Consider the following 56,886-nt stretch of genomic DNA (forward strand, 5'->3'; position numbering starts at 1 on the left):
ACCGCACCTACATCGAAGGACGCACCAAGTAATGAAACTCCTCACCCTCCGCCTCGACAACGGCACAAGCACGACGGCGGTCCGCCAGGACGGCGGCACCCTCACCGAAATCCCGGGCTTCTCCGACGTCGGGGCCCTCCTGCAGGACCCCGCCTGGGAGACCACCGCGAAGGCGGCCAGCGGCGCAACCCACGCGCTCGACGGCGCCGACCTCGCCGCCGTCGTCCCCGCCCCGGGCAAGATCATCTGCGTGGGCCACAACTACCGCAACCACATCAAGGAGATGGGCCGCGAAGTCCCGGCGCACCCCACCCTGTTCGCCAAGTACGCCGAATCCCTGATCGGCCCCAACGATGACCTGGCCTTGCCGCAGGAATCGGACACCGTGGACTGGGAAGCCGAACTCGCCGTCGTGATCGGCAAGACCGGCCGCCGCATCCCCGAATCCGAGGCCGCCGGGCACATCGCCGGGTACGCGGTGCTGAACGACATCAGCATGCGCGACTACCAGTTCCGCACCATCCAGTGGCTGCAGGGCAAAACCTGGGAAAAGTCCACCCCATTCGGCCCCGCCCTGGTCACCAAGGACGAATTCACCCCCGGCCCGCTGATGACCTCCGCCGTGGACGGCGACATCCAGCAGTCCACCCCCACCTCGGACCTGGTCTTCACCCCCGAATACCTCGTCTCCTACATCTCCACCATCATCACCCTGAACCCCGGCGACGTCATCGCCACCGGCACCCCCGGCGGCGTCGGCCACGCCCAGGACCCCAAGCGCTACCTCCAGGAAGGCCAAGTCCTGGTCACCACCATCGAGGGCCTGGGCCAGCTGACCAACCGCGTGGTCAAGGAAGCCTGATGGCCGCCCGGCACGACCAGACCACCGATCCCGTCCTGCTCGACGGGCTCCTGCAGGCCAGGCGCGGCACCGCGTTCTTCGCCCGCAAGCTCAACGAGCTCACCGACACGGACCTGGACGGCGACTCGCTGCTGCCGGGCTGGACCCGCCGCCACGTTGCAGCCCACGTGGGCTACAACGCACGCGCCATCGCCCGGCTCGTGGAATGGGCCGCCACCGGCGTGGAAACACCCATGTACCCCTCCGTGGAGGTCCGCAACCACGAGATCGACTTCGGCGCCACCCTGTCCCCCATCGCGCTGCGGAACCTGTTCGACCACTCGGCCGTGCACCTCAACGTCGAATGGCGAGACCTGCCGGCACAGAACTGGCACCACAAGGTCAAAACCGTCCAAGGCCGGACCGTCCCGGCCGAGGAAACCGTATGGATGCGCACCCGCGAAGTCTGGGTGCACGCCGTAGACCTCGACAACGGCGCCACCTTCAAGGACATCCCCGAACCCGTCCTGGCACGCCTCCTCACCGACATCACCGGCGCCTGGCACACCCGCGGCACCGACAAGGACCTGGTGGTGGAGGTCACTGGCCAGCCCTCAGCCATGGTCTTCGGGGACACCGCAGACACCTCACCCACCCTGGTGTCCGGCACCCTGCCTGCCATCACCCGATGGGCCACCGGCCGCGGCACCGACGGAACCACGGCATCGCGCCACGGCGACCTGGTCATCCCGGCGCCGCCCGCCCCGGCCTGGATCTAGGCAGCCACCCCCAAGCAGTCCAGCGGTAAGCAAGCGGGCGACGGCGGAAACCTCCCGCCGTCGGACGCAAGGATGGCCAACGTCAGGGCAGCGACCGCCAGCCATGGGTCCCGGTCCCATTCAACTCCGGTGCAGTAGCTTGAGGCTACGACAAGGCGGCCCCGATGTCGTGAGCTGCGCTGATAGCGCGCGGATCCCCGCCTCCCGGCCAAGGCCCACGCGAAATCGTGTAGGCGAAGGCGACTCCGGTGTCTGGATCGACGCAGGCGACCGCGCCCATGGCGCCGTCGTGGCCGAAGCTGCGCGGTCCTCCCCAAGCAAGCTTCAGATTTGGCTTTTGGAAGATGATTGAATGCGCTCGATCGGTCTGATTCAGCACCTCGTCGTAGCCTCGCACTTGCTGCTGCCCGATGGCGGCGATCGTGTTGCTGCCCAACAATGGTGCAGACCCATCAAGTCCGGTGATCGTGCCGGCAAGCAACGATGCGATTCCACGGGCGGATCCGGTTGCCGACGCTGCCGGGTGGCCGAACCGCTGGGAACGTGAGTCATTCGCCAGATCCAGATCTCCCCCCGGCCGCGGACCGGAGAGCCAGGAACGCATCGGGTGCGGCGTGGGGCTGGGATGCTGGGCAAGCGGCGGCACCATAGGTTTGACTGGTTTGAGGCGGTGCTCCATGCCATCTGGAAGCCCTAAGTAGAAGTCCGCGTCGAGGGACCGGCGGATTTCCCGCTCATAGTAATCGTGAAGCGTGTCCCCCGACACGCGGTAGACAAGTTCCATTGCCAAATTGCCGATCGTGAGCGCGTGATAGCCGAACGCCGATCCCGGGAGCCAAACCGGAACCGCGGCTGCAAGTCGGTCTGCTGCACGGTGGTGGTCGAGGAGTTCGTCCCATGAAAGCCTGGGCCAGAGATCCGGGAGTCCCGCCTGATGGGAAAGAAGTTGGCGTACTGTTATCTTTTTCTTCCCGCCCTGTCCGAATTCCGGCCAGTACTGGGCGACTGGGGCGTCGAGATCAAGTGCCTGGCGCTCCACCAGGAGTCCGACGACGACGCCGATAATGTTCTTCGATACGGAATAGGGCACTGACAGCGATTGCCCGTCAAGATCAGGGCCGCCCCAGACGTCCAGCACCAAGTCGCCGCCGCAAAAGGCGGCCATTTGGAACGAAAGAGTTGGATCAACTTCAAGGTAGCCCGCGAAACGGTCGGCGATGGATTCGAGTTTGCAATCCGCTGTGCCCTTGAGCGCCCCGGCCAGATTCGAAAGTGTCATTGGGTTGTCCTTTGGGGCGTTGCCTGGTTTCCAGGTGCAGGCTTGTCCAGAATATTTCGGTGGGACGTGCGCTAAAGGGCGGTGAGGCCGCCGTCGACCGTGAAGATGCCGCCGGTGGCGAAGGCGGAGTCGTCGCTTGCAAGGTAAACCATGATGCCTTCAACGTCTTCCGCGCTGCCGGGACGGCGGAGCATGGTGGCATTGACGAGGCCGGCACGCTGGGCAGGATCTTCAGCGATTGTGCGCACGAGGGGGGTCTCCGTATAGCCGGGGACGACCGTGTTGACCCTGATCCCTTCGGCAGCGTAGTCGGCGGCAACGACGCGCGCGAGCCCGTGGACACCGGCCTTGGAGCTGGAGTAGGCGGTGAAGGTCTGTCCGCAGGCGACGACGCCGGTGGGGCTGCCGGTACAGATGATGGACCCGCCGCGCCCTGTCATCGCGCGGACGGCGTGCTTGAGGGTCAGGAACGCGCCGCGCTGGTTTATCCGCACGGTTCTTTCCCAGACGTCGAGCTCGAGGTCTCCGACGCGGTTGTCCTGGCCGAAGAGCTGGACGCCGGCGTTGGCGACGACGATGTCGAGCGGGACGTGCTGGGTTGCCTCAGCGAAGGCGGCGGCAACGCTGGGCTCGTCGGAGATGTCGACTCCGAGGGCAACGGCGCGGGAGGTCCCGGCCTCACGGGCAGCTTCGCGGGCACCATCGTGGTTGAGATCTGCGAAGTGTACGCTAGCTCCCTCAGCGATAAACCGGGTGGCGACGGCGCGGCCGATGCCGGAAGCAGCCCCGGTGACGAGGGCGGTCTTGCCCGCAAGTCGCTGTGTGCGTGACATGTTTATTGTCCTTCGTCTGTTCCGTGGAAGCGGAGCGCAGCCGTACCCCATGGGGCGAGTTCGAGGCCTTGGTCTTGGCTGCGATAGGAAATGTGAGCCTCGACTGCCCAGGGGGTGAGGTTACCCGTGAAGCACACCATTCCTTCCGCGGTGCGAACCGGATATGCGACGAGGCTTGGTGTCGTCCCTGAGCACGTCACAACGTCCAGGCCCCGCAGTGCCGATAATTCCTGGAGCAGCGTCCCAGCGGGAGTTGAAAGGTCAGATGCCGAGGCATAAGAGAGCGAAGCAACGCCCCGGCGGGTGAGGGCGGCGATGCTCCCCAGCAGCCACGCGGCGGCGAAGCTGTGGTCGCGGAGCGGATGCCGGGCGGGGATTTCCTCGGCGGTCGGCGGTTCGGTCGCCACGGCATTGAACCGTGGAGTCAACGTGATCGGCCCGATGTGCAGTGGCCTGCCGTCGCCCAGCTCGAGCGCGTTCTCTGCTGTAAGAGTCTGAACAGGAAGCGTCTCGACGACCGAGAGCGGTTCAACCGCGTGCATCTGGGGCGTGAGGGAGTAACTGATACCGTCGGCGTCTGCCTCGATGGCGTGACGGTTGCGATTGAGCTCGGTGAAGTGGCTGCGTGCCCCCGTGAGCAGGGCCGCCTCGAAGTGGCGCTCCTTTGCCTCGCGGACGAGAACGTCCCACAGCGAGGGTTCAGTGACGTGGGTAGTTGCGCTGTAGATGGCCAGGCGGCGGACAAGCCCTGGCTGGAGCGCGGCGAGGACCTCTTCGACGTCGTCGGGTGAATCCGCGACTACGCGCGCGTCCAGGCTCAGACCGAGTGCACGGGCGCGGCGGATGGCCTCGGCGGGGGAAATGGTGGCGAACGCTGCGTTAGGACGGGCCGAAACTTCTGCGAGGAGTGGACCGAACGTGGCCGGAAGGGTGCGGGGGCGGACATCGCCGTCCTCCACACCAGTCGCGGTGCCGAGCTCAGGAACGCTGCCAGTGACTGTGTCGGTGATGTCGATGCGGTGCTTGACGCTCAGGCGCACGGCCTGCCGGACGTGATCGCCGGGCATATTGTTCACGGGGAAGGGCCGCTCGAGTGGAGTGCTGTAGGTCTTGAAGGAGGCGTCGGTCCAGTTGCGCTGGTCTTCGGTCTCGAAGACGTCACCGTCGAAGTCGAGGCGGTATCGCACCTGGTCACGCTCCCATGCCAGGGCGGCGACGTTCTTAAATGGCTGGTGGGGGCTGATGCCAAGGGGGAAAGCGGAGGACAGTTTCCCTCCGTCCGGCGATGTTACCTCACAGGGTATGCCGGCATCGTCAGGCCCGTGCAGGACGATGAGACCAATGCGGTTGCTTCGGAAGTCTTTCACTGCCGTCCCATTGAACCCCACTTCAAGGGCGGTGCCGCTGAAGCTCAGCGTGAGCTCGCCCTTATACTCTGCCCCGTGTCCGTCCCATCGGATGGTGAGCCGTAGCTCGCATCCGGGCAGTGGTGCGATCTCTTCATGTGTCACGTGTGGCGTCAGGGTCAGCCAGTTGTGGTTTCGCACGACGGCGCGAATACCTCGCAGCACTAGCCTGTCAGTATGGCGGATGTTGGCAAGTTCATCTCCGCGGAGCTCTATGCTCCAGGGGCCGTAGTGGAGGTGTCTGGTCTGCGCGTGCAGGCCATCATCATGGGCCGAGGTCATGAATTTCCTTCAGAGTCGCCTGAGACGTGCTCCTCCAGGCGAGCAAAAAAGTCCTCGAAAAGGAGCCGGGTGTCGATCTGCGTGACGACCTTCGCGACGCGTGCCGGGTTCTCGTCTCCGCCCCATTGCCCGTTGTCGCCGAGCTGGCGGACGGGGCGTTCCACCAGGTGCAGTGCTCTCCTGCCGAATGCGGACTGCAATGCTGTCACGAGCACGAGAGGGCTGTCCCCCATGGTGTATGTTTCCCCCATGGGCCTGCCCAAGGATTGATGCAGATCGATCATCCAGTGGAGCCGCTCCATGAGGAATTGCCCGAGCTTCCCCTGTTGTCCAATGCGCTTCTTCAGCTCCGCCATCGACAGGATGGCTGTGGCGTATGTGCTCAAGGGGATTTGCCAGACCTCCGCCTGGGACTCGCACAACACGGTTCGGACTGCATTAGGGTCGATGCTTACATTGAAATCCGGGTATTGATGCTCGGTGCCGTCATCTCCCCCGATCCACACCACGGTGAGCCGGTCGGCAATGTCCGGGGCCTCAAGCAGCGCACTCGCTATGTCGGTGAGGCCTCCTCCGCAGGCGATAAAGAGCCGGGACTCCACGTCGCGGCGCGCCTCCTCGATAATTGCGGCCGACGCTTGTGAGGGGATGGGCGTCCGGGAGTCCTTCAGCGCGTGGGGCGCGCCGAGCCAAACGGGCACCGAGCCCCTCTTCCCCATGAGATCCAGGACCTCCTCGACCGCATCGACAGCATGCTGTGCGGAGTCCGGACTCGAGTCCATTGGATTATCAATCGGAAGGTGGGATCCGATGATGCCTTTAATGTCCACCGATTCGCAGAGCAGGTGGTGGACGAGTTGGAAGAAGCCATCCGGATCCCCGGCGTAGTCGTTGTCGATAATTACCCGGTAACGCATTGCATCCGCCCGCGAGTAACCGCTGGAAAAGGAGCCTGAGCTGGTCGGCGTCGGCATGGGAAAACCTCGTTCTTCGTTGAAAGGTGTCCAGGGAGAGGGTGACCGGCTGATTTTTTCGACGCCGCTGCCACGACGCTTTGTTTAGGGCGTGACGCCAAGTGCTACTTGGACGGACCTGACGGCAGCTCTGGCTGCGCGTACTGGTTCCAGAAAGCGTGAAGGGTTCCGCCGAGGTCGATTTCCGGATTGATCGCCCACTCGGCCTGCAGACCGTCGGACAGTGCCAGGAGCATGCGGGCAATGACCTGGGCATCAACGCTTGGATTAAATGTTCCCGCGGCCTGCCGCTGTTCTATGTCACGGGCAATCCTGCCGACCACGACCAGGTCACGTTCCCGGAAGTAATCGTGGCAAGGGTGGTCCACGTCCGTGGCGGCTGCCTGGAGGCTCACGTAGAGCTGAACCAGGCCGGGTACTTCCATGTTGTGATGCGCGAGTTGGATGATGAGGGGAAGTTCCGACACATCCGCCGGGCTGAAGTGTTCCCGGTCTACCTCGTCACGTTTGCGGAGCACCTCGGAGAGAAGGTTCTCCTTCGTGTCGAAGTGGTGCAGGAGACCTGCTTGCGTCATGCCGACCTCGTCGGCGATGTCACGAAGGGAAGTCGCGTTGTAGCCCTTGTGCCCGATGACCTGGAGCGCCGTCTGGAGAATCAGCTCCTTGGCTGCCCGGCCCTTGGCATAGGGCCCCCTGCGGCGGGCGGCCACCGGCTCGGTGCGTATTGACATCACAGCTCCAATCCGAACCCGCACTCGTATAGCGGGTCCTCCGTATCACCGGGAACGTCTGGACGGGATCCGATGACGGCGGCCTCGGAGCGCGGAAGCTGGAAGGGCACCCTGCCCTCAGGTGGCACAACGTTGGTCAGCGCCTTGAGGACAGCTGAGTCCGAAGCCCCGTAGACGGCTGCGATGGCCGCGCAATGCGGTTCCAAGGGGGTCAGGATCGCTGGCCGGTCCAGGTGCGGAACAAGGACGACAGGCACCTGCTCCGAGAGGCGACGGACCTTCCCGATGGTCGCTGTATCGAACTCGAGGCTTCCGGCGTGGAAACTCGACTCGAGCATGTAATGGTCCCGGAGTTCGAACGGGGCCGCCACGCGGACGATCGCAACGTCGGCTTCACCTGCGCTCCCCACGGGTTCGAGGCCTGAGGCAGCGACAACATTCGGATCCATCTCTTCAGAGTAGACCCGGGCGCCCGGGGTCAATGGAAGCAGTGGGTGTTCGGCGCCATCGTTCTTCAGTACGGTGACCGACCGGGCCTGCGCCAGCTCCCCCGCTGCGACGTATTCGGGTCGGCCGGCCCGCTCTGCAGCCGCCTCGGCGTCGACGTAGGGGTTGTCGAAAAGTCCGAGGTCGAATTTCACCCTGAGCAGGCGCCGCACGGAGGCATCGATCCGTTCCTCCTGAACGAGGCCTTTCCGCACCAGATCGACGATGATCTCGGGGCACTCCTCGCCGCCGAATTGATCGCAGCCGGCCTCAATGACCTTCAGGACGCGTTCTTCGACCGACAGGTGCTCCACTCCCCAGGCCCGCGACGGGAGTTGTTTGCCGTTCAACCGGGACTCGGTGATGAGGCTCCAGTCTGTGCAGACGACGCCGTCGAAGCCGAGCTTCTCGCGCAACAGGCCGGTGATGATCTGGCGGTTGAAACCGAAACCGACCTCCTCGATCGGTTCGCCGTCCAGGACCAGCCCTACCGGCATGCCGTAGTACGGCATGATGCACGAGACACCCCGGGCAATGACCTTCTTGAACGGTTCGAGATGGTAGTCGAACATCCCTCCGGCGTAGACCTGCTCCCGGCCGTACGGGAAGTGGGGGTCTTCGCCGTCCAGTTGAGGACCCCCGCCGGGAAAGTGCTTGGCCATGCACTCGACACTGTCTGCACCGAGCTCCGGCCCCTCAAAGCCATCAAGGTATGCATTTGCCAGGCGGGCCACCAGGTCCTTGTCCTGGCCGAAGGTGCTGTACTGGCGTGCCCAGCGAGGCTCAGTAGCGAGATCGATGGTCGGATGCATGGCACCCCGAATGCCAATTGCGGTGTACTCAGCCCGCGCTATCGATGCGAACTCGCGCACCAGTTGCTCGTCACGCACTGCCGCAAGGCCGAGGGGCTCCGGCCATGCCGAGAAGTATTCTGCGGTGAAGGATGCACCCCAATTCTCGATGAACGAGTGGCGGGGATCCGTGAAGAGCGTTACGGGAATACCGTGCGGGCTGGATTCGAGCGCGTGGCGCTGGAGCTCGTTGACCCATTTGGCTGCTGTATTGGGCGCAGGGACGTAGTGGAAGTTGAGGTGGTTGACCAGCTTCTTCGCCACGGTGTCGCGGACTCCGACGCGGCCGGAACGGGGTGTCTCATCCTCAAGATTGCCGGAGTCGGGCACGCTCACGATGCTGATGAACATCAGGCCGGCCTTCTCCTCGAGCGAGAGGCGGCCCAGGAGGTCCTCCACGCGCTCCGCCGCCGGGAGGCGTGGGTCCTCGTAAGGCTCCATCACGCCGTTGCCGTTGAGATCCCGGAAGACGACGCCGTCTGGATTCTCCATGTATTCGGAGGCTACTTGGGTGCTCATGCTGCCTGCTCCTTGGCGGTGAGTTGGCGGCGGGCTTCTCGACGCTCGCGCTGGATCTCGGGGTTGGGCACGGGTGCAGACATGAAGAGCCTTTGCGTGTAGGGGTGGCGTGGTTCGGAGGTTACCTGGTCGGCGCGGCCGTGCTCGACGATCATGCCCCTGAACAGGACGATCACGTTGTGGCTGATGTGGCGGATCACGCTGAGGTCATGGGAAACGAAGAGGTAGCTGACGCCGGTTGCTTCCTGGATCTCGACGAGCAGGTCGAGGACACGGGCCTGTGTGGTGAGGTCGAGGGCCGATACCGGCTCGTCGCAGACAATGAGGCGCGGCTCGATGGCAATGGCCCGGGCGATGGCGATACGCTGGCGCTGGCCACCGGAAAACTCACGGGGAAGCCGGCCGCCGGCGTCGGAGGGAAGGTGGACTCGATCCAGGAGCCCACGCACGCGTGCGAGGGCGTCCTTCCGGGCCCATCCCTGGACGGTGAGCGGTTCAGTCAGGATGTCTTCCACGCTCATCGAAGGGTTGAGGGACGTATACGGGTCCTGGAAGACGACTTGGATGTCCTTGCTCAAGGCCCTGCGTTGACCGCTGCCCGCGCGTGTGATGTCGGCGCCGTCGAACGTGATCTTGCCGCCGGTGGGTTTGACCAGGCCAAGGATCGCGCGTCCGATCGTCGTCTTGCCGGAGCCGGACTCGCCCACGAGCCCAAGGGTCTCTCCTGGGCGGAGGGCGAATGAGATATCTTCGAGGGCACGGAATCCGGGACGGCGTCCGCGGCCGGGATACTCGACGGCGAGATGCTCAACCTCAAGGAGGGGGTGGCGGTGCATCATGGTCTACTCCTTGGCTTCTGCCGACACTGGCAGCTCAACTGGCGTATTGTCTGTCGAGGACGCGTCCTCGAAGGGATACGGACGCACCGGGCCGTCCTCGAGCATCGAGTCGAGGAGGCGACGGGTGTAGTCCTGGGACGGCTGGGAGAGGATTCGGTCGACGTCGTCGATCTCCACCATGCGGCCCGCCTGCATGACGGCGACGCGGTCGCAGATGTCTGCGACGACTCCGAAGTTGTGCGTCACCATAATGACGGCCATCCCCGTCTCGCGCTGGAGGTCGCGGAGGAGGTCGAGGACCTCGGCCTGGACAGTGACATCCAGCGCGGTGGTTGGCTCGTCCGCAATGAGAAGGCGTGGGTTGCAGGAGACGGCCCCGGCGATAAGTACACGCTGTGCCATGCCGCCGGAAATTTCGTGGGGATAGGACTTGAAGACCTTTTCCGGGTCGACGATGCCGACCCTTGCGAGGAGGGCGAGGGCACGCCTGGTTGCCTCCTCCTTCGAGATCCCCAGCCGCTTCCGAAGCGGGATGGTGAGCTGATAACCGATCCGGAAAGCCGGGTCGAGGTTGCTCATCGGCTCTTGGGGGATGTACGCGATATCAGTTCCACGCAAGGAAGCGCGCTGGGTCTCGCTTAGGGACGTAAGCTCTTGGCCGTCGAACAGGATGGAACCAGCGGAGACGTGCCCGCCTTCGGGCAGCAGGCCAAGGATCGAGAACGCTGTCTGGGTCTTACCGGAACCGGATTCGCCGACGAGCCCGAGCACTTCGCCCTGCTCGACGTGGAACGTCACGCCATGCACGACTTCCTTCTCCGTTCGCCCATAACCGTAGGCAACCTTGAGCCCGGCCACGCTGAGGAGGGCACTTTCGGGCTGCAAAGCACCGGCCGACGTCGCCTGTTCCTGCAGATGGGCGGCGCCAGTTGCCTTCCGCGCGCGCCTCGGAATGTTGCCCTGCTTTCCCCGGTCCTCGAGCGCGTCGCGGACGGCGTTCGCGAACAGCACAAGGGCCATGCAGACAAGGCCGACCGCCAGCGCGGGCCAGAGAATGAGAATCGGGTTCAGCGTGATCTTGCGGAAGCCATCGTTGAGCATGCTGCCCCAGGAAGCGGTACTGCTGTCACTGACACCAAGGAACTCGAGGCCTGCCTGGATAGCGATGGCGATGCTAAGGAGCCGGGCGATCTGGATGATGACGGGCGCCCGGACCACGGTCAGGATGTGGCGGCCGATGATGCGGAAGTCGCTCAGGCCGGAGACGCGGGCGGCATCGACGTAAAGCTCGCTGCGCACAGACTGCACGGCGCCGCGCACCACGCGGAAGAACCCAGGAAAGAGCAAGACGCCGAACACTGCCATGGCGATCCAGACTGATGGGCCAACCACGGCGCGCACCGCCAGGAGGACGACGATGCCGGGCAGCGCCATGGTGAAGTTGTTGAACCAGGACGAGATGCTGTCGAACCAGCCGCCGTAGTAGCCGGCGATCAGGCCGGCGCTTACGCCAATGATAAGGGCGATGACGACAGCGAGGGCGGCGCCGAGCAGATTGATCCTGCTGCCCCACAGCAGGCGGCTGAGGATGTCGCGCCCGGAGCTGTCCGCGCCCAGAAGATGCTGCGGGCTTGGCGGCTTTATTGCGTCGCGCAGATTCACGGCGTTTGGATCGGGCAGGCCCAGAACGGGGACCAGGACCGCGGCGATGATGATGAGCGCCAGGATGATGGCTGAAGCGAGCCCGAGAGGATTGCGGAGGAATCTCCGGACTACTCCCGAACGGGGGGCCACGCCCTCGACGGCGGTGGGGACTTCGGTTGGGAGAGTCATTAGAGGCGCACCTTGGGGTTGAGCCATGCGACCACGAGGTCGACGATCAGGTTGACGATAACGATGATGAGGACGACCGCGAGGACCACGCCGAGGATGAGCGGCAGATCCGTGCGGCTTGTCGACTCGACGGCGAGCGAGCCCAGGCCGGGAAGGGCGAAGACCGATTCGATGACGACGGCGCCGCCCAGGATGCCGACGACATGGACTGCGAGAGTCGTCAGGCCGTTGACGGAGGCGTTGCGCAATACGGTGGTCAGGATGACGCGTTTCTCGGAGAGGCCTCGGCTTCGGACAGTGCGTACGTAGTCGTGCCGCAGGACTTCGATTGCCGAGCTGCGGACCTGCTGGGCGACCCCTGCGACGCCACCGATGGTGAGCGCGATGACAGGCAGTGTCAGGGTCCTCGCCCAGTCCACCGGGGACTTCGCGAGGTCTGTGTAGCCAGTGGCCGGGAACAGTTTGAGCTGGATCGCAAAGACGGTGACGAGGAACAGCGCCACAATGAATGCCGGGAGCGCATCTCCGAGCGTTGCAAGGACCTGCAGCGTCCGGTCAATCCATCCCTTCTTTACGGCCGCGAGCAGGCCTACCGCGAAGGCGAGGACTCCGGTCAGCAGCGTGACGACTACGACGAGGCTGATCGTTACCGGGAGGCGCACCTGCAGGATCTTCAGCACCGGCTGGCTCGCGAAGTACGAGGAGCCAAAGTCGCCCGTGATGGCTTTTCCGAGCCATGCGGCGTACTGGACGATGACGGGCTGGTCAAGGCCAAGCTCGTGGTTTTTGAGAGCAACCTGGGCTTCGGTTGCGTTCTCGCCGAGGATGTTGCGGGCAATATCGCCGGCTGCCGGGTACAGCATGATGTAGGCGATGAAGGACGCCGCTAGGAGCAGCACCACGGCAGAAGCCAGGCGCCGCAGGAGGAATTCGGTCACCGTTGACTCCTGAGCATGGGGTAAGGGGATGCGGAGCGCCGGCAGCCGCCGAAGAGTGCACTGTCGTGCGGCTGCCGGCGGTAGGAACTACTGCCCTGTGGGCTTGTAGTTGTAGATGGACGGGACGGCCTGCTCGGCCTGAACTTGCACATCAACCGACTTGTTCCAGTAGAAGCTGGCCTGGGGCCGGTAAAGCGGACTGAACCAGTAGTTGTCCACGATGTACTTGTTGATCTGCTTGTCCGCATCAGCGCGCGTCGAGTCGTCGCCTGCCTGTGCCTTCGCGATGAGGGCGTCAAGCTCCGGGCGCTGGGTCTTGAAAGGGTTCCACGGCGCCGTTGGAGCGATCTGCGCGACGATGTGCCGCCAGTCGTTGCTCTGGCTCACCGCCATGTAGGAGATGGCGACGTCACCGCGCTGCATGGCTGGAATGGGCTGGCCGGGACCCCATTGAAGGCGGCTGACCTTGATCCCAATGTCTTTCCAGTTCTGCTCGATGGCGTCATAGACGGCGGGGTCAAACACCTGGGTGACAGGTAGCGTGACAGCCAGGTTCTCGGCCCCGGCGTCCTTCAGGAGCTGCTTCGCCTTTTCCGGATCGTACTTGTACGCCTCGTCGAGGGAGGCGTCATAGCCATTTGTGCCCGGGCGGAAAGTCTGGCTCGTCAGGGTTCCACGGCCGAGATAGACGTTTTGAAGGATGGTCTCCCGGTCGATGGCGAGGGTCAGAGCCTGCCGGACGCGAACGTCAGCCAGTTGGGGCATCTTGGTGCCGTCCCGATCAAAGAAGAAGATGCCTTCCCAGTTAATGTTCAACGGTTTATGTTCAAGTCCGGCGGAGTCCGCGTCGTTAGCACTGGCGGGACGGTTCAGGACGCCGGCGTCGATCTGGCCGGATTTGAGCGCGTTCAGGCGCGCGGTCTCGTCCGTGAGAATCTGGAACTCAACCTTGTCGTATGGGAGCTTGTCACCCCAGTAGTTCGGGTTTCGGACGAACGTTATCTTCGAGCCCGCAACCGTGTTCGCTGCATCCAGAGTGTACGGGCCGGAGCCAACGGGTTGAGTCTTAATGCCGGGCGTGGCCAGCGCCTTGGGGCTGCCCATGTATCCCAGCGCATTGGCGAGCGCGTAGGGCAGCGCCGGATCGGGCGCCGAAAGCCTTAGGACTGCCGTGGCCGAATCCGGTGTCTCAACGGTCTGGATTCCCTTCCCTAAGCTGCCCAGTGGACCGTTTGCCGTCTTGAAGTGCTCAATGTTGGCCTTGACGGCAGCCGAATCGAAAGGCGTTCCGTCTGAGAAGTTCACGCCTGTCCGGAGCTTCAGAGTGTAGGTCTTATTGCCGTCACTCGCCTCCCAGGAAGTGGCCAGCATCGGCGCGAGGCTCCCATCGGGCTGCATCCTAATCAGGGGGTCGTAGACCGCCTGATAAACCGGAGCCAGATGGCCCTCGTTTGCCATGGCAGGGTCGTAGCTAGTGGGCTCCTGCAGCGAGCCGATTCGCAGCAGCGGCGCGGTGGCCGGACCCGACTGGCCAGATGCCGAGCTTGGTGGGGTGCTGCTGCAGGCGGAGAGGGCCCATACAGAAAGCGCGGCGGGCACGCTGGCCGCCAAGAGTTGGCGCCTTGTTATGTTCATGTCTCTTCCTAGAACTCCGTCGTGATAGGACAAGGCACCCAAACAACCTGTGCCCTGGAACACATACTAAACAGCGTTCAGTATTTAAAGCAATACAGCGTTTAGTTTTCACGAATGGCTCCTGACCGGGGATTCGGATTTGACCGAGCTTCACTGGGTCTCAATGGAAAGAAGGCAGGCGTCCGCGCCAAAACCCTTGCAGGTCTCCGGTTGACGCTGCCAGTTAGAGTCGGCCCGCGACCTCGTCGATATCTTGGCTGGGAGCAAGGGGACGCGTAGACCTTCTTCGCCGCCTTAGGAGCTCAAGGACCTCCGGAGACACTGCCGGAGAAGACGCACCGCTCCGAGTGCTCGGATACACCCCGGAATGCACCCCGTGTAGCTCTCGATCCTCGTGGTCTGCGCTCGCAGCGTAGCTGTTAAGAAGTCGCCACAAAGCAGGGTTAAGTGTGGACATTTTCCACACCACTTTCGGGGCGCGGGAGGACTACCGGGGCACCAGGTGCCGGGAAATCTCGGCAGCAGAGTCCAGCATGTCGATAGTGCCGGCGGCGACTGCGACGACGAGGTCGAAGCCTTCATCCGTGCTGAAGTCATGCCGGTAACCGTTGATCCACAGCAGCCAGCACCATGAGCGTCCGCGCCATCCGCTTGTTCCCATCAATGAGTGGATGGAACCGGGCGACCAAGTCCAACAAGGCTGGCGCCTTCACGGCTAGTTCCGGATAGGCTTCCGCGCCCATGACCGTCGCAGCCGGCCTGGCCAATGCTGAGGCCAGCAACCCGACATCACGTAGATGGAAGCGGTACCGATCAACTAGCTGAAGTGCATCCTCAACGTCCAGGTACGCTGTCACGCGTCTTCAAGGCGCTTCAGCAATTCAGCATCATGGCTCATAACAAAGTCAAGGCCCTCACTGATTTCACGTCGGCGCGCGTGCCGCTGCAGAACCAACCCTGCCCCCTGCGACAGAGGCGCAGACTTGGACGCATGTTCCTGGGCAGCCGACTTCTCCAGCCGCCGATCGAGGTCGTCAGGAACACGGCGATTCATAGCCATGCCTTCCTGGTACAAAACCGGTACCCACCCTTGACTGGGCTGCACGCCGCGCTGATCGGACCAGACTCACCCGAGCAAGGTCGCGGCATCATGGAAAGTTAAGACATCAGGCTGCCGAGGCCAGAAGTGTGTTTACGTCCGGCCGCGTTTGATTCCCGTGAACCGACGCCCGCTCACCTATCTCATAACCGAGGATGAGTAACAACTTCTGAGCTACCAGATTATGAGACATAGCTAGGGGAATCGGCCTATGTCCTTGGCGGCGATCAGGCGTGCTCCACTCGGCGAGCTGGTAGTACGGCGGCTCCGGACCGCTCCGTTTGAGGAGCAGTACGTTCGAGTACTGAGGTGCCGCCTCCGACGCCCCCTTGGCGGGAGCGTCGGAGGCGTTTACGGCAAAGTCAGCGTGCACCATTTGAGGTCTTGCTGCCTTCAGCGAACCGGAGGCTGTGCACTCCGCATCCGCCAAGGTAATTGCGGGTCCGCTGTGCGATCGGGAACGGTGCATCCGGCGGGCAAGGGAACATGTCCTGCTCAACGATCGCGAAAATGTCCACCCCACGGCCCGCAACTGCTTCCAGAAGCGGCGGGAATTCCGGCACACCCAGGGGCGGCTCGGTCATGGCGCCGAGGGTGACGGCTTTGCTGAAGGACAGGCTTTCCGCCTGGACCTTGGCGACGACTTCGGGGTTGACCTGCTTGAGGTGCAGATATCCGATGCGGTCAGGGTGACGGTTGATGATCGCGAGGTTGTCGCCGCCGCAGTATGAAACGTGGCCCGTGTCGAGGCAGAGGTTCACGTACTCCGGATCGGTGTTTTCGAGGAAACGGTTGATGTTTTCCTCTGTGTCCACGTGGCTGTCGGCGTGCGGGTGGTACTGGAGATGAACTCCGTATTCTTCGAACATCGCCTTGCCCAGCCGGTCCGCCCCGCTGGTCTTCGCCCGCCACTGTTCGGCGGTTAGTTCGCCGGGCTCGAGGGTTTCGCCGGTGAAGAGATCCCGCCACATTTCGGGGAGGACCACGACGTGTTTGCCTCCCAGTGCCGCGGTAAGTGCAGCAACGTCAGTGACCTGGCTCCAGACAGCGTCCCAGGAGTTGGGCTGGTGCAGGCGCTCGGAGACGGTACCGGCTGAGAGCAGGAGCCCGCGCGATTCGAGTTCCTCCTTTAGCTGGGCGGGGTTGGTGGGCAGGTAGCCGTAGGGGCCGAGTTCGATCCACTGGTAACCGGCAGCGGCTACTTCGTCGAGGAACTGGGTGTAGGGAACCTGGTTGGGGTTGTCCGGGTACCAGACTCCCCAGGAATCGGGGGCTGTTCCGACGCGGATGGTGGCCATGAGTTCTTCTCCTGGTTGTTGGCGGTCGTCAGGCCGGCTGGGGGTGGTTGATGTCCGTGACTGTGTTCGTCTGTGAGGACTCCAGGGCTGCTCCGACGACGCGCATCATGGTCAGCGCGGTGTTGAAGTTGGTGTCCATCGCCTTGTTGTCCCGGACGCAGCGCACGAACTCCTGGATTTCGGCGACGAATGCTTCGGCGTAGCCGGTGCCGACGCCGGCGCCGGGCATGGCTGCGACGTCGTTGAAGTAGGGGTGTTCGGGTCCGGTGAAGATTCGGCGGGGTCCGTTGACGGCGGATGCTGCGGTGCCGTTCTGGTAGAGGTGGAATTCGCCGGCGCTGATTGAATCGAAAAGTGCGTGGCCTTCAGACCCGAACGCCTCGACGCCGAGGGAGTTGGGGATGCCGCTGGCGATCCGGCTTAGGGAGATCTGGCCGACGGCGCCGCCGTCGAATTCAACGGTGACCAGTGCGATGTCGTCGTTGGTGACGGGGCCGCGTTCGCTGGTGGTCGCTCCCCCGTGGCCGATGGCTCCGGCGGCGGGCTTGGGGCGTTCGGTGATGACGGTGCGCAGGGTGGAGTTCAGTACCCGGTTTACGGGGCCGACGACGAACTGGGCAGCGTCGATGGCGTGGGCTCCGATGTCCAGGAGGGCACCACCGCCGGACTGTTCCTGGGAGTAGCGCCAGGACAGGGCGCCGGAGGGGTCGGCAGCGTAGTCCGCGTTGTACCAGGCCCGGACGGTGTGGACCTTGCCGATCGCGCCGTTCTGCACGGCGTTGGCGAGAGCTGCCAGGCCGGGCAGGCGGCGGAAGGAGAAGCCGACGCCGGTCACGGCGTTGGAGGCTTCGGCCAGTTCGGCGAGCCAGGCGGCTTCGTCGCGGGTGCGTCCGATGGGCTTTTCGGCGAAGAGGTGTTTTCCGGAGGCGATGACCTTGGGCAGGATGTCGGCGTGCAGGTGATTGGGCAGGGCGACGCTGACGGCGTCGATTTCGGGGTTGTCGAGGAAGGCGTCAATGTAAGCGACAGCGTTGGCGAAGCCGTAGCGTTTGGCGACGGACTGGGCCAGTTCCAGGTTGGGGTCGGCGATGGTGTGCAGCTGGACGTCGACGTCGGACAGGTCGCGGGCCATCATGGCGTTGCGGTAGCCGAAGGCGTGGGCCTGGCCGGCCATGCCTGCGCCGATGATGCCGATGCGGAGTGTTGTAGTCATTGGTGTTTGTCTTCTCTTTCTGGTTTCTGGCCTGGTGGCCGGGTCTTTGCGGCCTAGCGGCCGATGCTGTGCAGTTCGTGCTGGAGGGCTTCGAGTTCTGCGCCTCCGGACATCTGCTGGGCAAGTTCCGAGATGGTGATCTGGTCTTTGGAGTAGTCACCGATGGTCCGGCCACGCTGGAGCAGGACGAAGTGGTCGCTGACGGGGTAGGCGTGGTTGGGGTTGTGGGTGATGAAGATGACGCCGAGGCCGCGTTCTCGGGCCTGGACGATGTATTTGAGGACGACGCCGGACTGTTTGACACCCAGCGCTGCTGTGGGTTCATCGAGGATCAGGACCCGGGCTCCGAAGTACACGGCGCGGGCGATGGCTACGCACTGGCGTTCGCCGCCGGACATGGTGCCGATGGCCTGTTCCGGGTCACGGATGGTGATGCCCATCTTGGCCAGTTCCTCGACCACGATCTCCTTGCTCTTGCGGGGGGTGAGGAATCCCTTGTGTGTGGGCTCGGAGCCGAGGAAGAAGTTCCGCCAGATCGGCATGAGCGGCGAGAGTGCCAGGTCCTGGTAGACGGTGGCGATGCCGCGGTGCAGGGCGTCACGGGGTGATGAGAAGCGTACTTCTTCACCGTCGACCAGGAACTGTCCGCTGTCCGGGGCGTGGACGCCGGAGAGCGTCTTGATGAAGGTGGACTTGCCTGCGCCGTTGTCACCCAGTACTGCTGTGACTTCGCCGGCACGGACGGCGCAGGTGACGTCCTGGAGGGCGCGGACGTGGCCGAAGTTTTTGCTGATGTTGCGGACTTCGAGAATGGGGGTTGTCATGATCCCACCGCCTGTGACTTCTTCTTGAGGTAGAGGTTGATGAAGACGGCGGCCAGGAGGATGGCGCCGAGGAAGAACTTGAACAGTTCGCTGGGCAGTCCTGCCAGGGGCATGCCCTGCTGGACCATGCCGAAGATCAGGGCTCCGATGGATGCGCCGAGGACCGAGCCGGCGCCGCCGGTGAGGAGGCATCCGCCGATTACCGCAGCGATGATGAAGTTGAATTCAGCACCAATACCGGTGGTGACTGTTGCTGACGCGTACCGCACGACAGTCAGCTGGCCCACCAGCCATGCGGCCACTGCCGTGCCCATGAACAGGCCGATGCGTACCTTTGCCACCGGAACACCGACGGCCAGGGCCCCGGCGGCGTTGCCGCCGACGGCTGCGATCCAGTTGCCGATCTTGGTGCGGGTGAGGAGGATGATGCCGACAACGGTCAGGGCGATCCACCAGATGAGGGAGACCTGGAAGCCGCCGACCGAGGAACCGAAGAGGGCCTTGGCGCTGTCGAAGCCGTTGTATTCCGAGATTCCGGAAACGGTGACCTGCTTGGTGAGGTTGGTGGTGACGGCGTAGTTCAGGCCCCAGAGCATGAACATGGTGCCGAGGGTGATGATGAAGCTCGGGAGCTTGGTTTTTTGAACCAGGAAGCCGTTGAAGAAGCCAATGGCTACCGCGAACACCAGAGATGCAGCCATTCCGAACCAGATGTTGGTGTTCAGCTGGGTGGTGACCAGGGCGGTCACCAGGGCGGTGGAACCGGTCATCACACCGGCGGACAGGTCGAACTCCCCGCCGATCATCAGCAGTGCCACGGCCACAGCCATGATGCCAAGCGTTGCTGCGGGATCAAGGAAGTTTCCGATGCCGGCCTGGCTGGCGAAGGCCGGGGATAGGACTGCAAAGCCGATGAAAACGACGACGGCTGCGAAGGCGGAGCCGAACTCCGGGGACATGAAGATACGTCGGGCCCGGCCGATCGTGGCTTGGCGGTCATCGGCAGGGGCCGAGGCCCTGGTGAGGGCAGCTGGTGCCGCGGGGGCAGGCATTGCCGTGTTTCCGGCGTTGGCGTTGGGGCTCATGGTCATCGCGTTCCCTTGCTGACGAGGTCAGAGACCGTGGCGACGTTGTCCTTGGTGATGAACGCCGGGCCGGTGAGTACCGGCTGCCCGCCGCCGAGCGTGTTGGCGTTGTCGTGGTTGAGCACCAGCAGGGCGATCGGGAGGTAGCCCTGGAGGTACTGCTGCTGGTCAACGGTGAAGAGGATGTCACCGGCCTTGATGGCGTTGAGCACGTCACTGTTGATGTCGAAGGTTCCCACCTTGGCCGTGCTGCCGGCGTCCTTCAGGCCGGCCAGGGCCGCGGTGGCCACGGACGGTTCCAGGGCCAGGACGGAGTCGAAGGACTTGTCACCGAGCATTTTGGACTTCACTGTCGCCTGGATGCCCTGCGGGTTGTTCAGGTCGACCTGGAGTTTCTCCACTTGGCCGCCGAAGGCCTTGGCGGCTCCGTCGCAGCGCTGTTCGAGACCGATGTTGCCTGCCTCGTGGATGATGCACAGCAGCTTCCTGCCGCCCGCTTCTGCCAGCTTCTGCCCGGCGCCGGTTCCGGCGGCGGTTTCCGTCTGGCCGACATGTTCCAGGGCGCCCAGCTTGGCTGACACCTCAGCGCCGGAGTTGATGGTCACGAACGGAATATTCTTGGATTTGGTCTGGGCCAAGGCCGAACCGAGCGCGTCCGGGTTGGCCAGGGAGACAACGACACCGTTCGGGTTCTTGGCAAGCGCGGCCTCCAGCAGGGTTGCCTGCTTGGCGCCTTCCACGTCGCCGGTGACGGAGACGTTCACGCCGTACTGGGCTGCAGCGTCTTCCGCGCCCTTCTTAACGACGTTCCAGAACGAACCGTCCGGGTTGCCGTGGATTACGACGGCGTAGCTCAGGTCCCGCTTGGCGCCGGCGGCTGCCTGGCCGCCAGTGGTGGTTTCGGTGGCCTTGCCGCCAGTGCCGCAGGCGCTCAGGGTGAGTGCCATCGCAGCAACACCTGCAACAGCCAGAGACTTCCAACTCTTCATCGAGTTCCTCATTTCATGGGTGGCGCCGGGCTTCGGCGACCAAGGGGTAAACAGTGGGAGGTTCAGCCGTCCCGGGGGTTCAAAGACGTTTGCGGGCCGTTGTCCCGCCTCGCATGCGGTCTTCTAAAGCGCTCTAGATGTGATTGTGCTAACAATCTAAAGCGCTCTAGAATTGGCTGTCAAGAGGGGTTTTTTATGACGAACGGCTAGGGTGTACCCGGCGAGGAGAATTGATGAGAGTGACAATGGCGGACGTAGCCCGCGCGGCGGGGGTTTCCTCTGCGCTCGTTTCCCTGGCCTTCCGGGACGCCTATGGGGTCAGCAAGCCCACGAGGGAAAGGATTCTTGCCACTGCGGAGAGCATGGGCTACCAGCCGAACCGGATGGCTTCCCGGCTGGCGAGCAAGGTGGATGACACCTTGGGCGTCTTTCTGCTGGACCTGCACAACGAAGTTTTTGCTGACATGTTCGATGGCATGCGTGACTCGGCGCATCGGAACGGCCGGGAGCTGGTGCTCACGGTCGGCTCACCTACAGCGGACCTGGACAGGGCCGCCCTGGATTCCCTGGTCCGGGCGCGCGTTGACGTCGCCATTGCAGCCGGCCTGCTGTTGCCCGACGAGGAGCTGAAGTCGTTTCAGGGTCGCCTGCAACTGGTCAGCGTGGCGCGGGTAGTGCCTGGCTTCGACGCCGTAACGTCCGATAACGAGCTCGGCGCGACCTTGGCCGTGGAGCACCTCCTCAACCTGGGACACAAGCGCATCACCCACTTTGCGTCGCCGCCAACCGACGGTTACCTGGGGCGCCGTGAGGGCTACGTGCGGGCCATGACCAAGGCGGGTCTCACTCCCGAGGTAATCACCTGTGATTACAGCCGAAGTGCCGCGTCCGCCATGGCCCGGCCGTTGCTGGAGTCCCCTGACCGCCCTTCGGCGATCTTCACGCACAACGACCAAACCGCACTGGGCGTCCTTGATGTTGCCCATGCACTGGGGCTTCGAGTCCCGGAAGACATCACCCTCGTGGGGTACGACAACACTTCAGCCAGCCAGCTCCCCGGCGTTGATCTCACTACGGTCGACCTGCATCCGGTTGATTTGGGTTTCAAGGCAGCCGAAATGGCGATTCGCAGATCATTGGACCCGACGCTTAAGCCCATGCTGGAAGTGTTTAAGCCCTCACTGATCGTCCGTGCATCTTCCGCGCCACCACGTTCCGCATGACTGACTGAAAGCCGGAGGATGGCCCCTCCCCCTGCAAGCCTCCTTGCGAGATGGGACATGGACAGCTTGACAGGACAATCTAGAGCGCTTTAGATAGTAATGGCCATCACACTTGGCAGCCGGGGATTTCCCGTTGATGTCTTCCCGACAAATGATGCCGCTCATTCTTCTGCCAAAGCCGCCGCAGCACGCGGCAGCGCAAGTGCCTTCGCACCCGGCAGTGACGGCCTTTGCTGCACCACACCATCAAGCGGTACCCCTGCATGCAGAACCGCACCGACGAAGGAGTCGTTATGAATACCGCCCAGGCATCCAGAGCAGGAACCTCTTCCCTTCCGCCACTCACAAAGGGACCGCACCAGAAACGTCTCAGCTCCATCGCCCTGGTCGCCACAGTCGGCGGCCTCCTGTTCGGGTACGACTCCGGCGTCATCAACGGCGCGCTGCTGCCGATGAGCCAGGAGCTCGGACTAACACCCCTCACGGAGGGAGTGGTAACCAGTTCACTTCTCCTTGGCGCGGCCGTAGGTGCTGCCGTCTCCGGGCGCCTAGCCGACACTTGGGGACGCCGGAAGACCATCACCATCCTGGCCCTAGGGTTCCTTTTCGGAACTATGCTGTGCGTTGCTGCACCCGGTATCGAAATGATGGTGGCCGGACGCGTCGTCCTGGGCCTCGCTGTCGGGGGCGCCTCAGCCGTTGTTCCCGTATTCCTTGCCGAACTGGCCCCGTACGAAATCCGGGGCTCCCTGGCCGGCAGGAACGAGGTCATGGTCGCCGTGGGTGCCCTCGCGGCATTTGTCATGAACGCCATCATCGGCAGCCTTTGGGGTCACATTCCCGGGGTATGGCGGATCATGCTGCTCGTATCAGCCGTGCCGGCCGTCTTCCTCTTCTTCGGCATGCTCCGCATGCCCGAATCCCCCCGATGGCTGATAACCAAAGGCCGAACAGAGGAAGCGGAAACGGTCCTTGCTTCCATTCGTCCCCTGGATCGCGCGCATGCCGAAACCGCAGAAATCCACCAGGCCGCTGACAAGGAAAAGGAAGCCGGTGCCATTGGCTGGCGTGCCATCATCGGCCACCGCTGGCTGCTCAGAATCCTTCTGGTCGGGATAGGTGTCGGAGTGTTCCAGCAACTCACGGGCATCAACACCATCGTCTACTACGGCCAGACCGTCCTGACGGAATCCGGATTCAGCTCAAGCGCTGCCCTGCTGGCCAACGTCGCACCTGGCATCATCGGCGTCGTGGGGTCCATCTTCTCCCTGCGACTGATGGAACGGCTTAACCGCAGGACAATGTTCATCACAGGCTATGGGCTCATCACGATCTGCCACATCCTCATCGGCAGCGCGTCATTGCTCCTGCCGGCCGGCAACGTCCTGCGCCCCTTCGTCATCCTTATCCTGGTGATTGCCTTCGTCGGGGCCATGCAGACCTTCCTCAACGTCGCAACATGGGTGCTGCTCTCGGAAATCTTCCCCCTCCACATGCGCGGACTAGGCATCGGCGTCTCCGTCTTCTGCCTCTGGGTCGCCAACGCGCTGCTGGGGTTGTTTTTCCCCACTCTTGTCACGCAGCTGGGCCTCACCGGATCGTTCTTCATGCTGGCCGGCCTCAACCTCATTGCACTGATCTTCGTTGTGAAGAACGTGCCCGAAACCCGAGGCCGCAGCCTTGAATCCGTGGAAGAGGATGTCACGACCGGCGCCATCTACATTGGGAATCGAGCAGGAGCCCGTAGTCGCTAGGATCGCAGCTCCCGTCGACGACCGTACAACCAACACGCACACCCCACCCGGACGTTGGACACCTGACCAGGAAGGGTTCGGCATGTCGATGGAGATCCGGCCCCGGTTCTCCGAGACCCGGGGCTCGGCTGTCAGTGAATCTGAATTCCGGGTTACTCTGACGCCAAACGCAGATCGTCGCCCTGCATGACCAGGCTTTTGGCGCCCAAAGAACTCGTCGACTAAGAAATTAGTGCTCAAGGGGTAGAAACAGAACGGTGTAAATCCCCAGGGTGGCCAGGACCGCGACGGCGGCAGCTATAGCAGCAGGCGACAAGGCGTCTGAGCGCATGCTGTCATGGTTGATCCCGTGAACGGCCCGCCGGAAGCGCCGTGTGTGGGTCAGGCTTATGGCAAGGGCCGTCGCAGTGGCTGACAGCACGAGGGTGCCCACGAACCAACCGTGATGGGGTATCCAGCGCAAAAAGACTGCCGCAGCCGCCATGAGTGACATCGTGGTCCGGCGCCACGCCAGGTCTGTCCTCTCTGGCTGGAGGCCGGCGTCGCCGTGAATCGGAAGCTGCCGTTTTTGTCGCATGGCTAGTTTTGCCTCGTTATCACGAAGGCGACCATCATGCTGGCGACCAGGGCGCCGCCGACTGCCAGGAGCGGGGCGATCCACGGCATCGGTAACGGTGCCTTCTGCCGCATGGCCCGCTCGATGTTGACCCAGCGAAAGAATGAGCCGCCGCTAAGGAGCAGCGCTAAGCCTAGTAAGAGGATAGCCAGGCTCTTCCGCAGTTCTGGTCCGAACAGGTCGGCCATGAATGCCTCTACCGCGATACCGCCAGCGAGTAACGCCAGTGAGGTGCGAATCCAGGCCAGGAAGGTCCGCTCATTTGCCAGGCTGAATCTGGGGTCGGGTTCATCTCCTCCTCGGAGAAGCCTGTCAGAGAATGCGCTGCGCCCTTCGGGAGCGGCAGGGGGATGGGTCATGTGCCCTTGTATCCTTCCTCGAGCTGCTTGTTGCTTCGGGATGGCGAAGCGGTATTTCTTGTGGCTGTCCGGGTCCCCCTTTCGGAAGGGACGAGCAGTGCAAGGAACCTCCGTGCCCGCTCACGTCGGCTGCACGAAAAGAGCCTCACACTCCACTTGAGGGCGGCAAGCACGGCGAAGGGTGGGATCCTAAATTCTTCTGGGGGTGTGGTGGACATGGTTATGGATGTTCCTAGGCTCGGGTTCCGAGGGACCCATATGATTACGACGGGCGCCGGTCAGTCCCCTCGGGACTGACCGGCCTGATTCCGATGGATCTTCAGCTGGATGCCCGAAGCGCTTCCACGTACTTTTCGACGCGTTCGAGTGTGCCTTCGTCATGGGGGCCCCACTCAGGGTGAGGCGTGCCGGGTCCCATATACGGTTCATCCTGATAGTGCTGCTGGTATTCTGCGAGTTTCTGTTCGAGCTCGGACCGGATCTGGGCATAGCCGGGATCGTCGGCGACGTTTCGGACTTCGGTGGGATCGTTTAGCAGGTCGTATAGTTCCCATTCTGCGTCGTATATACGATCTGAGGAGCCTGGCACGTCCAGCCCGGCGTTGTAGTAGTGGATGAGCTTGTAGTCCGCGGTGCGGATGCCGTAGTGGCCGGGGGCAGCATGTATGGGATCGTCGTGTTCCCAGTACCGGTAATAGGCCGCGTCGGGCCAATCGTCGATGTCCTCGCCCCGCAGGAGTGGCCGGAAGCTGCGGCCCTGTGATGTTGGGAGTGCGTCGCCGGCGTTGATTCCAGCAATGTCGAGGAACGTGGCGGCGAAATCAACATTGGTGATGATTGCCTCGCAGCGGCTGCCGGCCGTGATTTCGGCTGGCCATTTCATCAGCATCGGCATTTGCAGTGATTGGTCGAACATCAGGCGCTTGTCGAACCAGCCGTGGTCGCCGAGGAAGAATCCTTGGTCGGATGTGTAGACGACGAGGGTGTTTTCGGACAGTCCGCGCTCGTCGAGGTGGTCCAGGAGCCGGCCGACGTTGTCGTCGATGGACTGGATGCACTGCAGGTAGTCACGCATGTAGATCTGGTATTTCCACCGCATGCGTGCTTCCCGGTTTTCGGGTCCGCGCAGTTCCTCCGGGACCTCGGTCTTGAGGTCCTCGGCCCCCATGTCGTCGGCAATCGTCATGTGGACGTTCCGTACAGCCTGGCTGCGCGTGGCGTAGTCGTCGAAGAACGTTTCAGGCTCCGGGATCTGCCCATCAGCGTAGAGGTGCTTGTGCTTCTCGTCGGGAATCCATGGTCGGTGTGGCGCTTTGTGGTGCACGAGCATGCAGAACGGCTCGCCGCCCGTCAGCCCGTCCAGCCAGTCGATGGAAAGATCGGTGACGATGTCTGTGGCATATCCGGGAACTGTCGTGCTGCCGCCTTCGTCGATCATCTCCGGGTCTACATAATCCCCTTGTCCTGGAAAAATCTTCCAGGCATCAAATCCGCGCGGCAGGGCCTTGCCGTGCTCGCCCAGGTGCCATTTCCCGAAGAGTGCTGTCTTGTACCCCTGTGCGTGAAGCACATCCACGAACGTGGGGACGCGGTAGTCCATTTCTGTCCAGATGGATGAGACGCCGTTGATGTGGCTGTAGGTTCCGGTGAGGATGGACGCGCGGGAGGGGCTGCAGATGGAGTTCGTGCAGTACACGGCATCCATGCGCATGCCGTCTTGGGCGATGCGGTCCAGATGCGGGGTTTGGTTGACCCGGCTGCCGTACGCCGAGATGGCGTGGGCGGCGTGGTCGTCGGACATGATGAAGATGATGTTCGTCTTCGACATCTTTCTTCCTTTCAAACAAGGTGGGTGCTGGTGCAGTCGCGGGACTTTGCTTATCCATGCTGTTGCCGGACCAGGCCGTAGGGGACGGCGGGGTGGGCCCTGACGATGTATCTCCCCACGCCGGTTCGGGTGACCATGATTCCCATGTGGTGCTGTGTCGCGGCTCTGGTGATCACCGCAATGGCTTCCTCCAACGCCCGGTCCAGTTCCTCGGCTTCGGAGACGTTGACCTCCAGCATGCCGGTCAGCCGCTCTCCCCCACCGCTGGCGTGCATGCCCGAAGGTTGCTTCGATGGGTATCCCTCCATAGCGTGGCTCACTGTGATTCTTTGGTCCTTCCCGTCGGGTTCAGGTGAGCCGGACGCGCTTGCTGATCGGAAGGTCGGCGACAGAGGTGCCGATTCGCAGGGTGTACTCTCCGGGTTCGTAGGTCCATCCGTTATCCCAGTACGCCAGCAGGCGGGTCGGGACGTTAATGGTTGCCGCAACTGTTTCTCCGGATTCGGCCCACACTGGGGTGGACGCTACGAGCCATCGGATGGGGCGGTCAACGGCTGAGTCGTGCTTTTCGGCGTAGATCTGGATGACGTTTTTGCCGGCCCGGTTCCCTGTGTTGGTCAGCGCGACGGTCAGCGGCAGGTCGACCCCTGGTGCAGCCTGTTCAGGGGCGTCCGCTGTATCCAGGTTCCAGTTGGTGTATCCGAGGCCGTACCCGAATTCGTAGGCGGGAGTCATGCCGGCCTTGAGCCAGGCACGGTACCCGACGTGGATGCCTTCGTCGTAGGTCAGGGTGCCATCTGCATCCGGGGTCACGTTGATAACGGGCACGTCGTCCTGGGTGGCAGGCCAGGTGGTGGGAAGCCTTCCGCCGGGTTCGCTGACACCGGTGAGGATATCCGTCAAGGCGTGGCCGAATTCCTGTCCGCCGAAGTAGCCAATCAGGGTGGCGGCGACTTTGTCGCGCCACGGCAGCAGGACCGGGGAGCCGGAATTGACGATGACCACTGTCCGGGGATTTGCCGCTGTGACGGCTTGTACGAGGCGGTCCTGCAGACCTGGCAGCTCCAGCGAGGAGCGGTCGTAGCCTTCGGATTCGACCCGGGAGTTGGTGCCGACGACGACGACGGCGACGTCGGCTGAGCGGGCGGCTTCCACGGCCTCGGCAATGAGGGCCTCGGGATCGGATGTGTCTGGTTCGATTCCGACGGTGATGCCGAGGGCGTTGGCAAGGGCTCCGGTGCGGTCCGCGGTATCGAGCTCAACCTTCACTTCAACTGGTACACCGGCAGTTACCTTGACGGGGGTGGAGATCGATGGCGGTGCGAGGAAGGCGGCCGCGAGATCTGTTCCTTCAGCCTCAGTAGTTCCCTCGTACTGAAGGGCTCCGTCGATGAAGACCCTTCCTTGGCCTACTGTCGCGTACCCGATATTGAGTGTGCCGTCTTCGTCCGGGGTGTAGATCGTGTGGATCTGGACCAAGGCGGAGGCCTGGATCGGGGCGTCTCCGCCGAACCAGACCAACGCAGTGGAGCGCCGGTCCTCGGCGAACAGCTCCGCACCGCCGTCATCCAGGAATGTCACGCGCGCACCCGGTGCACCGGTCAGAGGATTAGTGATTCGTTCCAGCGGCAGTTCGGCGATGCCTTCCTGGACAACGGCGCCCACACTGTAGCTGACCTTGTCCGTTCCGAAGGCCTCCCGGATCCCGTCAAATGGGGTGACGACCTCTTCCGGAAGGACTGTTGCCGACCCGCCGCCCTGGGTGCGGGCGAAGCGGGCGTTGTGCCCGATGACCGCGACCTTGGCGACAGAGGCAGGATGCAGCGGCAGCACGCCGTCGTTCTTCACCATCACAGTTCCTGCCGCGGAAGCTTCCCTGGCAAAGGCTATGGGATCTTCCCGGTCTACGGGCTCAGCGGCCACCGGTTCGAACCCTTCGAGGGCGCCGACCCGTGCGGCGAGCTGCAGGATACGGAACACTTTTCGATCAACCGCGGCTTCCTGGACTTGTCCTGTTTGGACGGCCGAGACCAACTCGTCGCCCCAGGCTCCGTCCGGGCCGGGCATGGCGAGGTCCTGGGAGGCGTTGGCGCTGTTGATGCTGCGTACGGCCGTCCAGTCGCTGATGACGACACCGTCGAATCCCCACTCACTGTTCAACGGTGTTTCCAGGAGCTGGTTTTCGGTGGCGGTGGTGCCGTTGATGGAGTTGTAGGCGCTCATGACGAGCCACGCCTTGGAGTCGACAATGGCCTTTTCGAATGCGAGGAGATACAGCTCGCGCAGGGGACGCTCGTCGACTTTAACGTCGACGGTAAACCGGTCAGTTTCGGAATCGTTGGCGACATAGTGCTTGGGGGTTGCTCCCACCCCGTTGCGCTGGGCGCCGGCGACATAGGCGGCGGCGAGTTCGGCCGTCAGCACCGGGTCTTCACTGAAGGCCTCGAAGTGCCGGCCACCCAAGGGTGAGCGGTGAAGGTTGATGGTGGGGCCCAAAACGACATCCACACCCTTCCGGCGGGCCTCGACGGCGGAAGCGGCACCCAGCCTGTCGGCAATGGCAGGATCCCAGGACGAGCTGATTGCCGTCGCGGACGGGAAGTTCATGGATGGTTGGCGCTCATCCCACAGCTCGCCGCGGACACCGCTCGGGCCATCCGACACCAGAATGGGCCGCAGCCCGATCTTTTCCATCGGCCACGTCGTCCAGAAATCGCGGCCTGTCAGCAGCTGAACCTTTTCTTCCAGCGTGAGCTCCTGAACCAGCGCGTCAATCCGCTGGTCGACGGTAAGGGTGTGCATCGTTCCTTCTTTCACTGCAGGTTGTTGTTCACGGTAGGAATCGGCGACTCGTCCTGGAGTCTGTGTCCCTGTACGTCTTTGACGGGCTCTTGTCCTGGTGTCGCCAGGAGGCTTTCGTCACTCGCGGAATAGCCAAGCCGCCATGCCTTGAACCGCAGGACGCCGGCCTCCTTGGCCGGGACGGGGCCGGTGTAAAGATTCCACGTCCGGCCGTCTTCCTCGGGGCTCCCGGTTACCCGGTCCATGAGTTTCCGGGGTTCTTTGGCATGCCGCGGCAACGCAGTCCATCCGATGGAGGCACCCGGCGTCGAACAGACGGCCACCACGCCCTCCTCAGTCATCGACAACGACGGTGCTGCGGTAACTGGAGCCTCGCCGCCGGGCCGCCAGGCTTCCATCAGCTGGCGTTCGGGCGTCATTCCCAGGTCTCCGATGTCGTTCTGCCACGTATTGAGTGCTTCCCTTAACCGGGCCAGGGCCTGCATGTACCCAGGCTCCCCGATGAGGTTGCAGGTCTCGTGGGGGTCCAGGTCCAGGTCGTAGAGTTCCTCATTGGGCTTGGATGCCGCCACGAGGCTCCGTTGAAGGTCACTGAGGATGCTGGGCACCTCGCCGCATGCCAGCTGCCTGGCTTCCTCCCCTCTCAATCGCCGAAGCTCTGCCCACGTCGCGGTGTGATCGGGGTAGTCGATGTGAGGCATGGGTGAGCGGTCCGGATGGAAGTTCCGGACGTAGCGGTACCGTTCGTCACGGACGGTCCGGGAGGTATCTTCCGATTCGTCCATGCGGTCCCGACCGGCGTAGACGTACAGGTTCGGGCGGTCATTGAAGGTGCCGTCCCGCCCCAGGAGTGACCTGCCGTGCATGTGGGCAGGAACGCCCAGCCCGCTGGCTTCGAGCATGGTGGGAGCCAGATCCATCGTGTGAACGAGGTCAGCCCGGACTGAGCCAGGGTAAATGACACCTGGCCAACGCATGATCAGGGGTACGCGCAAACCGGCTTCGGTTGCCCAGCGCTTAGCCCGGGGCATTCCCCTGCCATGGTCGCTCCAGAAGACCACGATGGTGTTCTCGACGAGCCCGTCTTCCTCCAGCTGGTCGAGAATGCCGCCGACCCAGTGATCCATCTCGGTGATGAGATCCGCGTAACGTGCCCACGCCCTCCGGAAGACTTCCGTGTCCGGGTAGTAGGGCGGGAGCGGCGCGGCCGACAGGTCGTGCCGCTCCTGTGACGCGACATGCGAGGTTGCCAGCTGGAAGGACTCCTCATCAAGGTAGATCTGGGACTCGTGAGTGGTCATTCCATGGAAGGCTGCGAAGAAGGGCGTGTCCTTATCCGGCCTGTTGCGCCAATGCGCCGTTGGGCTGCAGTCATCAAAAACGGTGGGAGGGACGTCCACTTGGAAATCAGTGAAGTAGTTGTTGGTGCAGTAGTAGCCCGCTTCCCGGAAATATTGGGGCAACAGCTTCACTTCAGACGGTGGGACGGCCTTGGTACGCATGTGCATCGTGCCGATGGCATTGGGGAAACAGCCTGTCATAATCGCTGACCGCGCAGGTGCGCAGACCGGTGCGGCGGCGAACGCCCGGTCGAACCGGGCCCCCTCTGCCGCCAGACGGTCCAGGTTCGGTGTGTGCGCGTAGTCGGCACCGGGCCATTCTCCGGAGTAGCAGCCAAGGTCCGGGTTGATGTCATGCGTGGAAATCCACATCACATTGGGCATGCTCATGGGGCGCCCGCTGCAGCATGTTCAACCGGCAGGCCGACTCCCGATTGGAATTCCGCGGCCATTGGATCGCCGGTGGTGGCCATCCAGTGCGCGAGGCTGTTCCTCGTCCGCGTGAGCACCGGTTCAAGGTCCGGGTCGCCAGCGAGGTTGGTGAGGCAGTTCGGGTCGGCTGAGAGGTCATACAGTTCTTCCCGGGCCCGGGTGAGGTAGAAGTCGGCGCGCTGGCGGATGGCCTCGTCGTCTTCTGCCGCTTCAAGCATCGCCGGCCACGACAGTCCCCACATGTTCTCAGCGCGGTACTGCGTGTTCCCGTCCGCCCATCCGTTCCAGATGTACCCGTACTGTGAGTCCTGGACGCAGCGCATCTCAAAACGCTGTTTGGCTGACGTTTCGTGGAAGACGGTGAACACCCGGTCGCGGCCCTGTTCCCTCCCGCCTTTGAGGAGCGGGATGAGAGAGATGCCGTCGAGCCCTTCGGGTGCCCGGACACCGGCGACGCCACAAAAAGTGGGAAAGAGGTCCAGCATGTTGACGAAGGCGTCGTCGTTGCTGCTTCCCGGTCTGGTCACCCCAGGCCAACGGACAATGAGAGGGGTCAGGGTGCTGCGGAGGTAGCAGTTGGCTTTGGCAAACGGGAACGCCATGCCGTTGTCGGACAAGAAAATAACAAGGGTGTCGTCCGCTTCCCCGGTTCGCTGGAGTGCGTCGAGCACGGCTCCGACGACGTCATCGCACCGACGTGCCGAGCTCAGGTATTCGGCGTATTCTTCCCGCACCCCGGGGATGTCTGGAAGGAAGCCGGGGACATCCACTTCGCCGGCAGTAAAGACCTTGGACGGTTCGGGGTATTCGCTGCGTTCCTCGTCTGTCCAGAATTCGCGCTCCGCGGCGCTGCCGTGGAACGGGCGGTGGGGGTCGTGGGCGTTGGCCATCAGGAACCAGGGGTGGCCGTCCCGGGATGCATGGGTGATGAACTCCTCGGTGCGGGTGCCGTAGGCTTCGGGGTTCCGCCCGAGGCCCAGCTGGCGCATATCGGCCGCCATGTCCCAGCCGAATCGCTCCACGGGCTGGATGTGTCCGACCTTGCCGAGAATCCCCACCCTGTATCCGGCATGCTTCAGCTGGTCGTTGATCACGCCGATGCCGTCGTTGATGGGTTCGAAGCCTTCAGCGCCGCTGCGGTGGGGCCACAGCCCCGTCATGAGGGCGGAGCGGCTTGGCTGGCAGACTGCTGCCGGGACGTGGGCCCGGCCAAACACCATACCTTCTCCGGCCAGCCGGTCGAGGTTGGGGGTTGCGTCATCCGGGCCTCCGAAAGCGCCGGGAGTGTTGCCGTCCATGTCGTCGGCCGTGATCAGAAGTATGTTTGTCACTTGTGTTGCCTTTGCTTCGTTCTGAGGTATGTGCTGTCAATCGGCGCCGTAGGTGTCGGCAATGTAAACGTCACAGGGAGCCGCACGGGCGACGCTGTGGGTAGTGCTGCCTAATAACCCTCCGGACGCCTTGCATCCTGCGGTTCCCCACGATGATGAACGCAGTGTCCACGTGGGCAGCTTCCGTAACCAGCGCGTCAGCGGCCCTGCCCCTGGTGGCGCCGTATGTGACGGCTGGGCGCCCCCTCGAGAATTCGCACCGAGCCTGGCGACGTTCCCAGCGTTGTCCGCCTCAGAAACCGACGACGACTGTTCCGCTCATCTGGGTGCGTCTCCTACGCGTTCTGGGTAGCAAGCAGCTGGCGGCGTTCTTCCCGGCGGAGTGCCTGCGCCTTTGGGTTTGCTACCGGTGCGGCGAAGAACAGCCGTTGCGTGTAGGGGTGCTGGGGCCGGCTGGTGACTTGGTCCCCGTCGCCGAATTCGACAATTTCGCCCCGGTACATCACCGCGACACGGTGGCTGATGTGCCGGACGACCTCGAGGTCGTGGGAGACGAAGAGGTAGGCGACCTGGGTTTGTTCCTGGATGTCCTTGAACAGTTCCAGGACGCGGGCCTGGGTCGAGAGGTCAAGGGCGGAGACTGGCTCGTCGCAGACGATCAGTGCCGGTTTGAGTGCCAGGGCGCGGGCTATGGCGATGCGCTGGCGTTGTCCTCCGGAAAATTCGCGGGGAAGACGGCCGCCGGCGTCGGCCGGCAGACGGACCATGTCGAAGAGGTCCTTGATGCGCTTGGATGATTCGGCACGGGGGACTTTGCGGACGTCGAGGGGTTCGGACAGGATCTGTTCCACCGTCAAGGAGGGGTTCAGGGACGTGTAGGGGTCCTGGAAGACGACCTGGATGTCGCTGGCCAGCCGACGGCGGTCGGCGCGGTTGGCGTGGGAGATGTCTTCTCCGCGGAACATGACCTTTCCTGCGGTCACCGGAGCCAGGCCAAGGACTGCCCTGCCCAGGGTGGTCTTGCCGGAGCCGGATTCACCGACCAGGCCTACGCACTCGCCTTTTTGGACATCGACGGAGACGCTGTGCAGTGCCCGGAAGGGTTTGCCGCGGAAGCCGTGGCCGGGATATTCGACGGTGACGTTCTGGATGTCCAGCAGTGGTTCGTTCATCGGATTGCTCCGTTCGGGGTTGGGGCGGTGGTGCTTCCCGTGGGAACGAGGGGACCGCGCGGTTCGGCGTCGCTGAGGATGGCGCCGAGGAGTTCCTGGGTGTAGGGGTGGCGCGGGGATTCGAAGATGGGCTCGGTGGAGCCGGTTTCGACGATCCGTCCCAGGCGCATGACGGAGACGCGATCGCAAAGGTCGGCGACGACCCCAAAGTTGTGCGTTACCAGCACGACTGCCATGTGGAACTCGGACTGGAGATCGCGGAGCAGGTCCAGAACTTCGGCCTGGACGGTGACGTCCAGGGCGGTCGTGGGTTCGTCGGCAATCAGGAGGTCCGGGTTACAAGAGATGGCCCCGGCGATCAGAACGCGCTGGGCCATGCCGCCGGAGACCTGGTGGGGGTAGGCGGCAAAGGTGCGTTCAGGGTTCGGGATGCCCACGCGTGCCAGCAGGCCCAGCGCACGCTCCTGGGCTTCTTTGGCTGTGATACCCAGCTGGATGCGCATGGGCTCAACGAGTTGACTGCCGATGGTGAACGACGGGTCCAGGTTGGACATGGGTTCCTGGGGGATGTAAGCGATGTTCCGCCCGCGCATCCTTTCCATATCCCGTGCGGACGCCTTGGTGAGGTCTTTGCCTTGGAAATGGATGGAGCCGCCCACGATCTTGCCGCCTTCGGGAAGAAGCCGGAGGACTGACCATGCGGTCTGCGTCTTGCCTGAACCTGATTCCCCAACGAGGCCGTGTACCTCTCCCCTGCGGACTGTCAGCGAAACATCATGGACGACCTTTTTGATGCCTCCATCGGGAGCAGGGTAACCCACTGAGAGGTTGGCGACCTCGAGAACGACGTCCCCCTCGGGGGCTGACTCTTCTGGATGCCGGATGATGTTCTCGGCAGCCTTCATCTCGGCCGGGGCCGCTGCGGCCTTCTTCTTGCGGCCTTGTTTGCGGGGGGCGTTGGCGCGTTCGAGCTCGTCGCGCAGGCTGTTGGCCAGCAGGGTCAGCGAGATCAGCGTCAGGCCGATGGCCGCGGCCGGCCACAGGATCAGCATTGGGGAGGTGTAAAGGTTGGTGAAGCCGTCGCTGAGCATCGAACCCCAAGTAGGGACATTGATGTCACCAAGGCCGAGGAATTCCAGCCCCGACTGGACCGCCAGGGCGATGCCTCCCACGATGGCGGACTGGATCACGATCGGGGCGCGGACAACCGACAGGATGTGGATGGCGATGATGCGGGCGTCACTAAGCCCTGACACGCGGGCCGCGTCGACGTAAAGTTCGTTCCGGACCGCCGTGACCGAGGCATAGACCAGCCGGAAGAACGCCGGGGAGAGCATGACGCCGAAGATCAGCATCGAGAGCCATAGCGAGGGGCCGACGACGGCCCGTGCTGCCAGGAGGACGATGATGGTCGGCAGGGCCATCATCAGCGAGATCACCCAGGTCCAGAGGGTGTCGATCCACTTGCCGAAGTAGCCGGCCAGCAGGCCGCCGCTGACGCCGATGACCATTGCGGTCAGCAGTGCGACCAGGGCACCGGCGAGGCTGAACTGGGCGCCGAAAATCAAGCGGGACAGGACATCGCGGCCTGCTCCGTCGGAGCCGAGCGGATTTTCCGCGCCAGGAGGGGCAAGGACGTTCTGGATGACGGCGTTGTTGGGATCGTGGGGGGCCAGGAAGTGGGCGAATACCGCAGTGAGCACAGCAAGGGCGAGGAAGGCCATCGATGCGACGGCGAGGGGGTTGCGCAGTACGCGGCGGAACAGCGAGACCCTGGTGCCATCGCGGGGTGCGACGACGATCTCGGGGTCAGTGGTATGTGCAGGAGTTGTCATGACAGACGCACTTTCGGGTTGAGCCAGCCCTGGGCCAGATCGACCAGGAGGTTGAAGACGATAACGATGACACCCGTTGAGACAAGCAAGCCCATGACCAGCGGGATATCGCCCTGGGTTGTGGCCTGGACGGCTACCTGTCCCAAGCCGGGGATCGCGAAGACCTGTTCCACGATGACCGCGCCGCCGAGGAGCCCCACGAAGATGACGGCCAGGACTGCCAGGGCAGGGCCTGCTGCGTTGCGCAGGACGTGTTTGAGGATGACCGTCCGCTCGGGGATTCCGCGGCTGCGCAGGGTGCGGACGTAGTCGTTGCGAAGGGCGTCGATGACGGCGCCTCGGATCTGTTGAGTGACGTTGGCGATGCCGCCCAGCGCCAGGGCAATCACCGGCAGGGTCACGGTCTTGAGCCATCCGGTGGGTGACTCAGTGAAGGGGACGTACCCTGTGGGGTCGAACCAGCCCAGGGTCAGCGCAAAGAACAGGACGAGGCCGACGGCGAAGAGGAACCCGGGAATGGCGTGGCCGAGGACGGCGAGCAGCTGGGCAAGCTTGTCGACCCATCCCCGCTTGGTCGCTGCGAGTACGCCAAGGACCACGGAGACGATTGCGACGACAAGGACGGTGCCGATGACAAGGGACAGGGTGACGGACAGTCGGGAGATGATGGCGGCAGACACCGTCTGGCCGCTGAACCATGAAGAGCCGAAGTCTCCGGAAAGGGCGTGGGCTACCCAGTCGCCGTATTGCACCAGGACGGGACGGTCAAGACCGAGTTCCTGTGCCTTCTGGGCGACAGTTTGGGCGTCCGCGGACTCGCCGAGAATCTTCCTGGCGATGTCACCGCCGCCCAGATAAAGCAGCGTGAACCCGACGGTCGTAATGGCGGCGAGCATGACGATGCCGGTGAGCAGCCTTTTCACGATGAATGAAATCATGATGGTGATCTTTCAGTGGGTAGGGCTGCCGGGGGCTTGAGGTGGCCCCCGGCAGTGGTCCTATGCCTTGGGCGTGATGTTCCAGAGGTTGGGCCAGGCGTTGCCCTGGTTCAGCTCGACCTTCGTCTTTGCATTGGTGACGAAGAAGTTCGTGGGCGTGTACCACGGGGCGAACCAGGCCTGGTCAACGACGTACTTGTTGAGTTCCTTCAGGGCGGAGTCACGGTCTGCGCCCTCCGCGGTGCGGATTTTGGATATCAGCGCATCGACCGTGGAATCCTGGTATTTGAAGGTGTTCCAGGTTGCTGTGGGGGCCAGAAGGTTGCTGATGAGCTGCCATTCGTTCGCGTCGCGCTGCAGGGTGAAGTATGACACCCCGTACTTCTTGGCCTGAAGGTCAGCGATGATGTTCTGTCCGACGTCGGTGTAGGAGACCTTAATACCCACGTCGCCCAGCTGCTGCTGCAGCAGCGGCCACATCTGCTTCGGGAATCCCGGGGAGGTGGGGATCGTCAGGTCAAAGCCGTTGGGGTAGCCCGCCTTGGCGAGCAAGTCCTTGGCCTTGGCCGGATCGAACTTGTAGGTGTCGTTCAAGGACTTGTCGTAGGCCGGTGAGTCTTCACGGAAGACCTGGCCGGTCACTTCGCCGAAGCCCAGGCCTACGGCTTTGAGGAAGGCGTCCCGGTCGACGGCATAGTTAATGGCTTGCCGTACTTCGACCTTGCCCAGCGCCGGGTTGCTTTGCCCGGCACGGTCAAACAGCATCAGGCCGGCGAAATTCAAATTGCTGCCGTTGTCGGTGAAGCCGGCGGCCTTTACTTGGGGAATGATGCTGACATCGTTGATGGCAGAGGCATCCAGTTGTTTGCCGCGCAGGGCGTTGAGCAGTGAGGTCGCGTCGTTGTAGACGTTGATGGTCAGAGTGTCGTACTTGACTGCGTCCGCGTTCCAATACTTGGTGTTCTTGTCGAACTTGTACGACGTCCCTACAACACTGGAACCGGTATTAAGGATGTAGGGTCCGGAACCGACCGGGTTGGTCTGCACATCCGGCTTGTCAAAGGCTGCGGGGCTTTCCTGCATGCCGGCAGCTTGGGCGAGGTAGATCAGGAACGCAGGATTCGCCTGCTTGAGCTTGATTTCGAGAGTGTTTTTGTCCTTGGCAGTGGCGTCTGCCAGATCCACGATCTTGCTCTTCTGGGGTGACGTTCCGTCCCGGAAGCGAAGAAGATTCTTAGCTGCGACATCGGCGGTGAACTCAGTGCCGTCGGTGAAGGTAACGCCGTCACGCAGTTTCATCGTAAGGACGGTCTTGTCTGCGTTGTAGTTCCATTCCGTGGCCAGGTTGGCTTCGACATCCTTGCCGTTGGGTGAGGGCTTGAAGAGGCTGTCGTACACGGCCTGGAAGTACACCGACTGGTTGCCCCAGTTGATGTTCCGCGCTTCGAACGTTGCCGGGGGGATGATGTTGCCAACAACAAGGCTGGGGGATGATTTCGCCGCGCCGGTGGTCCCGCTGCTACCGCCGCATCCGGCCAGGGCCAGGCCGGCGGCGATTGTGGCTGCAACGGCGGCCTTCTTAAAACGCATCATTACGTCCTTTCAGCTGTGGAGGCACCCAGCTGTTTCTCGCCGCAGTACCTTCCGCTCAGCATTGAGCAGTTACTCGAGAATGGCACAGTGTGAACCAGAACACAAGGCATCAACTAGTTAACTTGTTAAATAGCAAAACCCAGAGAACTCCTATAAATGCCTGTTCAGACATTTCCACTAGTGCTATAACTGATGACATCAGCGGACCGCAGCACGACGGGCGGCCACCGCACGCAGCCTTCAGCGGCAACCAGCAGACAGGAATGGATCGATGAAGATCATCTACGTGGACGTGGACTCGCTCCGCCCCGACCACACCGGCGCCTATGGCTATGCCAGGAACATCACCCCCAATCTGGACGAGATGGTCAAGAGCAGCGTGGTCTTTGACCGGTACTACTGTTCAGACTCCCCGTGCCTGCCCTCCAGGACAGCGCTGACCAGCGGCCAGCATGGGATCACCAATGGTGTCATCGGGCACTTCGGCGACGATGCACGATTCCGGCTTGATGCTGGCCACGCCCCGCATCCTCAGCGGCCGCTTCTGGGCCAGGCGCTGAACATGGCCGGCTACACGTGCGCGGCGGTCTCATCGTTCGCTGAACGGCACCGGGCGTACTACTTCATGGGCAACTTCCGGGAAAACGTCCAGGTTACCCCCGACATGGGCGACGAACCGGCAGACATGATCACCGATGCCGCCCTGGAGTGGATCGGAAAGCACCGGGACGTTGAGGACTGGTACCTGCACGTCACTTACTGGGACCCGCACACCGACTACCTGCAGGACGAGTCGTGGACACGGAAGGCCGCTGCTTCCGGCCCCGCCCCCGCCTGGCCCGACCAGGAGGCCATCGATGGCCACGCCGAGATATACGGCGCACGGAGCGCCCTTGACCTCCACTACTCCGGGGGACCGAAGAAATCACGCGTCCCCCACAACATGCCGGACGAGATCCGCAGCCGGGCGGACTTCGAACACCTGATCAACGGCTACGACGGGGCCATACACTTCTGGGATTCAGAGTTCGGCAGGCTTCGCCGGACCATCGAGGAGATGGGACTCGCCGACGACGTCGCCATCATCGTCTCCTCAGATCACGGCGAATCCTTTGGCGAACTCGGCCTCTACGCCGAACACGGCCTGGCGTCCGAAGCTGTACATCGCCTCCCCATGATCATCCACTGGCCCGGCATCACCGACCAACCGGGAGTAGCTGGCCGCCGCAACGACGCACTGCTTTACAACATTGACTACGCCCCGACCCTGGTTGACCTGTTGGGACTCCAGCAGCCGGAAAAGTGGCAGGGCGTGTCCTACGCTCCTGCCGTACGGGGAGAAGGCATCGAGTCGCGTCCATACCTAGTCTGGGGACACGGCGCCCACACCTACCAGCGGGCAGTCCGGACCCGCGACCACCTCTACATCCGCACGTACCACCCAGGATGCTTCCGAGCCGAGCTCGAGTCCCTCTTCAATGTCACCGAGGACCCCCACCTCACGAGAAACCTGATGGAGGCCGACCCGGCCCTCGCCACCCAGATGAGGTCAAACCTATTGGAATGGCTGGGATTCTACGCCGGAACGCCGGGGGCACTGCCGGACCCGATGCAGGGAGCCCTTCAAGTGGGCCCTACGCTCTACAATCAGCCCAAGGACTATATGCAGCATCTCCGTGACACCGGTCGGGGCCACCTCGCGAAGCACCTTGAGGAGCGTTTGAACCCCGGCAACTCAGCGACACACGTCTCCTGGCATGCGCAGGTGCCGATCAGCGAGGAAGATCGAGAGGCAATGCGGAAGCGATTTGCTGCGACGGTCATGGCGGAGGAGTAGGAGAAGTGGTGACTGTACCAGTCGAAAAGGCATCGATGGCCAAGCGTTCCCGTCCCGAAACTGGGGGATCCCTGGGCCGGCTCGAGGTGATCCTTCTGAGCCTGCTCAGTACCAAGGCCCGTACTGGATACGACGTGCGCAAATGGCTTGACCGCCACGGTCCCTACGTCGGCTACAGCGCGCAGACCTCCCAGATCTACCGCCAACTCGGCAAACTCGTAGATCGCGAATGGGCCATCCCGGTCCCCGACCCCCGGGACTCCGGACCGGACGCAAAGCTGTACGAGATTACTGACGAAGGCCGCCGGAAACTGCAGGAATGGATTGACTCTCCGTACGAGCCCCCCATGCGGCCGCTGGACGCCGATTTCCAGGTGCGGCTCAAGTTCGCGGGAACACAGAGCCCGGAAAAGGCTCTGGAACTTATCCGCACCGAGTTGCGCTTTCGCCGTGAACACCGCCAAAACCACCTCATTGTCATCGCCCTCGCAGAAGAAGACTTCGCCCCCGAGGAGGACGACGACGAACGATACTGGCGTGAGGAACTCGTCAGGCTGCAGAGCGAGAGGGGCCTCTACATGGTAAACAGTCTGATGGCGTGGCTTGAAGCAACGGAAGTCCGTCTGGAGGCCCTGATACGGCAACGGGACCTGAAGAGGAATAAGTGATACCCCTGACCTTGAGTGATTCCAGCACCGACCATGGCAAGAGCTGCTGTGCACCGAAACGCCAGTCAAGTGGAACGACCCAGCCAGCTCAGACGGCTGCACCCACTACAGGATCACGGAAACCGGCCCACGAGGACATCCCGTTGCCCGGCGGAACGTACACCATGGGGGATGCCTTCGGCGAGGGATACCCCCGGGACGGGGAATCACCCGCCCACCCGGTGCGCGTCGACTCATTCGCCATCGACGCCACCACGGTCACCAACAAGATGTTTGCCTCCTTCGTGGCAGACTCCGGTTACCGTACGGAAGCCGAGGTCTTCGGCTCATCCGCTGTCTTTCACTTGCTCTCTACCCCCAAGAGAGACGACATACTAGGCGCCGCCGCGGGAGCCCCCTGGTGGCTGAACGTCCGCGGAGCCGACTGGGCACACCCTAGCGGGCTCGACTCACACTGGGAGGACATCCCGGACCATCCTGTCGTCCACGTGTCACACACCGACGCCCTTGCCTATTGCAGTTGGGCTGGGCGTCGGTTGCCCACCGAAGCGGAGTGGGAGTACGCCGCGCGCGGCGGCCTCGAGGGCATGCGGTACGCCTGGGGCAATGAACTAACACCCAACGGCGAACACCGCTGCAACATCTGGCAAGGAACATTCCCCCAAAAGAACACAACCGACGATGGCTACCTGGGAACAGCACCGGTGAAAACCTTTCCACCCAACGGCTACGGCCTCTACGAAGTAGCCGGAAACGTCTGGGAATGGTGCTCAGACTGGTTCCTGCCCAAGTACTACCGCAACTCCCCTACCGATAACCCACAAGGCCCCACAATTGGGGCCGGCCGCGTGATGCGAGGTGGCTCCTACCTGTGTCACGACTCCTACTGCAACAGGTACCGCGTTGCGGCACGAACGTCTAACACTCCCGAATCCTCCAGCGGCAACTGCGGATTCCGAACGGTGGCCCGCTAAAGACGACACGCGCTCTAAAGCGCAGCCACAGATATGCAGGGGCTCAGCCCGCTCCCATCAGGCCGTGGCTCCTGTCTAGGATCAGCAACCGGCGTTGCACCCCCGGTTGCATGCAACTGCCACTACCCGGGGCGGGAACCAGCCCGCCCGACCATTGTTGACCGGCGGAGTGCGCCAGCTCTCAGGCAGCGCGGGGTGCGGGTTTTATGTCCCAAGGGAATATTTGGCTGCTAGGCGCAAAACGGACTGCGCGAACCAGCGCTCATGGCGAACTGATGAGCCACTGGGAACTTGCGAAAACATGCGGAATCCGAGCCAGTCCGGAGGCTGTTTGGCCCAGTACGGGACGAAAGTGTGGACACCGTCCACTTCTTGTACTTGCATATCCGGCTACCCTGCAGGGCGAATTCCGAGACCGATTGAAAATGTCGTGCCACTCCTTGCCCAGGACCGCAGTCAGCAGCGGATCCGGGCCGACCACACAGTACGGTGTCTGCTCGGTATCTTTGACTTGGCGTTCCAGAGGGCCGCCCAACATGCCCCAAGGGTTGAAGGAGTTGGCCAAGTAACGGGCCTAGCGCAGATCCACATACTCAGGTTCCCAGTTGATAGAGAATGTACGCTCCTGACCAGACGTCTTAGGTCAGCGAACCTCCGCCTGCGAGTTGAATTTGCAGAAGAGCCCTGATGAACGGCCCGATATTGGGAACCTGCATCTCGGCCAGGACGGCACCGCGGCCTTACAAGCCCGGCCTGATGTCCTTGCCGGATCGTCAGCACCTGGAACAGGCCGGTTCCCTCGCTGGTGTCCCGCCCGCCACGGCAGGCATATACGACACCTGCAGCCGGCTCCGCTGCAACAAGCACGCCCGATCCCTGAAGGGGTAAAGACCGCCCGCTCAACTGCAGTCAGCCGAGTAGCGCCACGCCGAACTCGGCGACAACGGCCCGCAGTTCCCTGAGGTAGCGCTGCGCTTGGTCGGTAAGCGGAATAGAGGCATGGCCGATCCAGCCGATCTCGATGCGTTCGTCAACGTCGAGAGGGATGGCGACGATCTCCGGGTCGAGCTGCCCGCTGACGATGCCCGTCGAGATCGTGTAGCCGTGGAGCCCGATCATGAGGTTGAAGATCGTCGCACGGTCAGAGACCCGGATCTCCTGCTTACTGGACAATGTGGAGAGAATCTCCTCGGCGAAGTAAAAAGAGTTGTTCGCACCTTGATCGAAGGTCAGCCGCGGCAAGCCGGCGAGATCGGCGAGAGTCGCCCGCTCTTTTGAGGCAAGCGGGTTGTTCCGTGAAATGAAAATGTGCGGATCCGCAAGGAAAAGCGGAGTGAAGGCAAGCCCGGATTCCCGGAGCAGCTTGTCGATGACTTTCCGGTTGAAATCGTTCCGGTAGAGGATGCCTATCTCGCTGCGGAGCGTCCGGACATCCTCGATTATGTCCCAGGTGCGGGACTCACGCAGCGAGAATTCGTATTCGGCCACCTCAGTGGCCTTGACCATCCGGACGAAGGCGTCCACCGCGAAGGAGTAGTGCTGCGTTGACACCCCGAGCAGACGTCGCGTCGGTGGCCTGCCAAGATAGCGCTGCTCGAGGAGGGCGAACTGCTCGACGACCTGCCTCGCATAGCCGAGGAATTCTGCCCCGTCGGCGGTGAGGGTGACCCCCCGGGCGGAGCGAACCAGGAGCGCACGGCCCACCCGTGCCTCAAGGTCCTTCATCGCTGCGGACATGGTCGGCTGCGCGACATAGAGAAGATCGGCAGCCGCGGAGATCGACCCCTCGGCTGCAACTTCTATGAAATAGCGGAGCTGCTGCAGGCTGAGTCCGCTTGAAAGCTGTGGCATAGGTAAATCCTATATCAATGCATAGAAACCCCTAGTTACCCGATACCCCTAGGAAGGCGGCACGATGGAGGCATCACCTTCTGGAAGGGCGTCTCCGGCCCACGATCAATGGATTGGCAGCGCATGGCAGACGACTTCACGTTCAGCATCACCACCACCCGCTTCGACGAGGACTACTCCCCTTCCGAAGGCTCCCGGATCACGACGAACTTCGCCAACTTGGCACGGGGCGAGCACCGCCAGGAGAACCTCCGCAACGCGTTGACCATGATGCGGCGCCGGTTCAACGATCTCGCAGACTGGGACAACCCGGACCGGGACCGCTACACGCTTGAGCTCAATATCGTCTCCGCGCAGATTGAGCTCACTGCCGAAGGCACGGATCAGCAGTTCCCGCTGTTCGAGGTTCTCGACATCCAGATCGTCGACCTGCTGAACGGGGTCCGCCACCAAGGGATCGTGGGGAACAATTTCTCTTCCTACGTCCGTGACTTCGACTTCAGCGTCGTACTGCCGGCTGCAGCCGGTGACTCCGGCAAGCCCACCGTTCCCGAAGACTTCGGCGACCTTCACGGCAAGCTGTTCCAGCACTTCCTCGATTCCCCGGTAGGCGAGGAACACTTTCCGCAGCCGCCAGTGGTCTGCATCAGCGTCTCCACGAGCAAGACATACCGGCAAACCGGGAACCGTCACCCGGTTCTGGGAGTCGAGTACCAGCAGGACGATTACTCCCTGACGGACGCGTACTTCGCGAAAATGGGGCTGCGGGTCCGCTACTTTATGCCGCGCGGCAGCGTGGCTCCGCTCGCCTTCTATTTCCGCGGCGACCTGCTCAACGACTACACCAACCTGCAGCTCATCGGCACCATCAGCACCATGGAGACGTTCCAGAAGATCTACCGCCCGGAGATCTACAACGCGAACTCCACCGCCGCCCCCGTCTACCAGCCAAGCCTGGGAGAGCAGGACTACTCGCGGACCCAGATCGCCTACGACCGCGTCGAGCGCAGTCAGCTCGCGCTCACGCAAGCGAAGTACACGGAGGAGCACTTCATCACGCCCCACAAGGATCTGTTGGACCAGTGGACCGCCAACTACCCCGCTCTCGTCAACTGACCCACGGAGAATCGTCAATCATGAACACACTTTTGCCCACCACCCTTGTCGGAAGCCTGCCGAAACCATCGTGGCTCGCGCAGCCGGAAACTCTCTGGTCCCCCTGGAAACTGGAAGGAGCTGCGCTGCTCGAAGGCAAGCAGGACGCACTGCGCATCGCCATCCACGAGCAGAGCCGGCGCGGCATCGACATCGTCAGCGACGGCGAACAGACCCGCCAGCACTTCGTCACGACCTTCATCGAGCACCTCAGCGGTGTCGACTTTGAACAGCGCAAGACCGTGCGCATCCGCGACCGCTACGACGCGAGCGTACCGACCGTCGTCGGACCTGTGCGCCGCGAGCAGCCGGTATTCGTGGAGGACGCCAAATTCCTTCGCGCAACCACCGACCGACCCATCAAATGGACTCTTCCCGGCCCAATGACCATGGTGGACACCCTCTACGATGACCACTACAAGAGCCGCGAGAAGCTGGCCTGGGAGTTCGCCACGATCCTGAACCAGGAGGCGAAGGAACTTGAGGCGGCAGGCGTGGACATCATCCAGTTCGACGAGCCCGCCTTCAATGTCTTCCTCGACGAGGTCAAGGACTGGGGCGTGGCTGCGCTTGAGAGGGCAGCCGAAGGACTCCGGGCGGAGACCGCCGTGCATATCTGCTACGGCTACGGGATCAAGGCTAATAATGACTGGAAGGCGACGCTCGGCTCACAGTGGCGGCAGTACGAGGAAACGTTCCCGCTGCTGCAGAGCTCCAGCATCGACATCATCTCGCTGGAATCCCAGAACTCCCACGTGCCCATGGACCTCATCGAGCTCCTCCGCGGCAAGAAAGTCATGCTCGGGGCAATCGACGTCGCAAGCGACACCATTGAGACCCCGGAGGAGGTCGCCGACACCCTCCGCAAGGCGCTGCAGTTCGTCGATGCGGACAAGCTCATCCCCAGCTCCAACTGCGGCATGGCACCGTTCCCCCGGGACGTCGCCCTCGCCAAGCTGAGTGCCCTCAGCGCAGGGACAAGCATCATTCGCGAGGAACTCCGCCGCGCCGCCCCCACGGCGTCATAGCGATGTTTCACGCCTACCCTACGGACACTTGGCTCGGGGCCCCGGAGCAAAGCTTCCCGTCCTCCCTCTCGGCCGACGAATTCAAAGCACTGTTCCGTGGGCACCCGGGAGGTGTCGCCGTCATCACGGCGGATGCCGGCGAAGGACCGGTGGCGCTGACGGTATCGTCGGTCGTGTCAGTGAGCGCGGACCCTCCGTTGCTGATTTTCTCGGTCTCGGCTCTGTCCTCTGCGTCCGCGGTCCTGTCGCACGCGGAAACCGTCGTCGTGCACCTGCTGGACGCGCACGACGTCCACTTGGCCAAGCTTGGAGCGACCCCCGGCGCCGACCGCTTTGACCAGACACACCGCTGGTCGCAACTTGAAACCGGCGAAGCGGTCTATGAGGATGTCCGCGCCTGGGTGCGCTGCGCCGTCATCGACCGCATGGAGGTGGGGACCTCCACCATCATCGCCGTTCACGCCCTGGAGTCCCGCGTGATGCGTGACGTCCAGGCGGGCGAACCCGGCGACGCCCTGGTCTACCACAACCGTTCATGGCACCGTCTGGGCGAGCATTCCAAGCTTGAACGCTGAGCGCCGCGCCAAAAATGCCGGGCAGCAAGCCGAAAGGCTCACGACGGCGGGACGCAACTCCCGCCGTCCGCGCTTCGTGGTTGGCGGCATGGACGCAAAGACGGCCAACGACCACATCCTTGCCGAGGGCCTGATTGACGATGACGCCCTTGTCCCGTTTGGCGAAACAACGTTCACGATCCTGAGCGGCAAAGGCCGGGACGGCCTTGCCGGTCATCCATGATTGCAGGGCGACGCTACGAGGGCGCCCGAGCCGCCGGCACAGATCCCCGGAGCGACGGCATCGCCGTAGTTGCCAGCCAGTCCATTTAAACCCACCAACAAGCATGTCCGAGGGGTGGTCACAGAGATCACCCCTCACGATGAAGGATCCCTTAAACCATGACATCAGCCGTAGCCAGCTCAGCTAGTAAAACCGCCTCTACCCCGCAAAATAATGTGTCGTCTCCGGAAAAGTTCCGACTGATGCTCCTGATGGCCCTCACGCTCGTTACAGGTGTGGTTGACGCGGTCGGCTACCTTGGACTTGATCACATCTTCACCGGAAACATGACTGGCAACGTGGTGATTCTTGCGATGGCATTGGCCGGGGCGGCGAACCTGCCAACTTTGGGCCCACTGGTAGCACTTGGCGCCTTTCTCCTCGGCGCAGCGGTCGCCGGATTTACGCTCCAGTCAAGCCCGAAAGGCTGGAACCGGAGGGTCACGCTCCTTCTCGCAGCGGGTTGTATGGCGTTGACGGGAATCGCCGCCATCTCTCTCATCGTGGAAGACGTCGGCCGGCAGTCCATTAGTGTCATTGTTGCCGCCGTTATCGCCATGCACATGGGCTCCCAGGCCCTGATTGCGCGGCATCTGGGCGTACGAGACATGACCACAGTGGTCATTACTTCCACGATGACTTCCCTCGCCGGAGAGTCACTTGTGGGCAAGCAACGGCCCCGGTTACTCAACCGACGGCTGGGCGCTGTCCTCGCTATGTTCGCAGGGGCCGCCATCGGAGTACTCCTGCTCCGGATCCATCTCAGCGTCCCGATCGGCCTCGGCACCGCCATCACCGCCGCTGTGACGGCCTTGGGGAGTCGCCGCTGGCATTGATGAGGTACATCCCACCGGCTATACCGCACCATGGAGCGCGGACGGTCGGGGAATCGAGCACAGCCGGGCGGTCTTGGGTGTTGTCGAATCTACGTCAATTCCGGTGATCTCATGCCTCAGTCCCCGCTGCCGCCGGTACGTGAGCTTTGCCTGGAATTCGGCATCATGTGGTCGGCTCGACTTCCGGCAACCTGTGGAACGACAGCATGACGAAGTGGCTTGGCGACAAGTTCAAGGTCTACCAGGACGACGAATCACTGTTTGCCGACCTCAAAGCCGGCCGCATCGACGCAGCCATACAAAGCGCTATCGCCGGCACCTACAAACTCAAGCCAAACCCATTGAGTGTGCCCAGGTTATCAATGTGAAGCCGAACTCTAATGTTGCCGAGTTCGCTGCTGTGGGGCAGGTAATGCTCCCCTCAAGCCTGGACAATTCAGCGTTTGGCAAGGCACTTGATGAGGACATCGAGAAACTCCGCAAAGACGGCGCCATCAAGAAGATCCTCGAAAAGTACGGCATCGACGCCGCAGCGGGCGAGCCGGGCACACCCAGCGAACTCTGCCCCAGCCGCAACTGCACGAGGGCGGCCCAAAACCAGAACCCGGCGATGAAGAGGGTGGTACGCCAGTACTCCTTCGATAACAGCATCCCGAAGCTGCCCTTGCGGATGTCCTCATGCTGGACGTCGTCGGTGCCCGAGGTGGGACTCGAACTACATTCCCGCCCTTGAAAACACCGGGAACCCGCGAAAAGATGCGGAGTCCGGGGCAGTCCGAAGGCTGTTTGGCCCAGTACGAGACGAAAAGTGTGGACATTGTCCACACCCCCTCTCGGGACGCTGGAGGACTACCGTGGCACCAGATGCCCGGAGAGCTCGGCTGCAGAGTCCAGCAAGTCCATGGCGCCCGCGGCGACTCCGACGACGAGGTCGAAGCCATCATCCGTGGTGAAGTCATGCCGGTAACCGTTGATCCACAGCAACAGCACCATGAGCGTCCACGCCGTCCGTTTGTTCCCATCAATGAGTGGATGAAACCGGGCCACCGACTCCAACAAGGCTGCCGCCTTCACCGCGAGATCCGGATAGGCTTCCGCCCCCATGACCGTCGTAGCGGGCCTCGCCAATGCCGAGGCCAACAACCCGACATCTCGGATATGAAAGCCATACCGATCAACCACCTGCAGTGCATCCTCAATGTCCAGGTACGCTGTCACGCGTCTTCAAGGCGCTTCAGCAGATCAGCGTCATGACCCATAACAAAATCAAGGCCCTCACTGATTTCACGCCGTCGCGCGTGCCGCTGCAGAACCAACTCCGCTCCCTGCAACAGAAGCGCAGACTTCGACGTATGTTCCTCGGCAGCCAACTTCTCCAGCCGCCGATCAAGGTCTTCAGGAACACGAAGATTCATAGCCATACGGCTATGGTACCAAAACGGTACCCGCCTCGCTGGTGCAGTGGATCGGCTCCGAGTGAGCGCAGCAGGTCAACCATTTCCGGCCGCCCGCGCGAGTTGAATACGGCAACGAACAGCGGTGTATTGCCGAAGGTGTTGGTTGCGTCGATCGTTGCACCCAAATTGAGGAGCGCGGCCGCCGCGGAAAGGGCGTGTTCCTGGCAAGCAAAATGAAGCGGGCTAAATCCCTGACTGTCCGACGAATCGGGCGACTCGCCTTCCGCGATCAGGCGCGTCACCTCGCTGGCTTCATTCGCAAGTGCTGCGTAATGGAGCGCGGACCTGCCGGCGGGATCCATCGATACCTCGATTCCTCATACTAGGAGACACTGCACCGTAACCGATGTCCTGCCCGGACCTGAAAGGCGTTCGATAAGGGATCCTCTACGGGCGGAGAGGTCGCAGTTCTCCTGGATCATTCCTTTCCGGTTGCTGCTTCGCCTTTCATTGATTCAGAGCTCCGGCCCGGTGTGCCAGATTCCAACGCCTTCAAGGCGCCCGGGAGTGCAAAGACGGTGCTGATGAAGCTGAGGTCGACGTCTAAGTCTGGCCGCGTCTGGCGCCCTTCCAACCCCCACACCTGAGTTCCGTTGCGCCGAACCCATGACATGCTGCGATTGACCCACCGTTCATAGTCCTTGGAAATCTGCGCCATCGAATCTGCTTGTGAGCCCAGCGAGCTGGGCAAGATCGCTTCTGTATGCAGACGAGCAGGAGACCACAAGATGGTGGGCGAAGCGTTGGCGTCCATCAAGGCTTCATCCTCAGCGGGAGCTAACGCCTCCCAGTTCAATCTATTGAAGACGGCGGAGACCGAGCCACCTTGCATGGCTGCATCAGTGGGACGTACTGGAATGGGCAAGCCGAGCTGGTGATTGACCACCAGCACACGTGATTGCTCAAGCGCCTCTTCCCGGTTCAATACCGTCAGTGGCGTCGTGATGAGAGGCCATGGATGCAAGGTCACCTTTGCGGGCTCACCCAAATAATCGAGCAGCATCATTTGATCTTCAAGAGTCGCGAAGTAATGAACAGCGGTCACCATGACTGGAGTCTTTCACGCCGTGTCGCAGATTTGAGGACTGTCCGTAAGCCGGTCTCTGAGCGCCCCGCCGTCACCGCAGCTTCTATCGCACCGTTGCCAGCCCCTGAATGCACGTTTACTCCGCACGAAGAGCTGCACGGAGAAGGCGCCGCAACCGCTCCGCTGCAAACTGTCTCAGCGCCCGTGGGATGCGAGGCAAAGTAGCGGGTAGCGTTCAGCTCATGCCAATGGATAACAAATGACAGAAAGGCACAGCTTCGTGAGTATCTGAACGATGCCCGCGAAGCGGGCCTGTGGAAATGTGAGGGCCTCAGTGATGCCCAGGCACGTACTTCTGCACAGCGTTGAGCTTGAACTCGAATGAATACACTCGGCTGCTTGGCTTGGTCACAAGAGCAGTATCTCCACGAACGCGCCATCTGTCGTGCAAGCGGAGGACAGCTTTTCGACCCACACCGAGCTTTGTAGCCACGGCTCTCGAGCCCCAACCGATCTCAAACAACGCCACCGCGGCATCGCGCTGCTCCTCAGACAGCGAACTGCTCTTAAACATGAAACTGCTCCCGGTAAGTCCGAACTGAATTTTCAGTCCAACTTTCGGGGGAGCAGTTCACGAGCCGGTCGGACCTTCTTGTGGCGCGCGTCGGCGGCCGGCAGCGACGGGTTATCCGACCTTCCCCGCCAGTGCCACGAGCACACCAGCTGTGGCGAAGAACTTGTTGCTCCCCAGGTCGCGGATGGTCTTGATACCCATGCCGGCGAGCAGTTCTTCGTGCTTTTCCGTTAATCCGGCAAGGGCCGAGGGCGGCGCGGCCAGAATTTCGTCGAGAGTCGAGTTCTCGTAGGCCTTATCTAGTGCCTTGCCCAATTCAATAGAAACAGCCATGAACATGTCCTTTCATCGATTACGGAACAACAGCACACCCGCCACAGGAACCTGCAAAGCAAAAATGGGGCATGCTCGGACGCCGGGTTATTTCCCTGAGCTCCTGCCGGATACGCTATCGCAGCGCACCCACTAAAACATCCAAATCCGGCAATAAATGTGCACAGACGCTTCACGATCGCCCGGTCGACGCTGGGGGGTCGGACATCTAATTTGCCTTACCCCTAAAGAACTGCCGGCTCCTGCCGGGGCTGGCCGTTGCTGGTTGGCTATTAGCGGCGGTCCTGCTGCAGGGCGTCACGGATTTCCGTGAGCAGCGCAATCTGGGGATCCTCGGCCGCCTCGTCCTTGACGTCCGGGGTGATGCCAAGGCGGCGGTTGCGGCGTTCGACCATGTGATTCATCGGGACAACAACGACGAAATAGATGGCTGCCGCCACGAGTACGAAATTGACGATTGCCGTGAGCAGGACACCGAACTTGATGTCGTTTCCGTTCAGGGTAACGACAGCGAAACTGTCAAAATTGGGCGATCCGACCAGAGCCGCAATGAACGGCATGAGAACACTTTGGACTAAGGCCGTGACGACGGCGCCGAAAGCGGCACCGATGACCACGGCGACGGCAAGGTCTACGACGTTGCCCTTCAGGATAAAATTCTTGAATCCGGTCAACATGGTCCTCAACATACTCCACTGTGAAGCCAATTCGGTGACGACCTTCCAAATTACAGGGGAGGCGAAGATGACCAGCCGGCACTAACTGTTATGTCATCCCTTACGGAGTAGAAAGACTCGGACGATATGACCTAGGAATGCCGATGCATAGACTCAGTTGCCAGGCATCCTGCAGACACAACTATCGCTCCCGGCAGACCTGCCATGACCGCGCAGGCATCACCCGCGGGGTGCCCGAGATAGCGGTGGAGACTATAAGAGCTGACGGTCAACGGCGGGCTGCCCTGCCTTCGGCGGCGCGGTTAGCGACCGGTGGTTTCATCATCATCCTCGGCCGCGGCGACTCCGATGCTTGTAGAGGTGACAACTTCCAGGCTCGGGATCTGCGTCGGTGCCCTCAAGACCTCGAGGATCCGGGCCGCAAGGCCGGTTGCTTCCTGCGGGCCGGCGAAGCCGTCAACAACAATGAACTCATCACCGGAAAGACGGGCTACCGTACTTGTTGCCCAGGCCGTGGATTCGAGCCGTTGCACTGAGCGTCGGACAAGTACTCCGTCCACGAGGTCCAGCAGTTCCAGGGCGGCCTCGTCAACGGGTTTCACGGCTGCGCTCAGGACCTGCCGTAGCGGGCGCCCCACGCCAGACCAGCGCGCGCTTCCTCAGACCGTTCAGTTCTTCTCGCACAACCTGAGCCCCTCACCGTCGCTTATCCTTCGCTGTAATCCGAACGCTTGCATACCGAAGGGTTTCTCACCATGGCATCGGCTCGAAAGCCCTGAGACCGGCACTTATTGAGCCTCTACATCGAGAGCCTATTCGCCAGCTCACAATACGCCGGGTCACCAGTAGGCCTCAGAAGGGGCGGTCCCCGGGGCTCAGGAGCCCGGCAAAGCTAGTCGTGAGGCGCCCTAGGCGTGTCACCGCAGCACCATCGGCCTCGCCCCGCATAAATGCCACATTTACGGCGCATTCCAATTCCTAGGGAGCTTGAGGGGTGCAACAGTAGCCTCAAGGCTGAACTGACCCGGGGGCCAACCGGCACGTGGTTCAGCGGCAGGGGTGGTTTTCGACAGGGAGTAGGGGCCAGGTTGTGAGAAGGAACGTAGCGCCGGCTACTCATGCCAGCGGCCGTTGGCTTCTGCCGGGGCTGGCCCTGATGCTGTGGGCCATCGTGGCGTGCCAGCCCTCTGTCCCCGGCGAAGCATCGAACGGAGGCCTACCCGGGCAGTCAGGCACGCCGCGGCACATCTTCGTGATCAACTTGGAGAACCAGAATTACGACACAGTCTGGGGTGCCGGATCTGCCGCCCCTTACCTCTCAGTCACTCTTCGCAGGCGGGGAGTTTTGCTGCAGAACTACTACGGCATCGCACACGATTCCCTGCCGAACTACATAGCCCAAATCTCCGGTCAACCCCCTAACGGCAGCACGCGGCGTGACTGCCACACCTACAGCCCGTTCCAGCGGACTGGCGCCGACGCTCAGGGCAGGTTGGAGGGTGACGGTTGCGTGTTTCCCGCGGACGTGCCCACATTGGCCAGCCAATTGACAGCATCGGGAAAGACCTGGAAAGGCTACATGGAGGATATGCCGAGCCCCTGCCTGCACCCTGATCTGTACGCAAATGACACCCATGTGAAAGCCACAACGGAAGGCCAATACGCCACCAAGCACAACCCGTTCGTCTACTTCCGTTCCATCACATCATCACCTGAGTGCACCAATAACGTGGTCAACTTCGCACGTCTCTCCCGCGACCTCGCGTCCGCTGAGACTACCCCCAACCTTGCCTACATCACGCCCAACCTCTGCCACGACGGTCATGATCACCCCTGCGTAGACGGCACAGAAGGCGGACTGCCTGCCGCCGACCAATGGCTCCGCGAGCAAGTGCCGGCCATCTTGGCCTCACCGGCGTATCAGCAGGATGGCATGCTCGTGATCACCTTTGATGAAGCCGAACGCGGCGTCGCGGGCCCCGCAGAAGGAACACCCGGCAGCGTGCCCGGAGGAACAGCAGGCGGACGGATCGGCGCACTGGTCCTCTCCCCCTTCAGTACCCCTGGAGGGACTTCTGTCCACCCCTATAACCATTACAGCCTGCTGGCAACCCTGGAAGACTTCTTCTCCCTGCCCCGTCTGGGCACCGCCAAGGACCCCGGGATAGCCGCGTTCGGCGCCGACGTCTACGAACACGACTAACGTCAAGACTCACAACACGGCCAATGCTGCGGGTTAACGGGAGCGGGTGTGGACTTGGCTTCCAAGGATTTTCGCCGCTTTGCGGCGTCCTGGTATCCGTTGTTCACGGCGAGAATCCTTTCCAGCACGGTCCACGAGCTGCTCAAAAGCCTGGGAAGACTTTAACAGCGGTGAGCTCGACTCAGCGGCAATTCGTCGATGGCATTCAGCTCATGGGGAGAACGAAAGGCAATTCGCGGCAGACAGCGGAACGTAGGCCATGCCGGGGAGTGAGGAGCGGACGGAGCGCTGCTAGGTAAGTAGGCCTGGCTTTGTACAGGCCTTCCCGACCACGAGGGCCAGTCATAAAATTGAGGAGCTGGGCGACGGTGCCATCGCAGGTCTGGCCGGACCTGGTGCCGCACGCGGCCCCGACCTCTAACCTCGTCCCCACCGGATCCGGACAATGCGCACGAAGAATCACGTTTGGACGCCAGCGGCCCTCGGTTTGATCCTCGCTCTATCCGGCTGCACCTATTCCCCTGATGAGCCCAAACCAGCACCCAGCTCGCCCAGTCCCTTCACCTCCCTGGAAAATCAGATTCAGCTGTTCATGGATGAGGGCGCCGTGGCCACCGTCGTACAGGTCCGCTGGCCCGAGGGCGAGTGGTCCAAGGCCTACGGCGTGCGCGACCTCGAATCCAGGACCCCGGCGCAGCCCACGGACCGGGCCGAGGTCGCCAGCGTCACCAAAACGATGACAGCCGTGACCGTGCTGAAGCTCGTGGACGACCACCTCATCGGCCTCGACGATCCCGTCAACGACATCATTCCCGGGTTCACATCCACACTCAAACCCCCGGGGCTCATCACCGTGAGGCAACTGCTCAGCCACACGTCCGGGATCCCCGAGGTCAATGACGCCCTGCCCAAGGATGTCGACTTCCGCCCTGTGCTCTCACAGACACTCACCATGGAGCGGGGCCTGGAACTGGCAGGCACCCTCCCCTGGACCCCGGCCAGTGTCGGGACCTTCAAGTATTCCAACACCAATTACCTCGCCCTCGGCCTCCTCGTCCAGACGCTGCGGCACAAACCCTTCGTCCAGGTCATGCAAGAGGAGGTCATTGGCCCACTCGGTTTGAAGCACACCAGCCTCGACCACTTAGACCCGCACGAGACCGGGCTACTGCACGGTTACGTGACCCTGCACGGTGAACGCGTCGACACGACAGACAACACCTTCACAGTCGGCAACCCGGCTGGCGGCGCGGTATCGACCATGGAAGACCTCAACCTTCTCATGGCCACCATCTTCCAGGGGCGGGCGGTGTCTGCGGCCTCGCTAAAGGAGATGAAGACAAGCCCCGGCTTTGGCCCGTACGGGCTGGGAGTCTGGGAGCACGCGGACGGATGCTCGAAAGAGTCGAGACACGAGGGCCGGGGATCCTTCTGGGACTACCAGACGGTAGCGGTCAGCAGCGCAGACGGGCGATACCAGGCAGCCATGACCGTCACAACTCCACCAATGCCCACCGAATTCGAGGATCCGTCCACCGCGAACAAGCGTGATCTCCTCAACGGCCAAATTGAGTCAACCCTCAATGAGACCCTGGACCGACTCTGCAAGCCCGCCAGCTAAAGGCCGTAAACGTCCCGCTGACGCAGCCTTCGTGATCTTCCATAGCATTGGAGCAATGCGGAGACGCCAAGATGCAGGCCTGTTGATCGGATCCGAGGAGGTCCAGCTACCGATGTTGAGGTAGCTTTTCGGATTGTCGGCGCACAGCAGGTCATGGTGGAAGGCGATGCCTGGGATGGGGCCACGCTACGATCCTTCTGGAATTTCTGCTGATTCATCATCGCGTATCAAGGACCGGTTCAGAGGTTTCAGGAACATAATTGAAAGTGGGCTGGGATACACATTCTCGAAGAGGAGCGGTCATGATCCAGGCCCTGCTGTGCAGGCTCAATATCGGGCACCATTGGCTCGCAGAAACCGACTCCGATGGAGGGTTCCGTCGGCGCTGCACTAAGTGCGGGAGGTATGACCAGAACGCCAAATGGTCGGGGCACCTGACGGCCCGCGACCACCCGGGCAACAAATGGGGCCCGGTTCCTGATTAGCCAAGCAGGCTGCGACACTGGCCGTGACCAGATTGCTCAACCCTCAACGAGACCCTCGGCCGACTCTTCGGCCCCAAATCAATGCCCCGCTGACGCAGCCTTCCGCGGCCATCCGAAGCCTCAGTCAGCTCCCGCATACCGCACGATAGCGGGCATGCTCGATCCAGGCGGCCTTACGGGTGCCAGCCTTGGCAGCAACAGCGGCTTGCGGGGATGGGCGTCGGCTTTCGTAGTCACAGGAACCACCGTGGGAGTAGTAATGGATTCCGCCGTTACCGTGACCGTCGCTGGCCCGGACCATACGGTTCCGGAGTGACCAGCCATGAAAAGTATCAGGACCGGGATCGCCCCCATCGACATCGCAGGGCATGGCCAAGACAGTCCTTTCATTCTCAATCCCCCGTTTAATCGTGGAATGCCTGCCGCCGCATCGTGTCACTCTGGGTGCCACGAGTATCGAGGACTCGACTTTGCAGAGGCTGTGGAGGCGGCAATGATCAGTACTGAGATCAAGCCAAAGCGCAGTTCAGGTTTTCCAGGGAATCGCGAGGCGGGATTCCGGGGCGGTACCAGGGCCTCCACGGTCACGGGCATGAATTCGTCAAGGTCCATGGGCGGCATGTGTAGGGCGTCGCCGCGGCTGCTCTACGCGACAGGTAAGGGAGGGCAAGCACGTCGCAGCCCCTCCCCCGTACTCAGGACATGGTCGGACGCATGTGAGCCTCGATGGTGTTGGCCGCGTTTCTGAGTAGGGGTGAACGTGGGCCGACGGAGTCCATGATCTTCGACATCTGGTGGAGGTGCACGCACAGCAGGTCTTGGAAGGGCGACCACGCTCCCCTGGCAGCGCCTCCGTAGCTGTGCTGTTCCTCGACCACCGCCTGTACTCCCCCCAGATCTCTGTGGCGCTCTCACCCAGAACGGCTGCCAGGCTCTCGGCCGGCAAGCCTAGGGTTCTACTCGTGTCCGCCCCGGCTTCGAGGAGTCGGCCTGCATCGCCTGGCGCCCCGGAGACCACCTACCTGGACACGTCCAGCGGCGGCGGTCACAAGAGCTGACTGACACCCGCCCTTGGTCTGGCAAGAGGAAGCGTCGTTCCTTGTGTTGGAGCGGCGGGACTCGCGTTGGCACCGTTGATTTCCTTGGGACGCGACGGCCGGCAATTTTTCTTTGAGATTACCCAGCCAGCGGAATAACCGGAACGCCTTCGAGCGTAATGTCTGCAGGCGGGGCTACCACGTGGGCGGTGATACCTTCTACACGCAGTTCATCAAGGAGCACGTGAAGCATGGCGTCTCCCATTTGCCGGGTCAGTTCTCCCTTCGTATCTGTCCAGACCATCGGCCCGCGGGGCGTCAGGTAGACA

General features: G+C 62.5%; 54 protein-coding genes (1 of these 54 only partly in view). 16 read left to right on the plus strand and 38 right to left on the minus strand.

The features are described from left to right. Positions 1-31: 31 nt before the first annotated feature. The gene (locus tag ACYSM9_RS09390) at positions 32-862 is read left to right on the plus strand and encodes a fumarylacetoacetate hydrolase family protein (RefSeq protein ID WP_461856707.1); all 831 of its coding nucleotides are present in this window, start codon (positions 32-34) and stop codon (positions 860-862) included. After that, positions 862-1,620 (plus strand): maleylpyruvate isomerase family mycothiol-dependent enzyme, encoded by a 759-nt coding sequence (locus tag ACYSM9_RS09395; RefSeq protein WP_461856708.1) that lies wholly within the window; start codon positions 862-864, stop codon positions 1,618-1,620. The genes ACYSM9_RS09390 and ACYSM9_RS09395 overlap by 1 nt, the downstream gene beginning before the upstream one ends. A 145-nt stretch (positions 1,621-1,765) precedes the next feature. Here the strand turns inward: ACYSM9_RS09395 and ACYSM9_RS09400 are convergent, their stop codons facing one another. The 18 genes from ACYSM9_RS09400 to ACYSM9_RS09485 form a co-directional block, all read right to left on the minus strand. Beyond that, on the minus strand, positions 1,766-2,899 hold the full coding sequence (locus ACYSM9_RS09400; protein WP_461856709.1) for a serine hydrolase domain-containing protein: 1,134 nt from the start codon (positions 2,897-2,899) through the stop codon (positions 1,766-1,768). Between the two features lie 71 nt (positions 2,900-2,970). Further along, positions 2,971-3,732, minus strand: a complete 762-nt coding sequence (locus tag ACYSM9_RS09405; RefSeq protein WP_461856710.1) for an SDR family NAD(P)-dependent oxidoreductase — start codon at positions 3,730-3,732, stop codon at positions 2,971-2,973. Positions 3,733-3,734: 2 nt separating this feature from the next. Beyond that, positions 3,735-5,420, minus strand: coding sequence for a hypothetical protein (locus ACYSM9_RS09410; RefSeq protein WP_461856711.1), 1,686 nt, complete (start codon positions 5,418-5,420; stop codon positions 3,735-3,737). Continuing rightward, entirely contained in the window at positions 5,417-6,394 is a 978-nt protein-coding gene (locus ACYSM9_RS09415; protein WP_461856712.1) for a nucleoside hydrolase, read from the minus strand. The genes ACYSM9_RS09410 and ACYSM9_RS09415 overlap by 4 nt, the downstream gene beginning before the upstream one ends. 104 nt (positions 6,395-6,498) lie before the next feature. Next, entirely contained in the window at positions 6,499-7,125 is a 627-nt protein-coding gene (locus ACYSM9_RS09420; protein WP_461856713.1) for a TetR/AcrR family transcriptional regulator, read from the minus strand. Continuing rightward, entirely contained in the window at positions 7,125-8,981 is a 1,857-nt protein-coding gene (locus ACYSM9_RS09425) for a glycoside hydrolase family 3 protein (protein WP_461856714.1), read from the minus strand. Before ACYSM9_RS09425 ends, ACYSM9_RS09420 begins: the two co-directional genes overlap by 1 nt. Further along, positions 8,978-9,820 carry an ATP-binding cassette domain-containing protein gene (locus tag ACYSM9_RS09430; protein ID WP_461856715.1) on the minus strand — a complete coding sequence of 281 codons (843 nt, stop codon included), beginning with the start codon at positions 9,818-9,820 and terminating at the stop codon, positions 8,978-8,980. Before ACYSM9_RS09430 ends, ACYSM9_RS09425 begins: the two co-directional genes overlap by 4 nt. Before the next feature lie 3 nt (positions 9,821-9,823). After that, the gene (locus tag ACYSM9_RS09435; RefSeq protein ID WP_461856716.1) at positions 9,824-11,653 is read right to left on the minus strand and encodes a dipeptide/oligopeptide/nickel ABC transporter permease/ATP-binding protein; all 1,830 of its coding nucleotides are present in this window, start codon (positions 11,651-11,653) and stop codon (positions 9,824-9,826) included. Next, complete coding sequence (locus ACYSM9_RS09440) at positions 11,653-12,591, minus strand: ABC transporter permease (RefSeq protein WP_461856717.1); 939 nt, start codon at positions 12,589-12,591, stop codon at positions 11,653-11,655. The genes ACYSM9_RS09435 and ACYSM9_RS09440 overlap by 1 nt, the downstream gene beginning before the upstream one ends. A gap of 87 nt (positions 12,592-12,678) precedes the next feature. Then, positions 12,679-14,202: an ABC transporter substrate-binding protein gene (locus ACYSM9_RS09445; protein ID WP_461856718.1), complete on the minus strand. Its 1,524-nt coding sequence runs from the start codon at positions 14,200-14,202 to the stop codon at positions 12,679-12,681. A 511-nt stretch (positions 14,203-14,713) separates the two neighbouring features. After that, a complete protein-coding gene (locus ACYSM9_RS09450) occupies positions 14,714-14,887 on the minus strand; it encodes a hypothetical protein (RefSeq protein ID WP_461856805.1) in 174 nt (57 codons plus the stop codon). Continuing rightward, positions 14,820-15,083, minus strand: coding sequence for a type II toxin-antitoxin system death-on-curing family toxin (locus ACYSM9_RS09455; protein WP_461856719.1), 264 nt, complete (start codon positions 15,081-15,083; stop codon positions 14,820-14,822). Before ACYSM9_RS09455 ends, ACYSM9_RS09450 begins: the two co-directional genes overlap by 68 nt. Beyond that, positions 15,080-15,286: a hypothetical protein gene (locus tag ACYSM9_RS09460; RefSeq protein WP_461856720.1), complete on the minus strand. Its 207-nt coding sequence runs from the start codon at positions 15,284-15,286 to the stop codon at positions 15,080-15,082. The genes ACYSM9_RS09455 and ACYSM9_RS09460 overlap by 4 nt, the downstream gene beginning before the upstream one ends. Positions 15,287-15,687: 401 nt before the next feature. Further along, positions 15,688-16,623, minus strand: a complete 936-nt coding sequence (locus ACYSM9_RS09465; protein ID WP_461856721.1) for a sugar phosphate isomerase/epimerase family protein — start codon at positions 16,621-16,623, stop codon at positions 15,688-15,690. 28 nt (positions 16,624-16,651) lie between these two features. Beyond that, complete coding sequence (locus ACYSM9_RS09470) at positions 16,652-17,836, minus strand: Gfo/Idh/MocA family protein (protein WP_461856722.1); 1,185 nt, start codon at positions 17,834-17,836, stop codon at positions 16,652-16,654. A gap of 53 nt (positions 17,837-17,889) precedes the next feature. After that, positions 17,890-18,660 carry an ATP-binding cassette domain-containing protein gene (locus ACYSM9_RS09475; protein WP_461856723.1) on the minus strand — a complete coding sequence of 257 codons (771 nt, stop codon included), beginning with the start codon at positions 18,658-18,660 and terminating at the stop codon, positions 17,890-17,892. Continuing rightward, on the minus strand, positions 18,657-19,751 hold the full coding sequence (locus tag ACYSM9_RS09480; protein ID WP_461856724.1) for an ABC transporter permease: 1,095 nt from the start codon (positions 19,749-19,751) through the stop codon (positions 18,657-18,659). Before ACYSM9_RS09480 ends, ACYSM9_RS09475 begins: the two co-directional genes overlap by 4 nt. Further along, the gene (locus ACYSM9_RS09485) at positions 19,748-20,692 is read right to left on the minus strand and encodes a sugar ABC transporter substrate-binding protein (protein WP_461856725.1); all 945 of its coding nucleotides are present in this window, start codon (positions 20,690-20,692) and stop codon (positions 19,748-19,750) included. The genes ACYSM9_RS09480 and ACYSM9_RS09485 overlap by 4 nt, the downstream gene beginning before the upstream one ends. A gap of 287 nt (positions 20,693-20,979) precedes the next feature. Here ACYSM9_RS09485 and ACYSM9_RS09490 point away from each other — a divergent pair, with 287 nt between their 5' ends. Continuing rightward, on the plus strand, positions 20,980-21,957 hold the full coding sequence (locus ACYSM9_RS09490; RefSeq protein ID WP_461856726.1) for a LacI family DNA-binding transcriptional regulator: 978 nt from the start codon (positions 20,980-20,982) through the stop codon (positions 21,955-21,957). Between the two features lie 263 nt (positions 21,958-22,220). Continuing rightward, positions 22,221-23,711, plus strand: coding sequence for a sugar porter family MFS transporter (locus ACYSM9_RS09495; protein WP_461856727.1), 1,491 nt, complete (start codon positions 22,221-22,223; stop codon positions 23,709-23,711). Positions 23,712-23,940: 229 nt separating this feature from the next. Here ACYSM9_RS09495 and ACYSM9_RS09500 read toward each other — a convergent pair whose 3' ends face one another. From ACYSM9_RS09500 to ACYSM9_RS09550, 11 genes are all read right to left on the minus strand, one after another. After that, positions 23,941-24,288 (minus strand): DUF202 domain-containing protein, encoded by a 348-nt coding sequence (locus ACYSM9_RS09500; RefSeq protein ID WP_461856728.1) that lies wholly within the window; start codon positions 24,286-24,288, stop codon positions 23,941-23,943. A 2-nt stretch (positions 24,289-24,290) separates the two neighbouring features. After that, positions 24,291-24,686, minus strand: coding sequence for a YidH family protein (locus ACYSM9_RS09505; RefSeq protein ID WP_461856729.1), 396 nt, complete (start codon positions 24,684-24,686; stop codon positions 24,291-24,293). 319 nt (positions 24,687-25,005) lie between these two features. Next, positions 25,006-26,514 (minus strand): sulfatase family protein, encoded by a 1,509-nt coding sequence (locus tag ACYSM9_RS09510; RefSeq protein WP_461856730.1) that lies wholly within the window; start codon positions 26,512-26,514, stop codon positions 25,006-25,008. A gap of 50 nt (positions 26,515-26,564) precedes the next feature. Next, complete coding sequence (locus ACYSM9_RS09515; RefSeq protein WP_461856731.1) at positions 26,565-26,789, minus strand: hypothetical protein; 225 nt, start codon at positions 26,787-26,789, stop codon at positions 26,565-26,567. Positions 26,790-26,862: 73 nt separating this feature from the next. Continuing rightward, positions 26,863-29,316: a beta-glucosidase family protein gene (locus tag ACYSM9_RS09520; RefSeq protein ID WP_461856732.1), complete on the minus strand. Its 2,454-nt coding sequence runs from the start codon at positions 29,314-29,316 to the stop codon at positions 26,863-26,865. A gap of 11 nt (positions 29,317-29,327) precedes the next feature. Beyond that, on the minus strand, positions 29,328-31,046 hold the full coding sequence (locus tag ACYSM9_RS09525) for a sulfatase family protein (RefSeq protein WP_461856733.1): 1,719 nt from the start codon (positions 31,044-31,046) through the stop codon (positions 29,328-29,330). Continuing rightward, on the minus strand, positions 31,043-32,419 hold the full coding sequence (locus ACYSM9_RS09530; protein ID WP_461856734.1) for a sulfatase family protein: 1,377 nt from the start codon (positions 32,417-32,419) through the stop codon (positions 31,043-31,045). The genes ACYSM9_RS09525 and ACYSM9_RS09530 overlap by 4 nt, the downstream gene beginning before the upstream one ends. Before the next feature lie 335 nt (positions 32,420-32,754). Further along, positions 32,755-33,591 carry an ATP-binding cassette domain-containing protein gene (locus ACYSM9_RS09535; protein WP_461856735.1) on the minus strand — a complete coding sequence of 279 codons (837 nt, stop codon included), beginning with the start codon at positions 33,589-33,591 and terminating at the stop codon, positions 32,755-32,757. Continuing rightward, positions 33,588-35,426: a dipeptide/oligopeptide/nickel ABC transporter permease/ATP-binding protein gene (locus tag ACYSM9_RS09540; RefSeq protein ID WP_461856736.1), complete on the minus strand. Its 1,839-nt coding sequence runs from the start codon at positions 35,424-35,426 to the stop codon at positions 33,588-33,590. Before ACYSM9_RS09540 ends, ACYSM9_RS09535 begins: the two co-directional genes overlap by 4 nt. Then, complete coding sequence (locus ACYSM9_RS09545; RefSeq protein WP_461856737.1) at positions 35,423-36,364, minus strand: ABC transporter permease; 942 nt, start codon at positions 36,362-36,364, stop codon at positions 35,423-35,425. Before ACYSM9_RS09545 ends, ACYSM9_RS09540 begins: the two co-directional genes overlap by 4 nt. Positions 36,365-36,424: 60 nt before the next feature. After that, positions 36,425-37,957: an ABC transporter substrate-binding protein gene (locus ACYSM9_RS09550; protein WP_461856738.1), complete on the minus strand. Its 1,533-nt coding sequence runs from the start codon at positions 37,955-37,957 to the stop codon at positions 36,425-36,427. Between the two features lie 271 nt (positions 37,958-38,228). On the opposite strand from ACYSM9_RS09550, the gene ACYSM9_RS09555 reads away from it, so the two are divergent. From ACYSM9_RS09555 to ACYSM9_RS09565, 3 genes are read left to right on the plus strand one after another with little or no spacing between them, the layout of a single operon-like run. After that, entirely contained in the window at positions 38,229-39,794 is a 1,566-nt protein-coding gene (locus tag ACYSM9_RS09555; RefSeq protein WP_461856739.1) for a sulfatase family protein, read from the plus strand. An 8-nt stretch (positions 39,795-39,802) separates the two neighbouring features. After that, positions 39,803-40,462, plus strand: a complete 660-nt coding sequence (locus ACYSM9_RS09560; protein WP_461856740.1) for a helix-turn-helix transcriptional regulator — start codon at positions 39,803-39,805, stop codon at positions 40,460-40,462. Between the two features lie 11 nt (positions 40,463-40,473). Beyond that, positions 40,474-41,436: a formylglycine-generating enzyme family protein gene (locus ACYSM9_RS09565; RefSeq protein WP_461856799.1), complete on the plus strand. Its 963-nt coding sequence runs from the start codon at positions 40,474-40,476 to the stop codon at positions 41,434-41,436. A gap of 909 nt (positions 41,437-42,345) precedes the next feature. Here the strand turns inward: ACYSM9_RS09565 and ACYSM9_RS09570 are convergent. After that, positions 42,346-43,287, minus strand: coding sequence for a LysR family transcriptional regulator (locus ACYSM9_RS09570; RefSeq protein WP_461856741.1), 942 nt, complete (start codon positions 43,285-43,287; stop codon positions 42,346-42,348). Positions 43,288-43,410: 123 nt separating this feature from the next. On the opposite strand from ACYSM9_RS09570, the gene ACYSM9_RS09575 reads away from it, so the two are divergent. From ACYSM9_RS09575 to ACYSM9_RS09605, 7 genes are all read left to right on the plus strand, one after another. Beyond that, complete coding sequence (locus tag ACYSM9_RS09575) at positions 43,411-44,403, plus strand: DUF1852 domain-containing protein (protein ID WP_461856742.1); 993 nt, start codon at positions 43,411-43,413, stop codon at positions 44,401-44,403. A gap of 20 nt (positions 44,404-44,423) precedes the next feature. Then, the gene (locus ACYSM9_RS09580) at positions 44,424-45,470 is read left to right on the plus strand and encodes a methionine synthase (protein WP_461856743.1); all 1,047 of its coding nucleotides are present in this window, start codon (positions 44,424-44,426) and stop codon (positions 45,468-45,470) included. A 2-nt stretch (positions 45,471-45,472) separates the two neighbouring features. Then, positions 45,473-46,045, plus strand: coding sequence for a flavin reductase family protein (locus ACYSM9_RS09585; RefSeq protein WP_461856744.1), 573 nt, complete (start codon positions 45,473-45,475; stop codon positions 46,043-46,045). Positions 46,046-46,133: 88 nt separating this feature from the next. After that, positions 46,134-46,268, plus strand: coding sequence for a hypothetical protein (locus tag ACYSM9_RS09590; RefSeq protein WP_461856745.1), 135 nt, complete (start codon positions 46,134-46,136; stop codon positions 46,266-46,268). Between the two features lie 158 nt (positions 46,269-46,426). Continuing rightward, on the plus strand, positions 46,427-47,143 hold the full coding sequence (locus ACYSM9_RS09595; protein ID WP_461856746.1) for a YoaK family protein: 717 nt from the start codon (positions 46,427-46,429) through the stop codon (positions 47,141-47,143). A 206-nt stretch (positions 47,144-47,349) separates the two neighbouring features. Continuing rightward, a complete protein-coding gene (locus ACYSM9_RS09600; RefSeq protein WP_461856747.1) occupies positions 47,350-47,511 on the plus strand; it encodes a hypothetical protein in 162 nt (53 codons plus the stop codon). Beyond that, complete coding sequence (locus ACYSM9_RS09605) at positions 47,508-47,876, plus strand: hypothetical protein (protein WP_461856748.1); 369 nt, start codon at positions 47,508-47,510, stop codon at positions 47,874-47,876. Before ACYSM9_RS09600 ends, ACYSM9_RS09605 begins: the two co-directional genes overlap by 4 nt. Positions 47,877-47,992: 116 nt before the next feature. On the opposite strand, the gene ACYSM9_RS09610 is transcribed toward ACYSM9_RS09605, so the two are convergent. The 7 genes from ACYSM9_RS09610 to ACYSM9_RS09640 all read right to left on the minus strand — a co-directional run bounded on the left by ACYSM9_RS09610 (position 47,993) and on the right by ACYSM9_RS09640 (position 51,813). Continuing rightward, positions 47,993-48,361, minus strand: a complete 369-nt coding sequence (locus tag ACYSM9_RS09610) for a type II toxin-antitoxin system death-on-curing family toxin (protein WP_461856749.1) — start codon at positions 48,359-48,361, stop codon at positions 47,993-47,995. Continuing rightward, entirely contained in the window at positions 48,358-48,564 is a 207-nt protein-coding gene (locus ACYSM9_RS09615) for a ribbon-helix-helix protein, CopG family (RefSeq protein WP_461856750.1), read from the minus strand. Before ACYSM9_RS09615 ends, ACYSM9_RS09610 begins: the two co-directional genes overlap by 4 nt. Next, positions 48,555-48,902: an ankyrin repeat domain-containing protein gene (locus ACYSM9_RS09620; protein WP_461856751.1), complete on the minus strand. Its 348-nt coding sequence runs from the start codon at positions 48,900-48,902 to the stop codon at positions 48,555-48,557. The genes ACYSM9_RS09615 and ACYSM9_RS09620 overlap by 10 nt, the downstream gene beginning before the upstream one ends. Before the next feature lie 116 nt (positions 48,903-49,018). After that, positions 49,019-49,648: a hypothetical protein gene (locus ACYSM9_RS09625; RefSeq protein WP_461856752.1), complete on the minus strand. Its 630-nt coding sequence runs from the start codon at positions 49,646-49,648 to the stop codon at positions 49,019-49,021. Between the two features lie 664 nt (positions 49,649-50,312). After that, a complete protein-coding gene (locus ACYSM9_RS09630; protein ID WP_268003031.1) occupies positions 50,313-50,534 on the minus strand; it encodes a hypothetical protein in 222 nt (73 codons plus the stop codon). A 272-nt stretch (positions 50,535-50,806) separates the two neighbouring features. Continuing rightward, positions 50,807-51,211, minus strand: a complete 405-nt coding sequence (mscL, locus tag ACYSM9_RS09635) for a large conductance mechanosensitive channel protein MscL (protein ID WP_461856753.1) — start codon at positions 51,209-51,211, stop codon at positions 50,807-50,809. 302 nt (positions 51,212-51,513) lie between these two features. After that, entirely contained in the window at positions 51,514-51,813 is a 300-nt protein-coding gene (locus ACYSM9_RS09640) for a diguanylate cyclase domain-containing protein (RefSeq protein WP_461856754.1), read from the minus strand. Between the two features lie 554 nt (positions 51,814-52,367). Between ACYSM9_RS09640 and ACYSM9_RS09645 the strand changes: the two genes are divergently transcribed. Together ACYSM9_RS09645 and ACYSM9_RS09650 are read left to right on the plus strand one after the other, a co-directional pair. Beyond that, a complete protein-coding gene (locus ACYSM9_RS09645; protein WP_461856755.1) occupies positions 52,368-53,414 on the plus strand; it encodes an alkaline phosphatase family protein in 1,047 nt (348 codons plus the stop codon). A gap of 592 nt (positions 53,415-54,006) precedes the next feature. Beyond that, positions 54,007-55,035 carry a serine hydrolase domain-containing protein gene (locus ACYSM9_RS09650; RefSeq protein ID WP_461856756.1) on the plus strand — a complete coding sequence of 343 codons (1,029 nt, stop codon included), beginning with the start codon at positions 54,007-54,009 and terminating at the stop codon, positions 55,033-55,035. 1,661 nt (positions 55,036-56,696) lie between these two features. On the opposite strand, the gene ACYSM9_RS09655 is transcribed toward ACYSM9_RS09650, so the two are convergent. After that, a protein-coding gene (locus ACYSM9_RS09655; RefSeq protein WP_461856757.1) for a hypothetical protein crosses the window boundary here: on the minus strand, positions 56,697-56,886 show its 3' portion. 260 nt of this gene lie beyond the right edge of the window; the window shows 190 of its 450 coding nt (coding positions 261-450); its start codon lies off the right edge, out of view; it ends in the stop codon at positions 56,697-56,699.

The sequence above is a fragment of the Arthrobacter sp. C152 genome (genome assembly GCF_054890965.1).

Coding starts and splice junctions, on each gene's coding strand:
- ACYSM9_RS09540 (WP_461856736.1), bottom strand. CDS start 35,426: ATGACAACTCCTGCACATACCACTGACCCCGAGATCGTCGTCGCACCC.
- ACYSM9_RS09645 (WP_461856755.1), top strand. CDS start 52,368: ATGCTGTGGGCCATCGTGGCGTGCCAGCCCTCTGTCCCCGGCGAAGCA.
- ACYSM9_RS09420 (WP_461856713.1), bottom strand. CDS start 7,125: ATGTCAATACGCACCGAGCCGGTGGCCGCCCGCCGCAGGGGGCCCTAT.
- ACYSM9_RS09590 (WP_461856745.1), top strand. CDS start 46,134: ATGGACGCAAAGACGGCCAACGACCACATCCTTGCCGAGGGCCTGATT.
- ACYSM9_RS09520 (WP_461856732.1), bottom strand. CDS start 29,316: ATGCACACCCTTACCGTCGACCAGCGGATTGACGCGCTGGTTCAGGAG.
- ACYSM9_RS09545 (WP_461856737.1), bottom strand. CDS start 36,364: ATGATTTCATTCATCGTGAAAAGGCTGCTCACCGGCATCGTCATGCTC.
- ACYSM9_RS09570 (WP_461856741.1), bottom strand. CDS start 43,287: ATGCCACAGCTTTCAAGCGGACTCAGCCTGCAGCAGCTCCGCTATTTC.
- ACYSM9_RS09435 (WP_461856716.1), bottom strand. CDS start 11,653: ATGACTCTCCCAACCGAAGTCCCCACCGCCGTCGAGGGCGTGGCCCCC.
- ACYSM9_RS09410 (WP_461856711.1), bottom strand. CDS start 5,420: ATGACCTCGGCCCATGATGATGGCCTGCACGCGCAGACCAGACACCTC.
- ACYSM9_RS09535 (WP_461856735.1), bottom strand. CDS start 33,591: ATGAACGAACCACTGCTGGACATCCAGAACGTCACCGTCGAATATCCC.
- ACYSM9_RS09415 (WP_461856712.1), bottom strand. CDS start 6,394: ATGCCGACGCCGACCAGCTCAGGCTCCTTTTCCAGCGGTTACTCGCGG.
- ACYSM9_RS09620 (WP_461856751.1), bottom strand. CDS start 48,902: ATGGATCCCGCCGGCAGGTCCGCGCTCCATTACGCAGCACTTGCGAAT.
- ACYSM9_RS09400 (WP_461856709.1), bottom strand. CDS start 2,899: ATGACACTTTCGAATCTGGCCGGGGCGCTCAAGGGCACAGCGGATTGC.
- ACYSM9_RS09585 (WP_461856744.1), top strand. CDS start 45,473: ATGTTTCACGCCTACCCTACGGACACTTGGCTCGGGGCCCCGGAGCAA.
- ACYSM9_RS09500 (WP_461856728.1), bottom strand. CDS start 24,288: ATGCGACAAAAACGGCAGCTTCCGATTCACGGCGACGCCGGCCTCCAG.
- ACYSM9_RS09625 (WP_461856752.1), bottom strand. CDS start 49,648: ATGGTGACCGCTGTTCATTACTTCGCGACTCTTGAAGATCAAATGATG.
- ACYSM9_RS09615 (WP_461856750.1), bottom strand. CDS start 48,564: ATGGCTATGAATCTTCGTGTTCCTGAAGACCTTGATCGGCGGCTGGAG.
- ACYSM9_RS09515 (WP_461856731.1), bottom strand. CDS start 26,789: ATGCACGCCAGCGGTGGGGGAGAGCGGCTGACCGGCATGCTGGAGGTC.
- ACYSM9_RS09600 (WP_461856747.1), top strand. CDS start 47,350: ATGACGAAGTGGCTTGGCGACAAGTTCAAGGTCTACCAGGACGACGAA.
- ACYSM9_RS09450 (WP_461856805.1), bottom strand. CDS start 14,887: ATGGGAACAAGCGGATGGCGCGGACGCTCATGGTGCTGGCTGCTGTGG.
- ACYSM9_RS09650 (WP_461856756.1), top strand. CDS start 54,007: ATGGATGAGGGCGCCGTGGCCACCGTCGTACAGGTCCGCTGGCCCGAG.
- ACYSM9_RS09490 (WP_461856726.1), top strand. CDS start 20,980: ATGGCGGACGTAGCCCGCGCGGCGGGGGTTTCCTCTGCGCTCGTTTCC.
- ACYSM9_RS09595 (WP_461856746.1), top strand. CDS start 46,427: ATGACATCAGCCGTAGCCAGCTCAGCTAGTAAAACCGCCTCTACCCCG.
- ACYSM9_RS09485 (WP_461856725.1), bottom strand. CDS start 20,692: ATGGCACTCACCCTGAGCGCCTGCGGCACTGGCGGCAAGGCCACCGAA.
- ACYSM9_RS09575 (WP_461856742.1), top strand. CDS start 43,411: ATGGCAGACGACTTCACGTTCAGCATCACCACCACCCGCTTCGACGAG.
- ACYSM9_RS09525 (WP_461856733.1), bottom strand. CDS start 31,046: ATGAGCATGCCCAATGTGATGTGGATTTCCACGCATGACATCAACCCG.
- ACYSM9_RS09495 (WP_461856727.1), top strand. CDS start 22,221: ATGCAGAACCGCACCGACGAAGGAGTCGTTATGAATACCGCCCAGGCA.
- ACYSM9_RS09580 (WP_461856743.1), top strand. CDS start 44,424: ATGAACACACTTTTGCCCACCACCCTTGTCGGAAGCCTGCCGAAACCA.
- ACYSM9_RS09430 (WP_461856715.1), bottom strand. CDS start 9,820: ATGATGCACCGCCACCCCCTCCTTGAGGTTGAGCATCTCGCCGTCGAG.
- ACYSM9_RS09395 (WP_461856708.1), top strand. CDS start 862: ATGGCCGCCCGGCACGACCAGACCACCGATCCCGTCCTGCTCGACGGG.
- ACYSM9_RS09555 (WP_461856739.1), top strand. CDS start 38,229: ATGAAGATCATCTACGTGGACGTGGACTCGCTCCGCCCCGACCACACC.
- ACYSM9_RS09480 (WP_461856724.1), bottom strand. CDS start 19,751: ATGACCATGAGCCCCAACGCCAACGCCGGAAACACGGCAATGCCTGCC.
- ACYSM9_RS09550 (WP_461856738.1), bottom strand. CDS start 37,957: ATGATGCGTTTTAAGAAGGCCGCCGTTGCAGCCACAATCGCCGCCGGC.
- ACYSM9_RS09470 (WP_461856722.1), bottom strand. CDS start 17,836: ATGACTACAACACTCCGCATCGGCATCATCGGCGCAGGCATGGCCGGC.
- ACYSM9_RS09425 (WP_461856714.1), bottom strand. CDS start 8,981: ATGAGCACCCAAGTAGCCTCCGAATACATGGAGAATCCAGACGGCGTC.
- ACYSM9_RS09465 (WP_461856721.1), bottom strand. CDS start 16,623: ATGGCCACCATCCGCGTCGGAACAGCCCCCGATTCCTGGGGAGTCTGG.
- ACYSM9_RS09390 (WP_461856707.1), top strand. CDS start 32: ATGAAACTCCTCACCCTCCGCCTCGACAACGGCACAAGCACGACGGCG.
- ACYSM9_RS09475 (WP_461856723.1), bottom strand. CDS start 18,660: ATGACAACCCCCATTCTCGAAGTCCGCAACATCAGCAAAAACTTCGGC.
- ACYSM9_RS09510 (WP_461856730.1), bottom strand. CDS start 26,514: ATGTCGAAGACGAACATCATCTTCATCATGTCCGACGACCACGCCGCC.
- ACYSM9_RS09460 (WP_461856720.1), bottom strand. CDS start 15,286: ATGGCTATGAATCGCCGTGTTCCTGACGACCTCGATCGGCGGCTGGAG.
- ACYSM9_RS09505 (WP_461856729.1), bottom strand. CDS start 24,686: ATGACCCATCCCCCTGCCGCTCCCGAAGGGCGCAGCGCATTCTCTGAC.
- ACYSM9_RS09405 (WP_461856710.1), bottom strand. CDS start 3,732: ATGTCACGCACACAGCGACTTGCGGGCAAGACCGCCCTCGTCACCGGG.
- ACYSM9_RS09630 (WP_268003031.1), bottom strand. CDS start 50,534: ATGGCTGTTTCTATTGAATTGGGCAAGGCACTAGATAAGGCCTACGAG.
- mscL (WP_461856753.1), bottom strand. CDS start 51,211: ATGTTGACCGGATTCAAGAATTTTATCCTGAAGGGCAACGTCGTAGAC.